45 protein-coding genes and 2 pseudogenes are annotated in these 50,795 nt (G+C 41.9%); 22 read left to right on the top strand and 25 right to left on the bottom strand.

Annotated features, from left to right (window positions below; translation table 11 throughout):
- Positions 1 to 516: 516 nt before the first annotated feature.
- The gene (locus tag DP117_RS16075) at positions 517 to 1,956 is read right to left on the bottom strand and encodes an NHLP bacteriocin system secretion protein (RefSeq protein ID WP_169219302.1); all 1,440 of its coding nucleotides are present in this window, start codon (positions 1,954 to 1,956) and stop codon (positions 517 to 519) included.
- 1,098 nt (positions 1,957 to 3,054) lie between these two features.
- Here DP117_RS16075 and DP117_RS16080 point away from each other — a divergent pair.
- From DP117_RS16080 to DP117_RS16105, 6 genes are all read left to right on the top strand, one after another.
- The gene (locus DP117_RS16080) at positions 3,055 to 4,182 is read left to right on the top strand and encodes an aryl-sulfate sulfotransferase (protein ID WP_211176146.1); all 1,128 of its coding nucleotides are present in this window, start codon (positions 3,055 to 3,057) and stop codon (positions 4,180 to 4,182) included.
- A 49-nt stretch (positions 4,183 to 4,231) separates the two neighbouring features.
- The gene (locus tag DP117_RS16085; protein WP_169219303.1) at positions 4,232 to 4,915 is read left to right on the top strand and encodes a glutathione S-transferase family protein; all 684 of its coding nucleotides are present in this window, start codon (positions 4,232 to 4,234) and stop codon (positions 4,913 to 4,915) included.
- A gap of 104 nt (positions 4,916 to 5,019) precedes the next feature.
- Positions 5,020 to 5,886, top strand: a complete 867-nt coding sequence (locus DP117_RS16090; RefSeq protein WP_169219304.1) for a CmcJ/NvfI family oxidoreductase — start codon at positions 5,020 to 5,022, stop codon at positions 5,884 to 5,886.
- Positions 5,887 to 6,090: 204 nt separating this feature from the next.
- Complete coding sequence (locus tag DP117_RS16095) at positions 6,091 to 6,765, top strand: O-methyltransferase (protein WP_169219305.1); 675 nt, start codon at positions 6,091 to 6,093, stop codon at positions 6,763 to 6,765.
- A 613-nt stretch (positions 6,766 to 7,378) separates the two neighbouring features.
- A complete protein-coding gene (locus DP117_RS16100; RefSeq protein ID WP_169219306.1) occupies positions 7,379 to 8,323 on the top strand; it encodes a zinc-binding dehydrogenase in 945 nt (314 codons plus the stop codon).
- A gap of 37 nt (positions 8,324 to 8,360) precedes the next feature.
- On the top strand, positions 8,361 to 8,735 hold the full coding sequence (locus DP117_RS16105) for an SDR family NAD(P)-dependent oxidoreductase (RefSeq protein WP_169219307.1): 375 nt from the start codon (positions 8,361 to 8,363) through the stop codon (positions 8,733 to 8,735).
- Between the two features lie 90 nt (positions 8,736 to 8,825).
- Here DP117_RS16105 and DP117_RS16110 read toward each other — a convergent pair whose 3' ends face one another.
- The 3 genes from DP117_RS16110 to DP117_RS16120 form a co-directional block, all read right to left on the bottom strand.
- Positions 8,826 to 9,911: an RNA-guided endonuclease TnpB family protein gene (locus DP117_RS16110; protein WP_169219308.1), complete on the bottom strand. Its 1,086-nt coding sequence runs from the start codon at positions 9,909 to 9,911 to the stop codon at positions 8,826 to 8,828.
- Between the two features lie 238 nt (positions 9,912 to 10,149).
- Positions 10,150 to 10,329 (bottom strand): hypothetical protein, encoded by a 180-nt coding sequence (locus DP117_RS16115; protein ID WP_169219309.1) that lies wholly within the window; start codon positions 10,327 to 10,329, stop codon positions 10,150 to 10,152.
- A 209-nt stretch (positions 10,330 to 10,538) separates the two neighbouring features.
- Positions 10,539 to 11,162 carry a TetR/AcrR family transcriptional regulator gene (locus DP117_RS16120; protein WP_169219310.1) on the bottom strand — a complete coding sequence of 208 codons (624 nt, stop codon included), beginning with the start codon at positions 11,160 to 11,162 and terminating at the stop codon, positions 10,539 to 10,541.
- A gap of 137 nt (positions 11,163 to 11,299) precedes the next feature.
- Between DP117_RS16120 and DP117_RS16125 the strand changes: the two genes are divergently transcribed.
- Positions 11,300 to 11,662: a hypothetical protein gene (locus tag DP117_RS16125; protein WP_169219311.1), complete on the top strand. Its 363-nt coding sequence runs from the start codon at positions 11,300 to 11,302 to the stop codon at positions 11,660 to 11,662.
- 734 nt (positions 11,663 to 12,396) lie between these two features.
- Here the strand turns inward: DP117_RS16125 and DP117_RS16130 are convergent.
- Complete coding sequence (locus DP117_RS16130) at positions 12,397 to 14,577, bottom strand: FAD/NAD(P)-binding protein (RefSeq protein ID WP_169219312.1); 2,181 nt, start codon at positions 14,575 to 14,577, stop codon at positions 12,397 to 12,399.
- 405 nt (positions 14,578 to 14,982) lie between these two features.
- On the opposite strand from DP117_RS16130, the gene fosX reads away from it, so the two are divergent.
- Positions 14,983 to 15,381, top strand: coding sequence for a FosX/FosE/FosI family fosfomycin resistance hydrolase (gene fosX, locus DP117_RS16135; protein ID WP_169219313.1), 399 nt, complete (start codon positions 14,983 to 14,985; stop codon positions 15,379 to 15,381).
- 157 nt (positions 15,382 to 15,538) lie between these two features.
- Here fosX and DP117_RS16145 read toward each other — a convergent pair whose 3' ends face one another.
- Entirely contained in the window at positions 15,539 to 16,546 is a 1,008-nt protein-coding gene (locus DP117_RS16145; RefSeq protein WP_169219314.1) for an Mrp/NBP35 family ATP-binding protein, read from the bottom strand.
- Between the two features lie 145 nt (positions 16,547 to 16,691).
- Between DP117_RS16145 and DP117_RS16150 the strand changes: the two genes are divergently transcribed.
- Together DP117_RS16150 and DP117_RS16155 are read left to right on the top strand one after the other, a co-directional pair.
- Positions 16,692 to 17,111 (top strand): 2-oxoglutarate and iron-dependent oxygenase domain-containing protein, encoded by a 420-nt coding sequence (locus DP117_RS16150; RefSeq protein ID WP_169219315.1) that lies wholly within the window; start codon positions 16,692 to 16,694, stop codon positions 17,109 to 17,111.
- Positions 17,084 to 17,446: a transcriptional regulator gene (locus tag DP117_RS16155; RefSeq protein ID WP_211176147.1), complete on the top strand. Its 363-nt coding sequence runs from the start codon at positions 17,084 to 17,086 to the stop codon at positions 17,444 to 17,446. The genes DP117_RS16150 and DP117_RS16155 overlap by 28 nt, the downstream gene beginning before the upstream one ends.
- Positions 17,447 to 17,491: 45 nt before the next feature.
- Here DP117_RS16155 and DP117_RS16160 read toward each other — a convergent pair whose 3' ends face one another.
- From DP117_RS16160 to DP117_RS16195, 8 genes and pseudogenes are all read right to left on the bottom strand, one after another.
- Entirely contained in the window at positions 17,492 to 18,442 is a 951-nt protein-coding gene (locus DP117_RS16160) for a HEAT repeat domain-containing protein (protein ID WP_169219316.1), read from the bottom strand.
- A gap of 57 nt (positions 18,443 to 18,499) precedes the next feature.
- The gene (locus DP117_RS16165) at positions 18,500 to 18,727 is read right to left on the bottom strand and encodes a ferredoxin family protein (RefSeq protein ID WP_053455107.1); all 228 of its coding nucleotides are present in this window, start codon (positions 18,725 to 18,727) and stop codon (positions 18,500 to 18,502) included.
- A gap of 31 nt (positions 18,728 to 18,758) precedes the next feature.
- Positions 18,759 to 19,541 carry a class I SAM-dependent methyltransferase gene (locus DP117_RS16170; protein WP_169219317.1) on the bottom strand — a complete coding sequence of 261 codons (783 nt, stop codon included), beginning with the start codon at positions 19,539 to 19,541 and terminating at the stop codon, positions 18,759 to 18,761.
- Positions 19,542 to 19,702: 161 nt separating this feature from the next.
- Positions 19,703 to 20,047 (bottom strand): annotated as a pseudogene (locus tag DP117_RS16175) (bifunctional ornithine acetyltransferase/N-acetylglutamate synthase); the annotation flags it as partial.
- A gap of 87 nt (positions 20,048 to 20,134) precedes the next feature.
- On the bottom strand, positions 20,135 to 20,599 hold the full coding sequence (locus DP117_RS16180; RefSeq protein WP_169219319.1) for a GNAT family N-acetyltransferase: 465 nt from the start codon (positions 20,597 to 20,599) through the stop codon (positions 20,135 to 20,137).
- Between the two features lie 130 nt (positions 20,600 to 20,729).
- On the bottom strand, positions 20,730 to 21,425 hold the full coding sequence (locus DP117_RS16185) for a DMT family transporter (protein WP_248277683.1): 696 nt from the start codon (positions 21,423 to 21,425) through the stop codon (positions 20,730 to 20,732).
- 253 nt (positions 21,426 to 21,678) lie between these two features.
- The gene (locus DP117_RS16190) at positions 21,679 to 23,394 is read right to left on the bottom strand and encodes a fumarate reductase/succinate dehydrogenase flavoprotein subunit (protein WP_169219320.1); all 1,716 of its coding nucleotides are present in this window, start codon (positions 23,392 to 23,394) and stop codon (positions 21,679 to 21,681) included.
- Between the two features lie 74 nt (positions 23,395 to 23,468).
- Entirely contained in the window at positions 23,469 to 24,410 is a 942-nt protein-coding gene (locus DP117_RS16195) for a sulfonate ABC transporter substrate-binding protein (RefSeq protein ID WP_348983002.1), read from the bottom strand.
- 901 nt (positions 24,411 to 25,311) lie between these two features.
- Between DP117_RS16195 and DP117_RS16200 the strand changes: the two genes are divergently transcribed.
- Positions 25,312 to 27,135 carry a vanadium-dependent haloperoxidase gene (locus tag DP117_RS16200; RefSeq protein WP_169219322.1) on the top strand — a complete coding sequence of 608 codons (1,824 nt, stop codon included), beginning with the start codon at positions 25,312 to 25,314 and terminating at the stop codon, positions 27,133 to 27,135.
- Positions 27,136 to 27,727: 592 nt separating this feature from the next.
- Here DP117_RS16200 and DP117_RS16205 read toward each other — a convergent pair.
- From DP117_RS16205 to DP117_RS16225, 5 genes and pseudogenes are all read right to left on the bottom strand, one after another.
- Positions 27,728 to 27,928: a hypothetical protein gene (locus tag DP117_RS16205; RefSeq protein ID WP_169219323.1), complete on the bottom strand. Its 201-nt coding sequence runs from the start codon at positions 27,926 to 27,928 to the stop codon at positions 27,728 to 27,730.
- Between the two features lie 380 nt (positions 27,929 to 28,308).
- The gene (locus DP117_RS16210) at positions 28,309 to 29,124 is read right to left on the bottom strand and encodes a hypothetical protein (RefSeq protein ID WP_169219324.1); all 816 of its coding nucleotides are present in this window, start codon (positions 29,122 to 29,124) and stop codon (positions 28,309 to 28,311) included.
- 59 nt (positions 29,125 to 29,183) lie between these two features.
- Positions 29,184 to 30,233, bottom strand: a complete 1,050-nt coding sequence (locus DP117_RS16215) for an LLM class flavin-dependent oxidoreductase (RefSeq protein WP_169219325.1) — start codon at positions 30,231 to 30,233, stop codon at positions 29,184 to 29,186.
- A gap of 379 nt (positions 30,234 to 30,612) precedes the next feature.
- Positions 30,613 to 31,413 (bottom strand): annotated as a pseudogene (locus DP117_RS16220) (MFS transporter); the annotation flags it as partial.
- Between the two features lie 70 nt (positions 31,414 to 31,483).
- Positions 31,484 to 31,636 (bottom strand): hypothetical protein, encoded by a 153-nt coding sequence (locus DP117_RS16225; RefSeq protein WP_169219326.1) that lies wholly within the window; start codon positions 31,634 to 31,636, stop codon positions 31,484 to 31,486.
- A gap of 58 nt (positions 31,637 to 31,694) precedes the next feature.
- Between DP117_RS16225 and DP117_RS16230 the strand changes: the two genes are divergently transcribed.
- Positions 31,695 to 33,098, top strand: coding sequence for a transposase (locus DP117_RS16230; RefSeq protein ID WP_282440288.1), 1,404 nt, complete (start codon positions 31,695 to 31,697; stop codon positions 33,096 to 33,098).
- Positions 33,099 to 33,110: 12 nt separating this feature from the next.
- Here DP117_RS16230 and DP117_RS16235 read toward each other — a convergent pair whose 3' ends face one another.
- The 6 genes from DP117_RS16235 to DP117_RS16260 all read right to left on the bottom strand — a co-directional run bounded on the left by DP117_RS16235 (position 33,111) and on the right by DP117_RS16260 (position 39,259).
- The gene (locus tag DP117_RS16235) at positions 33,111 to 33,575 is read right to left on the bottom strand and encodes an MFS transporter (protein WP_339381268.1); all 465 of its coding nucleotides are present in this window, start codon (positions 33,573 to 33,575) and stop codon (positions 33,111 to 33,113) included.
- A gap of 35 nt (positions 33,576 to 33,610) precedes the next feature.
- A complete protein-coding gene (locus DP117_RS16240) occupies positions 33,611 to 34,576 on the bottom strand; it encodes a D-2-hydroxyacid dehydrogenase (RefSeq protein WP_169219328.1) in 966 nt (321 codons plus the stop codon).
- 159 nt (positions 34,577 to 34,735) lie between these two features.
- Positions 34,736 to 35,767 carry an ABC transporter substrate-binding protein gene (locus DP117_RS16245; protein ID WP_339381269.1) on the bottom strand — a complete coding sequence of 344 codons (1,032 nt, stop codon included), beginning with the start codon at positions 35,765 to 35,767 and terminating at the stop codon, positions 34,736 to 34,738.
- Positions 35,764 to 36,093 carry a 4Fe-4S binding protein gene (locus DP117_RS16250; RefSeq protein ID WP_169219329.1) on the bottom strand — a complete coding sequence of 110 codons (330 nt, stop codon included), beginning with the start codon at positions 36,091 to 36,093 and terminating at the stop codon, positions 35,764 to 35,766. Before DP117_RS16250 ends, DP117_RS16245 begins: the two co-directional genes overlap by 4 nt.
- 171 nt (positions 36,094 to 36,264) lie before the next feature.
- Entirely contained in the window at positions 36,265 to 37,920 is a 1,656-nt protein-coding gene (locus tag DP117_RS16255; RefSeq protein ID WP_169219330.1) for an FAD-binding protein, read from the bottom strand.
- 298 nt (positions 37,921 to 38,218) lie between these two features.
- Complete coding sequence (locus tag DP117_RS16260; protein ID WP_169219331.1) at positions 38,219 to 39,259, bottom strand: NADP(H)-dependent aldo-keto reductase; 1,041 nt, start codon at positions 39,257 to 39,259, stop codon at positions 38,219 to 38,221.
- A 611-nt stretch (positions 39,260 to 39,870) separates the two neighbouring features.
- Between DP117_RS16260 and DP117_RS16265 the strand changes: the two genes are divergently transcribed.
- From DP117_RS16265 to ssuC, 10 genes are all read left to right on the top strand, one after another.
- Positions 39,871 to 41,634, top strand: a complete 1,764-nt coding sequence (locus DP117_RS16265; RefSeq protein ID WP_248277684.1) for an iron uptake porin — start codon at positions 39,871 to 39,873, stop codon at positions 41,632 to 41,634.
- Positions 41,635 to 41,678: 44 nt separating this feature from the next.
- On the top strand, positions 41,679 to 42,800 hold the full coding sequence (locus DP117_RS16270) for a sulfonate ABC transporter substrate-binding protein (RefSeq protein ID WP_339381270.1): 1,122 nt from the start codon (positions 41,679 to 41,681) through the stop codon (positions 42,798 to 42,800).
- Between the two features lie 69 nt (positions 42,801 to 42,869).
- Positions 42,870 to 43,697: an NADPH-dependent oxidoreductase gene (locus DP117_RS16275; RefSeq protein WP_169219333.1), complete on the top strand. Its 828-nt coding sequence runs from the start codon at positions 42,870 to 42,872 to the stop codon at positions 43,695 to 43,697.
- A gap of 500 nt (positions 43,698 to 44,197) precedes the next feature.
- On the top strand, positions 44,198 to 44,977 hold the full coding sequence (locus tag DP117_RS16280) for an ATP-binding cassette domain-containing protein (protein ID WP_169219334.1): 780 nt from the start codon (positions 44,198 to 44,200) through the stop codon (positions 44,975 to 44,977).
- A gap of 39 nt (positions 44,978 to 45,016) precedes the next feature.
- A complete protein-coding gene (locus DP117_RS16285; protein WP_248277685.1) occupies positions 45,017 to 45,166 on the top strand; it encodes a hypothetical protein in 150 nt (49 codons plus the stop codon).
- 432 nt (positions 45,167 to 45,598) lie between these two features.
- Positions 45,599 to 46,693 carry an aliphatic sulfonate ABC transporter substrate-binding protein gene (locus DP117_RS16290; RefSeq protein ID WP_169219335.1) on the top strand — a complete coding sequence of 365 codons (1,095 nt, stop codon included), beginning with the start codon at positions 45,599 to 45,601 and terminating at the stop codon, positions 46,691 to 46,693.
- 183 nt (positions 46,694 to 46,876) lie between these two features.
- Complete coding sequence (locus DP117_RS16295) at positions 46,877 to 47,740, top strand: TauD/TfdA family dioxygenase (RefSeq protein WP_169219336.1); 864 nt, start codon at positions 46,877 to 46,879, stop codon at positions 47,738 to 47,740.
- 12 nt (positions 47,741 to 47,752) lie between these two features.
- Positions 47,753 to 48,928, top strand: coding sequence for a sulfonate ABC transporter substrate-binding protein (locus DP117_RS16300; RefSeq protein ID WP_169219337.1), 1,176 nt, complete (start codon positions 47,753 to 47,755; stop codon positions 48,926 to 48,928).
- Positions 48,929 to 48,962: 34 nt separating this feature from the next.
- A complete protein-coding gene (locus DP117_RS16305) occupies positions 48,963 to 49,772 on the top strand; it encodes a class I SAM-dependent methyltransferase (RefSeq protein WP_169219338.1) in 810 nt (269 codons plus the stop codon).
- Between the two features lie 170 nt (positions 49,773 to 49,942).
- Positions 49,943 to 50,743 carry an aliphatic sulfonate ABC transporter permease SsuC gene (gene ssuC, locus DP117_RS16310; RefSeq protein WP_211176148.1) on the top strand — a complete coding sequence of 267 codons (801 nt, stop codon included), beginning with the start codon at positions 49,943 to 49,945 and terminating at the stop codon, positions 50,741 to 50,743.
- Positions 50,744 to 50,795: the final 52 nt, after the last annotated feature.

The raw sequence follows: 50,795 nt of genomic DNA on the forward strand, positions 1-50,795 counted from the left end.
ACCAAAACACTATGATGAAGAAAATGACTTCACACACTCAACATTCTGCTACATCCGCGATTGCTGCATACGGTGATCTACCTTGCCCCGTCGAGGAACTCGCAATTGCAGAGACAACTCTAGGCGAACTAAGGGATGCGGATTTAAGGGCAGTAGTAGGGGGACTTCGGAGTAAGAGGAGGGGCCCTAAATAGCGCCAAAAACACAACGCTCGTTCTGTAACAAACTTGTTTACAAATTCCCGACTGGGCGTGCGTTTCTTAACCTGGCACTACTCCTTTAAGTGTCAACTGACCTGGTGGGAAGAGTGTGCTTACCTTGACTGACGGCTAATTTTGTGACCAGCTAGCAGTTTACTTCCCCAGTAAAACTTGCTGGCTGGTTTTTGTGTTGGTTTATACCGTTTATCAAAGTCTCGGTACTTTCTAGAATCCCACGACTTTAACGAAGTGTAGCCGTGGGAGTGTCAACCAGTTCTAGTTTAGCTGGATGCCATGTATGAGCGTGCATCATTCGTTAATTAACACCAGTTAAAGACCTGAGAAAAGGAAAAACAAAGTTAATTGGCGCTCTTTCTTCTGTGGTGACTCGTACAGAAGCAGTGGTTCCGGAAGAAACTTTCATCTGCGGACCCTTGGAAGAAGACCACTTGTAAGTGCTGAAGGTTGATATGTCCGGCTGCAATTCGGCCCAAACTTGGATTTGAGGTTCTTTAGCTATCAGACTTTGCACAATCTCAGCATTACCGATCGCACTTATTGCACCCTCTTTAGTCACGGGAAAAGCTGAAACATGAGTTACAGTAGCCACAATACCACCAAATTGTTCGCGCTCCACAGTCGAAGGTGTAATTTGTACCTTCATCCCCTTGCAAATCTTTTTACCCTCCCCAACAGAAAAGAAAGTTAGACCAATTAGTTTGGCTCCTGGCTCCTCGGCTTGTATAGTAGCAATGGAGGTTCCTGGGGAGACAATTTGCCCAAAAGATACACTAACTTCTGAAACCCGTCCGTTATGCTGGCTGATGATTTGCCCGTTTTGATTTAATTGCACTTCTAATTGAACAATATTTCGCTTTACTTCTTGGATTTGATTTTTTCGGGTAATTGCAGATTGAAAATCTTGTTCAACAAGACTTTTTTCCTTTGCATCCAGTTCTTGCAACTGAGATTTAAAATTGTTGATTTGACTAATATTTTCACGATAGGATTTCTCTATTTCAACCTGCTTAATCTCAAGTTCTTTGAGTTGAGTATCGATATCAGAGACTTTTTTCACAGCCTCTTGGTATACCTGGTATTGATCCAAAACTATTTTCCGAGAAACTCCTCCCTTCGCGTGTAGTGCTTGGAGTCTCTGATATATTTCTTGTTGAGCGGGAACTATCTTTGCTGCGCTCAAGCGACTTTTCTTTAAGCTTTGCGCTTGCTGTTGCAGGGAACTGAAACTTCTATTTCTAATAATTGGAGTTAAGCTAGTCGCTTGTTGTAGCTTTTGCTGAAGAGTATGACGTTGCTGGGCGATCGCTCTAATTTCCTGTTGATTACGTTGTCCTTGAAGTGAGTTAGCATTCTGATTCTGAGATTCTAGCTCTGCTAGCTTGGCACGCTGCTGCTGTAATTGGCTTTGCAATTCGGTTTGGTCGATAGTTGCTAGCACAATTCCTTTTTTCACAGAGTCACCAACACTAACCTTTATAGCCGCAAGTCGTCCGGAAGCAGGCGATTGCACAGACGCAACCTTGCTAGGATAAACTAACACACCTTGCCCAGCAACCGTTATCGGTATACGACCGACAATACTCCAGATAATTCCTATTACTATTAATGAACCGAGAGCAGTTAAAGGCAGCCAATTCATCGGGTAGATCACTTTCATGACCTGATCGAGCCGTTCGGGAGAAGATGATTTTTCTAAAGCTTTTTTTCGGAAAAGGTTGTTATTTTGTGTAACCATTATGATACCTTTTGATGATTTTACGATATGGCGTTTTTTCCTTTGCTGAAGTAAGAAAGCCAAAATTCAATTTATGATCTGACTCTCAAATGTTCTGGCTCCAGTTTCTTTACTTATAGGGAACACCTAAGTTGATTGATGCAGTTATTAAAATTTCTGATGCTGAGAGGATGTTTTAAAAGTATTGGGCGAATATAATTCGCTACTACACAAGCAAAGTCCACCTCCGTGGACTAACGAAAAATCAAGGTTTTTAACCCGCGCAGGCGGGTTTTGTCTGTGTAGGCGCGACTTCTAGTCGCCAAGGCTAGTAATAAATTAGACTTTATAAACATCCTCTGAAAACAATATGAATGTCTTTGTGTCAGACCTTTTCAAGCATTTTTATTTTTTGGACTTTGGATAAAAAAAGTTGTTCGCGAACATGATTCGCCAAAACGTCCCCCAACATACCGCAGGTTGGTGGCGGTTAATACGATCTGCGCTTCTCCCAAGGCGAGACGCTCGCCGTAGGATGCCCGTTCCCATAGCGTCTCCTTTAGGAGAAGGGCTGTAGGGCGAACGGCGCAGCGCTAGCTCGCCTCTGGGAACCGTTACGCGTTAGACCGATTCGTGCGCTTGCGCTTACGCGATCGCGCTCATTGTTTAGATAATCTAATAATTCGTTTTACATATTTTTTTGGGCAAAAGACTATATAATGATTTCAAGATAAATTACGAAAAATTGACCGATTAAGTGTAGTATAGCTATGCTGGTCTTTAAATACCTAGCAGTCAGATTATTTGACCCCTACGAGTCAACTCAGTTCGTTTCTAAATTGGGCTGTCATTTGAGTCGCGCACTCCCCACACCCGAGTGCAACCCCAAACAGTATGCGAAACAGTATGCGATCTGCGCTCCGCGCAACAGCGAAGCGATCGCCCAAAAAAAACAGTGCGCTCCACGTGATTGCGCTAGCCTCGCGGGCTAAATCAAGAAAGCGCGACAAAGTATCATACTCACCTTTGAGTAGTCTATTTATTATCAAATTCAACCGGATGCTTTGTAATTTTGTATAGTCAGTTTGAGTTTTTGTCCCATACTAGGAACGATTAAATATGACTATAGCGACAACTTTTGTTGAACAAAATACGATTCGCCGTCGGGGTACTGGTTTAAAAGCTTATAACCCGGAAAAAGTTTTTAATGGATACACGCTGTTTACACCATTAACTGGTAATGGAGAAGTTTATTTAATCAACCTGGAAGGCAAGATAGTACATGAATGGAAATTGCTTTATCCTCCCGGTTTATACGGCTATCTCCTACCAAATGGCAATTTATTTTATAATGGAAAAACTCCCGAAAATCCGCCGCGTTTCCCTAAGTGGTCTTTATTTAAAGGTGGTGTCATCTTAGAAGTAGATTTTCGAGGAAAGATTGTTTGGGAATATAAGCATCCAGACCATCATCATGATGCTCGCCGTTTAAGCAATGGCAACACAATTGTACTTGCTATTGAAAAAGTACCCCGCTCTTTAGTTCCTCAAATTAAAGGTGGAGTACCAGGTACAGAGGTAGATGGTCATGATATTTATGCAGATGTTGTTTATGAAGTGACTCCCCAAGGAGAGATTATTTGGACGTGGCACGCTTACGAACATCTGGACCTGGAAACTGATATTATCACTGCTCAAGACGAACGCCACGAGTGGTCACATGGGAACACAGTTGGAGAGTTAGCTGATGGTAATCTTGTCCTGAGTTTCCGCAATATTTCAACAGTGGTGATTGTCGATAGAACAACAGGAGAAATTATTTGGAAATTGGGACATGATGTGCTGGCACAGCAACATTTTCCTAATGAATTACCAAATGGTAACTTACTCATTTTTGATAACGGTGGGCATCGTCAAAATGCAGCTTTGAATTTCTCCCGCGTCATTGAAGTCAGTCGGCAGACAAAAGAAATTGTTTGGCAATACACTGATAACCCTCCACACAATTTCTACAGTGCATATATTTCTGGAGCGCAGCGATTACCAAATGGTAATACTCTGATTACAGAAGGTGCTTATGGACGGATATTTGAAGTGACAAGAGAAGGAGAAATTGTTTGGGAGTATATCAATCCTTATTTTGGAAATCAAAATGCTCCTGGAGAGTCAGCACTTGTCGCACGTGGCGAGCAAAATTCTGTTTTTAGAGCCTTCCGTTATGCACCGGAACAAGTACCTTGGCTCTAGTTGGGCTAGCTCACAATTTATTACCAATTTATTACGAGGAAATCATTGCATGAGTACCATACAACTTTACTTTGCCAAAGGCTCTACCTTCTCCCAACGCACCCGTGTTGTGTTGTTGGAAAAAGGAATTGATTTTACCCCAATTGAAATTGACTTACAGAATAAACCAGATGGGTTTACTCAGATTTCACGCTATGGTAAAGTTCCTGCCATTAAACATGGGGACATCGAGATCTACGAGTCTGCCATCATAAATGAATATCTAGATGAAGTTTTCCCAGAACCACCCCTATTGCCAAGCGATCCAGGAGCAAAGGCGATCGCCCGCATTTGGATAGACTACGCTAACACTCGCTTAGTACCTGCGTTTAACAGACTCCTGCGCGGTAAAGATACCACCGAACAAGAACAGGGGCGACGAGAGTTCACCGAAGCCCTATTGTACATTGAGGAAGAAGGATTAGGGAGACTGTCTGGTAGTGGTTCCTACTGGTTAGGAGATAAGTTTAGCCTAGTCGATATTAGTTTCTATCCCTGGTTTGAACGCTTACCTTTGTTGGAATACTTTCGCAATTTCACGCTACCATCAGAAACACCTCGCTTGCAGACATGGTGGAATACGGTGCGCGATCGCGAGTCAATTCGATTGGTAGCAAATTCGCAGAGCTACTATTTAGAAAGATTTACCAAGATTCTTGGTGAACCCACACCCGTTGGTGCGGCTCAAAAGTAGGACACGCCGATGTGGAGATGGGGAGTGAGGGCTAGCAACGCCGAATAATGACTAACTCTTGACTATTGACCAACTATTCACCAAAATTCAAAATGGTATAACCTATGAGTTTAGATAGCCAAGTTCTAGAAAGACGGATTTCCAAGGATCTGCCATACGTAGAGGCTAACCTCAATTACCTGACCCCAATGGCAGAAAAACCTGTCAACTACACCTACGAACCACCACCAGGCATTCCCCGATACAATGGGACTTATCAGACATACAAGCTCCCAATCCATAATGCTCGTTCCATCTCAAAGAACATCTCCCTAGATCGAGAAGGATTCGCGTTCCTCTCGCATGATAGCAGTGTCCGAGACTTTTACAACGAAGACGAAATACGTAACGTCTACTACCCGGAAGCTGAGCAATTATTAAAAGAGGTGACTGGTGCAACTAAGGTAGTGATATTTGACTACACCCTCCGTAGTTGGCAACGGTTCAAGCAGGGTGAGAATGGGATTAGGGAACCAGTCAAGCGCGTACACAACGACTTCACCGCCAAGTCTGGTTATACTCGCGCCCGTTTGGAGTTAGCGGCGGCTGGCGTAGATGATATCGAAGCACTCTTGCAACATCGGTTTGCAATCATCAACGTCTGGCGGGCAATTAACCAACCAATTCAAGAATCTCCCTTAGCAGTGTGTGACGCCCAAAGTATTGCACCGACAGATCTGGTAGCTAGCGACCTTGTGTACCGCGATCGCATCGGTGAAACCTACGCAATCACTCACAACCCCACCCATCAATGGTTTTACTTTCCGCAAATGCAACCTAATGAGGCGCTACTGATTAAGTGCTTCGACTCTGCTCTTGATGGACGCGCACGTTTTGCAGCCCACACAGCGTTTGAAGATCCGACAAGCCCACCAAACGCTCCTCCACGGGAGAGTATTGAGTTGCGGACGTTTGTTTTTTATCCTGCATAAGTGCTTATTTGGAAGAACGGAAGCACGAGAATTACAATTAGAGTGAGTAGCTCTTATACCATTTTGAATTTTAGATTTTGGATAATCGAATTGTGAAAGAGCTACTGAGCAAGCTTTTGGACATTCCATCTGTCGCAATCATTATTCAAATTGGTATTAAATACTCATCTCGTTACCGGAAAACACAATCCGACGGTGTAATCTATGACTCAGGAGCAATGGAGCGCGGTAGACCGCTACATCACCGATCTGCTTGTACCGCTCGATCCCGTACTAGATGCGGTGCTTCAGTCCAGTGCTACAGCCGGTCTGCCTCCGCACAACGTCTCGCCCAACCAGGGCAAGCTGCTGCTGTTATTGGCGAGGGTTCAGGAGGCGCGCACCATTCTGGAGATTGGCACGCTGGGCGGCTACAGCACGATCTGGCTCACGCGGGCGCTGCCCGCCGATGGCTGCCTGATTACGCTGGAGGCTGACCCAAAGCACGCTGAAGTCGCCCGCACTAACATCGAACGCGCTAAGCTGACCGACGTTGTTGAGCTGCGTCTCGGGCGGGCGCTGGATACGTTGCCTCAACTGGCTGCTGAGGGTCGTGGTCCATTTGACCTGATCTTCATCGACGCCGACAAGCCGAGCAATCCGGATTACTTCGCATGGGCGCTCAAGCTCTCCCGTCGCGGCAGCCTGATCATAGCCGATAATGTTGTGCGCAACGGAGCGGTAATCAACGCCGCCAGCGATGATCCCAGTGTCCAGGGGGTGCGCCGCTTCAACGAACTGCTCGCCTCCTCGCCGCACGTCAGCGCTACGGCGCTCCAAACCGTAGGCAGCAAAGGGTACGATGGCTTTGCGATTGCGCTCGTCACAGCTGACCAGTAGCGCTGTGTCCTTAAGCTCAATTCCCCCATTTGAAGCAATATCTTGGCTGAAAATGCCACTTCATGATTCAAAGCACACGTTTGGTCATAGCAGAAACTCTGAATTGGCTGGTACAAACTAGAAATGAACTCTATACCAGTACTCATTGATTTCAATACATTGGTTTATAGCCGAGTTTGTCATACAAATTGCGTGCTGGAAGATTTGCTTTTACTACCTGTATGTAAGAAAAACAAGCTCCTTTATTAATACCCCACTGAAGCAAACCCTGAATAATTGTGCTGCTGCATAGCCGCGCCGCTGTTGCATTGGACTGGTAATTAGGTCAAAAATGCCTAAAAAACTGCTTTCTAAAACACCTATAGCAATCCTAAATCATTTGTGAAATTCTCTGTTCTCTCTTTTCTTGGTGTTCTATGCCCTGCGGGCACGCTACGCGAAGGCGTCTATGTCCTCTTGTCCACGCTATGCTAAGGCGGTTAATAATTTTCATAAATCAGATAGGACTGCTATATAGCGATCGCTTACTGGAAACAGTAACAGTTTAATCCATTGCCTGTTGCGAAACTATTGCTACCTTAAAAGAACTTGTTTTCACAGGAAGATATATTCCATGAGCAAAATACGTGCTATAGTTGTTGACCCTAACGTGCCAGGACGTTTAGCATTGCGTGAAGTCGCTGCACCGACTCCAGCTCCTGACGAGGCACTGGTCAGGGTAAGTGCTATTTCCCTCAACCGGGGAGAAGTGCGACGTTCTACTACTGCTGATGCAGGTTGGCAGCCTGGTTGGGATTTAACTGGTATAGTAGAAACTCCCGCCGCTGATGGTTCGGGACCTCCTCAAGGAGCGCGAGTGGTAGGCTTGCGCCGTTTTGGTGCTTGGGCGGAACTGGTATCCGTTCCTACCCACTCCTTAGCAGTATTACCTCCTAGTGTATCTTTTGCACAAGCTGCTACACTACCTGTCGCTGGTCTAACTGCCTATCACGCTTTACTCAAAGGTGGTTCACTTTTAGGTCGTTCAGTACTTGTTACAGGTGCATCAGGTGGCGTTGGTAACTTCGCTATCCAGTTAGCACGGCTGAGTGGAGCGCAAGTTGTCGCACACATTCGTCAAGCAGGCTATGAATCTCTGGTGAAAGAAGCAGGAGCGCAATCAGTTGTTATTGGCGAAGACCTTCAAGCCAACGAATACGCACCTTATCATTTAATTGTAGAGTCAGTAGGGGGAAATACCTTGGGAACAGCCCTTGGCTTACTGGCACAAGATGGAGTCATTGTGCTGTTTGGAACGTCAGGAGGGTCTGAAGTAACATTTAATGCGCAGCGTTTTTACGGAACTGGTGGTGCAAGTTTATATGGTCTCATTCTGTTTCATGAATTGAAGCGGGAATCGGCATCTGTGGGCTTGCAACGACTTTTGCGTTTGGTAGAAGCGGGTCAATTGCGTCCTCACATAGATTTGGAAGCATCGTGGACAGAAGTGGCTGACGTAGCACAAAAACTGCTCGACAGACGCTTTCCAGGTAAAGCTGTATTGCACATCAACAATTGAGCGCTAAATAATCAAACCTAGTAGTAAGGCAGTAGCTATGGAACTAGAACTATCGGGTAAAACAGCGATTGTAACAGGAGGTAGTGCTGGCATCGGGTTAGCTACTGCCAAAGCTCTCTACAGAGAAGGTGTGAGTGTGGCGATTGCCGCTCGCAATCCAGAACGACTTGAGCAAGCAGTCAGTGCCATCCAATCATTCTACAGTAGTGGTGGTAAAGTGATACCCATCAGTGCTGACCTTACTCAGGCAGCAGATGTTGATAAGGTTGTCTCAACGGCGCTTGGACAATTTGGTCAAATTGATATCCTAATTAAAACGTTTTTAGGGAGTTGCATCAATGGGATTGCTATTATTCCGTTACATAAAGCCTACCCAAAGCTACCCATAGTTGGACTTTTCTATCCTAGATAACTTGTACCAGCCAAGTTGCTTTGGGTTTCGTTTACTTCCTTGCTTCATTCTGGAGATGTCGGCATCAACCAGTCCACAGGCTATCACTGTCTAACTGACAGCTTTACTCAAATTGACTGCTGCGTTCAAATCGCGGTCAATGACAAAGCCACAATGACCACATTCAAACACTCTCTCACTCAACGCGAGTATTTCTTTTTTGGTTCCACAGTTAGAACAGGTCTTAGAACTAGGAAACCATTTGTCAACCACAACCAATTTTGAACCATAAAGCTCACATTTATAGGTTAACTGTCTGCGGAACTCGAAAAAGCTCATATCAGCTATAGCTTTGGCAAGTTTATGATTAGCCATCATTCCAGACACATTGAGGTCTTCAATCACTATTACACCGTGATTCTTGGCTAGTAGTGTTGTTAACTTATGCAATGTGTCTTTTCGGATATTGGCAATCTTTCTATGCAGTCTAGCAATCTGTAACTGTGCTTTTCTCCAATTAGCTGAACCAATGATTTTATGCCGATTCAACCATTGCATTCTGCTTAGTTTTGCTTCGTAGTTTTTGTAAGACTTTGCACCTAAGATTACAACGCCCGTGCTAAGAGTGGCAAGGTTTTTTACACCTAAATCAACGCCTACAACAGAGTCAAAGGAAGATTCTTGAGTATCCACCTCAAATCGAAAGCTAATAAACCATCTATCGGCTTGGCGAGATATTGTACAAGACTTAATTAATACTTGTGGTAGTCGTTCATAAGTTTTGAGAACACCAATACATGGTACTTGAATCTTGTTATTGCCTAATATTTTGACAGTACCTTCAAGTGTGAAAGAGTCACGTTTACCTTTTTTCTTGAACAATGGTGTACCCGCAGTTTTGTTAAAACAACGTTTCCAAGACTCACGCAAAGCCATTAATGCTTGCTGTGGAGTAGACTTTGAACATTCATAATACCACTCGTTTTCAGACTTTACTAACGCTACTAACCATTTATGCAGGTCAATAGCACTCGGAAACTTAATCTTTGAATCGGGGTTATTTTTGTTATGGTCTAAGATTTGCTTGGTTAAAGCCAGTCCCCAATTCCAAGCATGGCGTGCTACACCGCAATGCTTCATTAATGCTATACGCTGCGCCTTATTCAGTTTCAATTCTGTTTTGAAACCTAATAGCATTGATTCGACCTTTCAATGTTATTCTACTCATATATTATATGAGTATTTATCAGTTGACAATATGGCAAGGAAAAAGATTTACTCGGAAGCAAAACGAAGATTTACAATGACTTTGACAGAAACAGCAATCCAATGGTTAGAGCAAAAACAGAATGAAATGCAAGCAGGCAGCTTAAGTGATGTCATTGAACGTATGGCACGAGAAAAGCTACCCAAAAATGAGTAGTAGTGGGTTGGGTCACAACGATTGAAAAATCTGCCAGCCTCCGGAAAAATCGCCCATGTATAAATACTCATTTTTTTGAAAAAATCTACGTTTGGGCGATTTTTCCGCCCAGATCGTTGGCGCGCTCACCAACCAATTAGTAATGAGGCTGGCAGATTTTTCCGGTTTTAATGAAGCGGTAGCTTTGTCCATAAATTAAGTTACAGTTTCTTACCCTTTATTTTTGCAGGTGTCATTGCTTGGCCTCAAGCTGTTTTGATGGCTGTGGGTGGTTCTTTTGGTGGTTACTTGTGTGCTCACTATGCCCGTAGAGTTGAACCTCACTTAATTCGGAGAGTTGTTATGGTTGTTGCTTTTAGCATGACGATTTACTTTTTTATTTATGGCTAGAACACAAAAAACTAAGCTTGTATCCCTACTATTAAAAAATTTACTAATTCTTCGGCAAACGCATCATCTAACGTCGCATGCTTGAGCAGTAACCGATACCAGATAGGACCATAAATCGTATCAATCACCAATTCCAAATTCAAATCTGGGCGTAGTTCACCTCGTGCAATACCCCGCTCCAAAATTGTGCGCGTCGCTGCTCTACGACATTTAATAAACTGCTCGCGAAACGCCTCAGCTAAAGAAGCATCCATTTGTGCCTCAGCAATCAGTCCTGTAACAGCAGTACCTGTAGTTGTTGTTGTCAGGATTGCAAATAGTTGCTGTAGAATCTGATACAGGTCTTGTTTAACCGAACCTGTATCGGGTGTAGGAATATTCTGCGTAGCTTTTTCGGAGTATGCTTCCATAACGACTGCTGCCTTAGAAGGCCACCAACGATAAATAGTTTGTTTGCCTACTCCTGCACGAGATGCGATCGCCTCAATACAAATATCGCGATAGCCTTTCTCCTCGAGTAACTCAGCAGTTGCTTTGAGAATTGCTTGATGAGAACGCTGATTTCGCCTGCGAATCACAGGTGCTTCAGTAGGAGATGGTTTTTGAGTAGTTTTGTTCTCAAGTAGTTGTGACATAGACAAAAGACTCCAGCTGTGCAATTTTGTATAGACGTTACGATCCGTCTTGTTATAGATTGACAAGACGATACGGTTCGTTATAATTAAAAATAACAAATTTGCTGAAATACTTACAGCAAAAATGCAGGAGTTGAATGATGAAACGTTTAATTGTTGGTAGCTTATCCTTATTGCTTATATCTACTGTTGGTGCATCTGTAGTTCGAGCTGAGTCATCGGCATATAATCCTGCTGTTTCAGGAAAGACTCCCTCTTATGTTGGGATTACACCTTTCAATCTCGTGAATTTGGCTTATCAAGGTCAGTTGCAAGACCAAGGTATTCCTAGTTACCAAGACCTTATATCGGCTTACCAGGCAAAACAAATTAGTGCTGAAGATATTGTTCGCAGCGCCGTTCAGTCAAAAAAACTGCCATCACAACTTCTTTCTGACAAAGCATACCTCAACGCTGTAAAAACTCAGCTAGATAGTTTCAGAACGACTCAAAATTACTAACTCAAAATTACTAGAAGTATATCTAGGGAATCACTTGAGCTTGTGATTGTACGTGTGTGACCAGGCTTTATCGCAGGTGACCAAGTTTCTAGTCGTGAAATGGTACGTATTGCATATGACAAAAGGTTTTTTCATGGTATGCGTTCCTGAGGTAACGACTAAACAATTTTGTTATCAATTGCTTGGTTCCAGTTTGGCTTTTGCTTGATAGTTCCCAGGCTTTGAGAATTTATTACCTTGATCAATAGTGACAGCAGGGGGGACTTATTCCGTACAGGGGTTAGAAACTGCTACTGCACTAGATCTTGTTGAAGATGATGCACTCCTTATTAGTGGTCAGCACAGATTGTACTGTGTACAAACTTTGTCCACCTGGCACTCTAATAAATTGCTAGCAATCAAACTTAAATTATACGGTAAATTGGTCTGTTGATAGTAGATTATGAATAATAATTGCATACATACCAGTGAAAAGCAAGATCACAGTTGCAAAACTTTAACTAATGGGGAGTCTGAGGGGCTATGAGTCTCCCCCCATAACGGTACACCCCAAAGGCGGCGAGATACATAGACCTCTCAAGTAGTCAATTCCTAGTAACTAATTTCCTAGTGGTCTATCACATTAGTTTTGATTGATTTATATACTTCAAAACCATGTACGAACGCTCGGATGCAACGTCTCTACAACCCACTAGAATTAATGCGATAAACCACTAGACAAGCGCGAGAGCGATTCAAATTTGATAGTCTAATGTGTACAGAACTTTCCCACAGCGCTGATTTGCAGGTAAAGCCTCCAACATCTTTTTGGGTAATGGTAGTTTCAGGTTATTCATCAACTCAATAAACTGACTGCGGCTGCGTCCAGCAAACCGGGGATTCCAGCGCTTTTCTTCGCCAATAGTAGACACTGTACGTCCTTGGTAGTCGTGACCAGGATACACTAACGTGTCATCCGGTAGTGTGAATAGTTTTTGCGTGACGACATCATACAGTAATCCGGCGTCACCGTTCTGGAAGTCGGTACGACCACAGCCTCGGATGAATAATGCATCTCCGGTTAACAAGTGAGTCCCATTTACCAGGTAAGCCATGTGAGTGTCGGTATGTCCAGGTGTGGCTATCGCTTGAATCTGTAAATTCCCCAGTAGCAATACCTCACCATCTACAATGTAGCGGTCTGCACTGGTAATCTCAGCATTTTCAGGCATGATACTTAGACAACCTGTAAATGACCTGAGTTGACCAGATCCAGTAATGTGGTCAGCATGAATATGGGTTTCTAGACAGTAGCGTAAAGTCAGTCCTAGTTCTCGTAAGATTTGGAGGTCACGTTCGACTTGTTCCAATACAGGATCTACTAGGATAGCTGTTGATGTGTCTGGATCAGCAATTAGGTATGTGTAGGTACTCGACTCTTTATCAAATAGCTGACGAAATAGCATGGCAGGTTTGTCCAACGTGCTCAACGGATTTCTCATAAACCAATCTCTTTCAATAGCAGCATAGAATCTAAAATTGAGAGATTTCAGTAATTCCTGTGCCAAATTCGCTGCTTGAGAGCGAATTTCAGGAACAGCAGTGGTTTCCCAAAGGTTTCCCTTGCGCGGTGTTCCCAGCGTGTACAGCATTTGGGAAACATTTCCTTCGGCATCAATGAGAGCACCATTTGCAGCAGTATCGATGCCAATGGACAAAGCATTAGGACGAATGAGCCGTTGTTCTTGTAAACTGGCAAGCAATGGATGCTGCAATCTGCGATAGTTACAATCTGAGCCTGTGCAATTTACAATCTGGTTCACCCGTAAAACAATATCTTTGTGTGTTACTCGTTGGCGAATTGTCACATCAACTCCCGAATCAAACTCCTGACAAGTTTGAATCCGACCTGCATAATGGGTAAGTTGACCAGACTCGGTAGCACAATGAAGTACCTCAGCAATTTCTTGAGCGATCCGGTGTCGATGAACTTCCCAGTATGCCTTGACGTGGCGCAAAAACCTTTTCTGTTCCTTCACTGGGAGTGCTTGCCAAAGTTGTTGAGTGACTGGACGGAGTGCATCGATAACCGCCCGCCAATCTGTCTGGTGAACAGCTGCTGCTTTTACTTCTCGACGTACTAGACGCAGTAGTTCTCGCGCAGTTTTTGGCGCAGTCTCTACGTTCAGAAAGGCAGGATAAGGAATTGTGGGTTTGTGAGGTTGCGGCTTCAATCCGTGACGAGAGACGGCATAAATCTTTCCTTGAAAACCTTTTTGGTGCAAAGCAATAACTGCATCAACCATTGTCAACCCAGTTCCCACCAACAAAATGGAATCCTCTGGATTGAGATCGGTAATTGCATCTAACGTAGACCAAGCATCTCTCACACAGGGATGATTTTTCCCTAAAGCAGCAATTGGTTCTGGTAGAGATGCCGGGAAATTCCCTAGAGCGAGTACAGCTTTTTGCACATACAAACGCTGACCACCACGCAGGTATACTGTTGTGCTGTGGCTTGTCGTTTCAATGGCGACTGCCTCATCTACAATCCTCTCCAACCGCACATAAGCCAGAGCATTTGCTTCTGCTTCCTTCAGAACCGCCTGAATATAATCCCCATAAATCTTACGCGCCACAAAGGTAGATGCACTCACAGACTCATGTCCATTGCTATGAAGCCAGTTTAAGAAATGATCCGGTTCATCAGCAAACGCACTCATTTTAAGAGCTGGCACGTTCAGCAAATGACAATCCACTGGCGTACTGTATGCAACTCCTCTACCTATTGCAGAATGATGTTCAATCAACTTAATCGTAAGTGGTATTGTTGCATTTTGCAGAAGATTTGCTGCAACAAGAGAACCACTAAAGCCGCCTCCAATAATTGCAATTTCACAAGGATAAACAGTTAAATTTAGAATACTGTTATACATAATCAAGTCTGAAATAAACTTGTTGCTACATATTTACTTACAAATTTATCTCAAGTTATTTCTGATGTGCATCTATTTTGATTAATGAAATGTATAAATTAATTTTAAACCGCACTTAGACACATGACAAACCGGGAATTTCACTTGAGTTTTAAATTCTCTAAATTGAGCGGGTTAACATTTGGAATTAACACTAACTAAAACCCAGGTTAGATAAATATTTTGAGTTTCTTCGTATCTCTTTTCCCGACTAAATCGATACAATTGTAGTTGTTTGCAAAACAACCCTGATTGACTGTTTTAGAACGTAAATTTTACCGATGGAATTGTCATTTTTTCCTGACAAAGCCAGCAATCTTTTGACCTAGGATTTCATTGAGCAAAAATACTTAAAGATGAGGACAAATGATTCAAGGAATTAGCCATATTACATTCATTGTGAGAGACTTGGAGAAAATGACGAAATTCCTCATATACATATTTGATGCCAAGGAAATTTATTCTAGCGGTGAGGAAACTTTCTCTATCTCAAAAGAAAAATTTTTTCTGATTAATGATTTATGGGTTGCTATTATGGAAGGTGAGCCTTTATCAGAAAAAACCTATAACCACGTGGCTTTTAAGATAGCCGAACAAGACTACGAACTCTATGCCGAAAAACTTAGAAATCTGGGAGTGAATATAAAAGAAGCTCGAAGCCGTGTGGAAGGTGAAGGACGCTCTTTATATTTTTACGACTACGACGGGTACAGCTACAGTTTTAATCCGATTAATAGAGATTTAATGCGATTAACTACGATTTAACGTTACCTAGTGATTAGACCGGAGGCGATCCTGGTCATGCCCCGGCACGTTGTACCTATGAAAAGTTGGGTTTCAGGCTGTTAGCGATCGCCAGGTACTTCAAGAAGTTGTAGGTGCTCTGGGTTTGAAAACGATCAGATCGAGCGTCACGTCCGTATCAAGTAAAAGTTGCATTTAATGCAGTTGCGATTTGCACAAAAACCTCACCAGCACCAGAAGTGGAATTGGTTACTGCAATAGGGTGTCCTGTATCACCACCGCTACAGATACGGGGATCTATGGGAATCTGTCCCAGTAAAGGTGCTTGCAATTCTGCTGCAAGTTTTTCACCACCACCACTACCAAAAATTGGTGTGCGTGAGCCACAATCACTACAGATTAAATAACTCATATTTTCCACAATTCCGAGGACAGGAACACCCACTTGACGAAACATATGTATGTTACGGCGCACATCGGAAATAGCAACCAGTTGAGGAGTCGTCACCAAAATCACCCCACATATTGGGCTTTCTTGCACAATTGTAATTTGGGCATCTCCTGTTCCTGGTGGTAAATCAATTAATAAATAATCCAATTCGCCCCATTCCACATCTTGCAGAAATTGAGTGATAATCTTGTGTAATACTGGTCCTCGCCATGCTAAAGGACGATTTGGTTCTGCGAGTAAACCCACTGACATGAGTTTAATTCCCTGGATTTCTAGGGGTAAAAACTTCTCACCTGCGGGAGTATGAATAACTTGAATATCAGCTTGTCCTATACCTAACATTTGCGGTATATTCGGACCATAGACATCAGCATCTAGTAACCCAACTTTTGCACCTTGTAATTTTAAAGCTGCCGCTATATTCACGGCTGTAGTGGATTTGCCGACACCACCTTTGCCACTGGAAACAGCTAGAGTGATTTTGACACCGGGAATTGTGCAGAGTTGAATGTAAGTTTTTTTGCACCAAGATAGGGATGATAATACAGATTGAATTTCTTTGTGTAATTGATGTTGATGGGAACCGATGTAGAAGCGTAGATAAATGTAGTCATCAACTATACGTAGATTTCGCACCATTCCCAAACTTACGATGTCATTTTTGAGAGTGGGTTCGATGACTTGTTTGAGGAGTTGGATGACTTCTTGCTGACGGGAATCGGGATTTGGTTGCATCTTCTTTTCTATCAGTTACCAGTTACCAGTTACCAGTTACCAGTTATCAGTTATCAGTTATCAGGTGCTTACTGTTCAATTGATGTATGCGGCATAATTCTTTTTAGATGAGCGTAACACCACGCACAACGAGGAGGATAATAACATGAAAGTCTCACCAGTTGTGAATGAAGAGTTTTCACTCTTTGCGATCATTGATATTAGTGCCTTGGTTTCTGGAACTGATGAGCGCTATATGGTAGCCTCTCAAATTGGGGAAGCGTGTCGCGAGTGCGGGTTTTTCTATATAGTTGGACATGGTGTAGATGAAAATTTACAGCAACGGTTAGAAGAACTCAGAACGAGAAATCGAATGAAATTACAGCAGTTTCCGAATGTACTACATTTTCATGCTTGGTGGTGTACGTATTTCATGACGACTACTCTGAAAATAAGGCAGACAGCAGAAGGAATAAGGATTTTCATCCTTAGTAGTGCTGAACTGAAAGTTCATGGACCACTAAACTCCAAACTATTAATCCAGAAATTTATGCCAATTTGCTGGCTAAATATCAACCTAAGGTAATTAAAACTGATGAAGAAAACGAACAAGCAATTGCCTTGGCGGAAGAATTGGCACATCGTCTTGATAAAACAGCGGAAGAATCAGCTTTACTTGAGCTTTTAATTGCTTTAATCGAAAAATATGAAAATGAGACATACCCAATGGGGAAATCAAGTTCTCATTCAATGCTTCTACATTTAATGGAAGCACGTGGTATTGAGGAAGCTGACTTAGTTGAAATTCTTAGTTCGAGTGGGATTACTTCTGAAGTGATTCAAGGTACAGAAGTAATCAGTGAAGCACAAGCTCAAACCCTAGCTAATTTTTTCAAGGTTGACCCTGGATTATTTTTTTGAATTTGTAAGCATTTTTAAGAACTTATTTAGAGCGAAGCCACTACATCACTTCTGAATTTTCTGAACCGCCCGTTGAGCTTGAATACTAACTTCTCGATCAGGATCATCTAACGCTTGCTGAAGTGCATTTATAGCATCAGGATGACCCAAATGACCAAGAGCGATCGCAACTTCTTTTCGTACATCTGCAGATTCATCTGTTAATGCTTGAATTAACACTGGCAGAACTTTTATATGTGGTATTTTTTGTAAAGTCTGTGCTGCTGATTTCCGCACTTGCCAATGTTCATCACCTAAAGCGATTTCTAATGCTGAAATTGCTTGGTCATTTTCATGAATAGCAAGAGATTTTGCTGCATTGCGACGGACTTGCCAATCGCTGTCACTTGTGAGTGCTTGACTAAGTATTAAAATAACTTCTGTGTCTTGTAAATACCCTAAAGTTAAAGCAGTAGCACGGCGTACAGTCGGATTAGAATCAGATATTAACGCTAAAGCTTGGGGACATTTTTCAACTTGATTGAGATAGCGGAGTGTTGTGATCGCGGCTTCTCTTAAATGCGCATTTTCTGAATTGAAAAATTCTATAATATATGGTAATGACTGAATATCATGAATTTTGCGAAGAAGAATTAGGAGATTCAATTGTAAGTAGATATTGTTGTGACTGAGATGATTTAGCAATAATGATAAATGTGTAGGTGAAACTAAGTCATTTAAAGCTGATAATGCTTCAGTGCGAATTTCTGCATCGGGTGAACTAAGGCATTTTAATAAAGCTGGTACAGCAACAGGATTCGCAATTTCCCAAAGAGCAGAGATGGCTATTTTTTGAACATTCAAGTTTTCATCTTGTAGAGCATAAATTAGGGGTTCTATTGCCTCTTCCTCGCCAAGATGTTGTAAAGATTTGACAGCAACTAAGCGGTCATCAACTTCTGGCGATCGCAGCATTTCGATCCAATAATTGGGGTTATTATGAGTGTCATTATACATTTTTTAAAAACCGCACCAGATGCAGAGAGCGCAGAGTAATAACTTTTTACAAACAAATTAGCGCAATAAGAATGGAATCTGTACAGTAATAGCATTTGTTGGACATTCTTTTTCGCAAGGCAGACAGAACCAACACTCGTCATATTTCATGTAGGCTTTGCCTGTCTCTGGGTTTTTTGCGAGGACATCAAGCGGACAAACTTCAATACAAGCTGTGCATTTTTCTAAACATTTTGATTCATCGACGATAACAGGGACATCAACTCTTTGATTTATTAAAGCCATAGTATCTAACTCTCTTTTTATATCTCGTCTTTTAGTTATCAAGCGTAGCACGAATAAAACGATAACCTACGTCAATTTGTGTTAATTTTTCAATTTCACCATACTTTGCACCCCATTCTCCACTACTTAAATCTGCTGCGAGTAATTTCACTCCTTGCTTGACTAAATTCGGTTCTGCCAAAGCGAAAGATGATATTCCAGCACGTACTTCTTGTTGAAGATACAACTTAGGACGCTTCCAAGCTGCAGCTGCAAATAAATCAGACAAATCATGGGGCAACAAAAAAGGTATAATTTCAACATGTCTTTTGGTATTAGCTTGAATTAGGTTAGCAAGTTCGTTAAGTGGTAAAAATCGTGAGGCATCTTGCCACAAAAATGGAAAGTAATCATAAAGCCATATCTTCTGTGCTAATCTGATATCAAATGTCAGCAAAACTATTGCTCCGTTTCTGACGACTCTATGCATTTCTTGAAAGGATTTTTCTAAGTTAGAAAAATGATGAATGGTCAGGATACTTATGACTGCATCAACCGAATTATCTGCTAAAGGTAAATCTTCTGCATAGCCAGTGAACCACTTCACTTGTGGATGCTCTACTGCTTGTTTTTGCATGACTGGAGAAGGTTCGATAGCATTAACAGAAAATCCTTGGTTAGCAAGCGCTAGACTGTAACTACCAGTCCCCGCTCCAATATCAGCGATAGTGCTACCTTTGGGTAAATTAAGTTGGTCAATTAATGTATTAACAATGCGAGCGTCAGGGACACGGGTTTTGGAGTATTGTTGACCAATTGAATTGTAAATAGGCATTGGTATAATGTTGAGATTTAGATGACTTAACTCTTGAAGCAATCTCTTAATAAAAGCAGACTTTTAGTAGTATTGTAGGGTGGGCAGTGCTTACCGTATTTTGCTGACTACATCGGAGTTTTGCGTTCGCACTGCCCACCTTACGTGTTGGTTTTTAGTAATCAAGTTGAATATTTAGAATTCAAATCTACATAACCTTCTGAAAGGTCACAACCCCATACAGTTGCAGAAGCTTCACCAATGTTGAGACTAACGTGAATACTTACTTTATCTTTTGACATAATTTTCCGTATATCTTCAAAAGTTTCATCATTTGAACCACTAGGATAAACGTGAATCTCACCAAATTTAATGACAACAAGTTCTGGATTGATTTCTTTATCATTTTCACATTTCCCTATTGCCATAACTACTCTTCCCCAGTTGGGATCTGCTCCATGCACGGCAGTTTTCACCAATGGTGAATTAACAATTGCTTTAGCAACTCTTTTGGCTTGTGCATAGTTAGTATCTGTAGTATCTCGTATACCTATATTGGTAATGAAAGTACTAAATCCTTGAGGAATGAAAGAAGTTGGTAATTGCATATTCTTTTAGAAAATCAATTCTTTACAAAAAGTCAATGACTGTTTTATATTGGTATAACCAATTTTTTCATAAAAACGATGAGCCTCTTTGCGTTTAATATTAGAGCGTATGAGGATTCCCTGACAGCCAACAAGAGAAGCCCATTGCTCAATATGTTGCATAAAAAGTCGCCCAATCCCACTGTGGCGATAATCCTCATCTACAACTAACCCGAAGAGAACCGCCTGTTTTGGATTTACTATCAAGTCACAAGCGTGAGCATGTCCCCAGCCAATAACATAATCATTTGGTAGAGTTGCAACATAGACAACATGAGCCTCATTTTGTTCGATATGAGCGAGGCGTTCTTGTATCTGTTGCTGCGTGGCAGAATACCCAAGTTGCTCGCAAAGAATAGCAATCCGCTCTGCATCTTTGCTCTTAGCTAGTCTCACTTTAGTTTGAGGATGAGCAGGTAATGTAAATGTCATGCAACTCAAGATGATTGAATTTTCTCAAACAATGATTGATCATCTATGTTTTAAAAATTTGTAGTATCAACTTCAAAGATTTGACTTTGTATATTTAACATTTCGTATTCACCCTTTAATCAAGACTGTTTTACCTCCTACTTTGCTGAAAAAGCCTACCATCAATGGCTGTAAGTCCTATCAAGATAAATGCCATACCTGCAAAAGCAGTCCAATCTAATCTTTCACCCAGGATAAATACACCCAGTAGGAGTGCACTGACGGGAATCAAGAAAGCAACCAGTGAGAGGTTGGTTGCACCTGCGACAGAAAGTATACGGAAATAAATTAAGTAGGCGATCGCGGTATTACACAGCCCTAATATTAATAAAGCCCCCCAAGTGATAGTACTCGGTTTTAAAGTCCAAGGTTGTTCTAAGATAAGTGCTAGCGGCAGTATCATTACTGTTGTACTAGCAAGTATTCCTGCTGAAACAACAACGGGTGACAACTCCTGGAAACGTCGCCCGTAGATCCCAGCACAGCTATAAGAAAAAGCAGCACCAATAATCGCAAACAGTCCAAGACTTCGTAATTTTATTCCATGCAGGACTTCTGGTCCAACCAACACAACTACACCACATAAGCCAATTATCACTCCGAACAAGCGATTAATTGTCAAACGTTCATCATGGGTGAGCAAATGTGCAAGCACCACTGTAAACAATGGGGTTGTGGCATTGAGAATAGCGGCAAGGCTGCTATCGATCTGCGTCTGCCCCCACACGATAAGACTAAACGGAATAAGATTGTTGAGAGCACCCATCGCTAAAAACGCTCTCCACATTCGAGGTGAAGCTGGTATTTGCTGTCCGCTGAGGTAGACGAAGGAAATAAGGGCGATAAGCCGGAGGCTTGACGCTACGCGTACGCCGCAAAGCTAACACGACCTAACACCACTGTAAACGGCTGGAGATCCCTTAGAACAATCTTGGTGAAAAAGAAAGAACCACCCCACAACAAAGATAGAATCAACAGAAGTATCCATTCTTTCGCCCTCATTCTTGGATTCTTCATAGGTAAGGTTGCCCAAATCAAATTCAGCGAACCGTCACATTATAAACTTCTTTTGCGACATCAACCTCCACTACATAAGGTTCGACAGGACGCTTAAACAACACCATTTCCCCTGATTCATCTTTCTTTAAATTGACATGACAAAACCACTCATCATCGTTCTTTTCGGAATAATCTAATCGATAATGATAAAGACCCCAACGACTTTCTCGACGATATAATGATGCTCTGGCTGCCATTTCTGCACAGTCGCGAATAAAATGAACTTCCATACAGCGCATCAATTCATGGGGATCGCGAGCACCCATGAAATCTAATGTTTCTTGATAGTGGACAAAATTTCTCAAACCAATTTCTATTTTGTTCCCTACTTTGGGTGGTTGTAGATAATCATTAACTAAGCGCCGTAATTTATATTCCACCTGGGTGTGAGGAATACCATTTGATCGAGTTAAAGGCGCATAAATTCTTGATTTTTCAGATTCTAAAAAATCTTTCTCTGGCTCGATGTGATCTAAGTTCTGAATATACTCAATGGCATGAGTTCCTGCTAGACGACCGAAAACAAATGCTCCAATCATATAATTATGAGGAACGCTTGCCATGTCTCCAGCAGCATACAAACCTGGGATAGTTGTTTGGGCTTTTTCATTCACCCAAACACCAGAAGCACTATGACCACTACACAAGCCAATTTCTGATATGTTCATTTCAACGCCGTGGGTGCGATAGTCTTCGCCTCTACCTTGATGAAAGCGTTCTCTACTTGGTCGTTCATTCGACCAAAGTATGGATTCAATTTCTGAAATTGTATCTTCGTCAAGATGGGTCATTTTGAGTTGAACTGGTCCTTTGCCAGAGTTTAATTCTTTCCAGATTTCTAGCATCATTTGACCACTCCAGTAATCGCAACTGATGAAGCGATTTCCTTCAGCGTTAGCAGTATGAGCACCGAAAGGTCCAGCAACATAGGCGCAAGCTGGACCGTTATAATCTTTAATTAAAGGATTGATTTGAAAGCACTCAATGTTGCTGAGTTCTGCTCCAGCATGATAAGCCATTGAGTAGCCATCCCCGGCATTAGTAGGATTTTCATAAGTGCCGTAGAGATAACCAGAAGCAGGTAATCCTAAACGTCCACATGCTCCTGTACATAGAATGACTGCTTTAGCTTGAATGATAATAAAATCACCGTTTCTCACATCAAATCCCACAGCACCAATAGCACGTTTTTCTCCTACTAAAACGCGGGTTGCCATGACGCGATTGGTGACTTTGACTTTGTGGCGTTTGACTTGTCGAGTCAGAATTGGCTTGAGGTCTTTTCCTTCTGGCATGGGCAGAACATATTTCCCAACACGATGCACTTGTTTTAAGTCGTAGTTACCTTGAGCATCTTTTTGAAATTTCACACCCCAGCTTTCTAATTCTTGGATGACTTCGTAGCCTAATTTGCCCGTTTGATAAACGGCTTTTTGATTGAGAATACCATCGTTGGCAAGGGTGACTTCACGAACGTATTTTTCTGCAGTGGAATGACCGGGAATGACAGCAGTATTTACGCCATCCATACCCATTGCGATCGCCCCACTGCGACGAATGTTAGCCTTTTCTAAAATCAGCACCTCAGCATCAGGATTTGCTTGCTTGGCTTTAATAGCAGCCATTGTTCCTGCTGTCCCGCCACCAATAACCAGCACATCGGTTTTTATCCACTGGGTAGTTGTATTCGTCACCATAGCGTCTGAAAGTCCCAATACAAAACAGTATTAAATTAGAAACAATTTTTCATCCTTTATTCTTCAACTTTTACTTATTGCCCTTTCCAAACGATTTCCTTCACTTGAATTTGCTTGGGAAGCAGCTTAATTTTTTGGAAGGTATCAGCAACCTCTTGTTGTTTAGCAATGACTTCCTCTGTCAAAGGCAAAACACCATACTCTCGCCGTTTTTCTGCTAGTTCCAGTACCGCCGCTTTAATACCTAATTGTGGTTCTAAAAACTTCGCAACTTCTGCTGGATTACTTGCTGCCCATTTGTCTACTTTAGTGACTTCATCCAAAATTGTTTTCAAAACATCAGGATGTTCTTCCACAAATGATTTGCGAGCAAGGTAATAACCCCGATTTGGTGCTAAATTTGTTGCATCTGTTATGGTTCTTGCCCCTGTTGCTTCTTGGGCTGCTGCTAGATAAGGATCCCAAATTGCCCAGGCATCAACGTTACGACTTTCAAAGGCAGCACGAGCATCTGCTGGTGTGAGAAAAACTGGCTTAATATCACTGTACTTTAATCCGGCAGATTCTAAGGCTTTGACAACGAGATAGTTAGTATTTGAACCTTTGGCAAAGGCAACTTTTCTGCCTTTAAGTTCAGCGACAGTTTTTATTGGTGAATTTTTCTGTACGATAATCGCTTCTGCCTTTGGTCCCCAAGGATCGTAGGCGACGTAAACTAAAGGATTACCTGCCGCTTGGGCAAAGATCGGTGGTGATTCACCTGTGTAACCAAAGTCAACACTACCCGCGTTCATGGCTTCCAGCATGGGTGGACCTGCGGGGAATTCAGTCCATTTTACAGTTCCACCAGAAGGTGCTAAAGCTTGCTCTAGGCTGCTTTTGCTCTTTAGGGCATTGAGGATAGTTGCCGCCTTTTGAAAGCCAATATTAACTGTAATACTGCCAGTCACATTTTGATTGCTAGTAGGTGAGGTGACTGCTTCTGGTTTAGTGGCGTTGGAAGAACAGGCAGACACGACTAGGCTTAAGCCCAGCCCCAAGGCAAATAGCAGAGAAAGGGAACGGGTTCTCCGTTGCCGGAAATTTGAGTATAAAACTTGTCCAATACTCAAAACCCTAGTTTTTAAGAATTTCATCAACATAGATGCATATAATCAAGTATTTCTGGAATAGTCTTACTGCTGAGCGCACTATGTTTTTAAGTATTTACACTGCTATGCCATAGAAAATAGTGTTTTTTTACTTAAAAAGCGAAAAAGAAAAACTTGTACTCAAATTTAATTTTCCAATTGAGATTTAAAGATTGTTCTATATCTTAACTCTAGTTCACCATAAATACTATTTGTTTATCTGTTTACCGTATTTAACACTTGTATCGGTTGATAATGACATAGATTGCTGGAATAGGCAAGCCAAATATACGGTGATTTTGTAACAATCGTTTACTTGCTTTTGACGGTTGTTTGTGAGATATTGTTGATTTAACAGCTAAAATATACGGTTATTTAATAGATTTACAGTACATTTGCTGATTTTTGAAAGATAGTGGCTTTAGCTGTACCATCGTTTGAAAAAGCGATGTCGAATGATTTTTAGCTACTCAAAATCAGCACTGACAAATCAACGAGGGATAAATGCCATCAATGTTTTGTTGATTTATTACGAGAGCATTGAGAACGATACCTAAGTCATTCTCACAATAGTTAAAGCAAGTCTAATTTGTGCGTAAAAACGCACGATTACTTACTGTTAGATATTCCTACAGCTTATACAGTCGCTTTCATATGTATAAGCATAATTGCTATGCAGTGAAACCGTAGCAATAGGTACAGCTATTAGGAATCATTCCTGCGTACTTAAAGTTGTCTTGCAATAGTACAACGCTCTATATCACTTTCTAGTTTTGGAGGAAATCTCATGTCACCCGAACCAACTTCTAATCAAGCTTCTCAAGAGAATACACAACAGCAAAGCGAAAAAACAAATCCCAATCAAAATCTCTTTAGTGCCAGCAGCAGACGCCTATTATCTGGTCGAGTTGGTAGACGCGGATTTCTTGGTCGTGTTGGTTTGTTGAGTGCTACTGCCACTGGTGTTGTTACGGGAGTCATAGGTTCACCCTTCTCCTCTAAAAGAAGAGGAGATATTGTCCAGGCACAGGATATTGTTGGTCAATTTAACTTTGACTATGCAGGGTTTAGCCAGAAAGCGTATCAAGTACGTGTTCGAGCAGCGCAACTTGAGTTAGAGATAGGCGTTCCGCCTCATCCGACTAATGGCGATGAAGAACGCTATCCTAACAAAATTGCTACCGACACCAGGGGATTACCACACGACGAACGAGGCGAAGTCAAGCCAGAAGCTTACAAATCTTTAATCAAAGCACTCTCATCGCGTAACCCTGATGACTTTGAAAATATTATCTTGGGTGGCGGGCGGAAGTTGGTTAATCCTCAAGGACCATTGGCAATTAGCTTGGAAGGGATAAACGCAGCTCAAATAGCAACTCCACCACCACCAACTCTAGATAGTGCAGAACAGGCTGGCGAGGCAGTTGAACTTTACTGGCAAGCTTTACTGCGGGAAGTCCCTCTTAACAAGTTGCAGAACAACACTGACGATCCAAAAGTCCTAGCCGCTATTGAAGACCTGAACAAACTTTCAGAATTTCGAGGACCAAAACAGGGTGGTGCTGTCACTCCTCAAACTCTGTTTCGTGGCAGTGTCACCTATGTCGATAAGAATGACGGCAAGACAGCACAACACTTTGTTCCACCTGGAGTAACGGACGGTCCTTACATTTCACAGTTTCTGTTGCAGGATATTCCTTTCAACACTCAGTTTATCTCGCCTCTGATTCGTACTGCTCTTCCTGGCAACGACTTCCTCACCGATTACCAGGAATGGTTAACCGTCCAGAATGGAGGCAGTTCTGGCAAATCTCTTAGATACGATCCAACACGCCGTTACATATCTACTGTTCGCGATCTAGCTGAGTATGCACATATTGGTGGTGCTTTGTTCTTTGGAGCTCTATTAATTTTAAGTGGTGGTATTAACGCTCCCTTGAATCCAGGCAATCCGTATGTCAACTCGAAAACTCAACTAGGTTCTGCTGCGACATTTGCAGCAGCGCATTATCAAGCTTTACTCCTATTGGCTCCCTCACGGGCAATTAGAGCCTCCTACTGGCAGAAATTTTATGTACACCGTCGTCTACGACCAGAGGCATATGGTGGACTAGTTTACAACAAACTGGTCAACAAAACTGACTATCCAATCAATTCCGAGGTCTTAAATTCCAGAGCTTTAGCTCAGACTAATAGCACCTTTGGAACCTATTTGTTGCCTCATGCGTACCCAGAAGCAGCACCGTTCCATCCCTCTTACACTGGTGGTGCTGCCTCTATTGCCGGTGTCCAAGCCACATTGTTGAAAGCGTTCTTTGACGAGAACTTTGTCATCCCTAATCCTGTGGTACCTGACCCCAATGATCCCACAAAAGTGATTCCCTATAGCGGCGAGCGACTGACAGTGGGTGGAGAATTGAACAAGCTGGCAACTAATTATGCTATTGGTCGCAGCCTTGGCGGTATCCATTGGCGTTCAGATGGTGCAGTTGGCTTGGCTTTAGGAGAAGAGGTTGCTATTAGCATTCTCAGAGACGAAAGGCTGGGGTACAACGAAAAATTTAACGGCTTCACGTTTACCAAGTTTGATGGGACAAAAATCACAGTTTAAAACATTAAGGGCTATGCGTCCAAAAAGTAGCAATTGTATTTACTAGCCCCAGTTTGGGGCTATTTTCTTTGGTCATATCTTTGGTCAGATGTTCAATGGTAATAATGCATGAGAACAGCTTTTATTTAGACGTTGCTGAAATCTTAATATGAATTTCACGCATCCCATTAATGTAGAACTTTCGGATGCAACGTCTCTACAGAGATTTGCTTGCTATCTTTCTTTAAATATGTCAATATGTTTTTTCAGTTGTTTTAAATACGGTTTGTTTATCAATTTACTGTTAAAAAAGCAAGTCAAAAAAATTATACAAGGAAACAAAATAAGGAAAGTCACTCGCTAGCCCCTAAGAGGGGGCCGGAGCTAACGCTGCCTACGGCACGCTACGCTAACAAATTCAAAATTCAAAATTCAAAATTCAAAATTAAGGACTCCACGGACGCCACATGCTACAAGTCGGCACAGCCGCCCAACGCAGTGCCTCATGAATCCGGAAGCTTGAATAATGTTGCGGGACATTTTTTATTGTCCATGAATAAATACATTCGCATGTATCCTTTTCTTTTTCGGTCATATGACCTTTCTACAGTTATCACAAATTTAAAAACCAAAATCGGTTGAACTTTTTCTTTAGAGCATCGTTATTATGTTCTTTTTTTGGCAATTCCCATATATCTTGTCTCCCCTGTTGTTGCTCCACTAATGACTGAAGATGAAGTGGTAATTTGGACTGTTGTCCAAGTAACCAAGGTTCTCCATCAAATAATTCTCTTTCAAATGGTTGATTAAACATATTACATTTTTAATTTTTAATTCTTAACGCTGATTTTCCTAAAGACAAACAAATCACATCATTCTGTGGTGTATGAATACAGCTACATCGTTGAAAGTAACAATCTCAATGTCTAATCCTGCATCAACAGTATTGTCTTAATACTGATTAACATCACTCCCTTCCTCCTCTCTTTTTGCGTACTCTGTCTTGGAAAGTTCTGAGCCTCGCTCCGCGAGGAGCTTGCGCTAACGGAAGAAACCTTCGCTCAGACTTTCCGCTGCGTACTCTGCGGTTCATTCATAAGTATCATTTCTGCAATACAAGTCAACTCTCCTTAAATTTTCAAAAAGCCCCCCTAGAGGGGGGGTGAAAGAGGAGAACACGTTTTCTAAATTTCTTTACTCGCTAACGCTTACTAACTTGGGAAGTTGAGAAACGGGGATGTCCAAAAAGTAAGCAAGCACCTCTCTCCGCCATGCATCGTAAATCACTGGTAATCCTTCAATTTCTGCACCCGTGGCGCGGTGAATAATACCCCAATACTCATTGAGGTAAGCATTGCGTCGCCGCTGTCCTTCTTCGTCCAGTTCAAGGAGTTGTGCTGCGATTTCCTGTTTCTGTGTAGGTGATGCTTGCTCATACTTACGTTGCCACCAAGCTAACACCCCCAAGCGGTGGTATGCTTCATCAGGGAGAATTTTCTCAACACCAAATTTCCCTGTTTCTGGGTCGTTGATTTTTGTTGTGCGGCTATTTAAAATCAACTGAGCAACGATATGCAGTTCATAGTGCAACTCAAACGCCATGAACCCTAACCAGTTACGATGAGGCAAGTCTCCCATGAAGTCCCAGTGCTTTTGTACCCTCTGCTGTATCTGGGTGATGGGATCGTGTCCTGTTAATTCCCACACTCGCTGACGGGTATGTTGAGCGTGTGCGCCATCATCGCCAATTTGGCGGCTCAAAAATAGTTGCAGTTCTGGGTCAGGAATTTGGTCTATTACCTTACCACAAACTTGCACTATATACAAGTCGTGAGCTGCACCACCAATACGGAAGTGGCAGAAATTCTCTATTTCTTCTTGTGTGATAGGTTGTCGGGGTGTTGCAGCGCGAGTTGTGGGAAAATGAGGAGCATACCGAGCAATGAGTTTGTCGATAATTTCAATTTCCAACTCAGGTGTCCAAGTCAGACGAGTCAAGGTTGCAGTCATATAAGCCTTCAGTAATGAGAATCAAAAATGAGAGTCAAAAATGCTACTGTTGTTGGGTGTCAAGTTACAAATTCTAATGAGCGCACTCGCGGCATCACCTCTTGGGAGAAGCGTTTTATCTCCGTAGGAAAAGGTTGAAATTGCAGCATAAAAGTATCAATGCCTATTTCTACAAAATCAGCTATCCGTGCAGCTACGGTGTCATAGCTGCCAACTAAGCCTGCTGCTGTACCGCCGTTACTCCCCACACCAGGATATTTCGCCATGTTTTTGAACATCACCACTTCCGGTTCAACACCTTTCAAGAGTTCGCTTCTGTCGTCTTGTTTGGTGAGTTCTAACAAATATTCATATTCTGCCTGTGCTTCGGGGTCTGTTGATCGGGCAATCACAAAGGCTGACAGCGCAAAGCATAGCGGTTTGGATTGTGTGCGTGTCCGGTTTCTTAGGGAGGCGATCGCTTCGCGCACGACATCCAAAGGACGACCATTCAGGAAAAAGACATCTGCTTCGAGTGCTGCTAACTCTTTGGCTGCTTCTGACTCACCACCTAGATACACGCGGGGATGCGGTTGTGCGACTGAACGCGGACGCAAACACAAATCATTGATCGCAAAGTATTTTCCTTGAAAACTTACCCGTTCTCCACTCCACAGCCTCTTTACCACCTTAATCCACTCCTGAGAATAGCCGTAGCGTTCATCGTGGGGTAGAAAAGGTATGCCGGACTTTTGTAGTTCCGGCATAAACCACGCGCTAACCAAGTTAACGGCAAAACGTCCGCCGCTGATGGCATCAATACCTAATGCCATCTTGGCTAGGACGACTGGATGAAACAGCAAAGGCTTCACAGCAGCAATGATTTCAATCGATTTAGTTGCTTCAGCTAGGGCTGCTGCTGTTGTCCAAGTCTCTAACTGCTCAAATTCTTGATTTCTTGGATTAATGATGTGTTCAGCGATGAGAGTAGTCGTAAACCCGTACTCTTCTGCTAGCTGGATGAGTGTCTTTGCTCTTAAGTAGCTTGCGTCACGAGGTTCAAGTGGATGGTTCATCGCGCCACAATTACCGTAAACAGGAATCCAAATCCCGTAACGTGGTTGAAACATAACTTCTATGGTTGCTTGAAAACAAAGTTTTCCGAAGTCTAGACGCTTAAACTAATGAATTTAATTTACTTTTATATTATCGACTTACCGTAGTATAAGTATTAGTATATAACTATTTCACAAATGAAGAGAAAAAGCAAGGAAAATAGGTGAACAAATGTTTACAGCTATTTTCAGTTCATTGAACCACAGATTTTCGTAGGGGCTTTCGTCTAGCCCATATGTGTCAACTTAAGATTTAAACGCTTGCGTGATAGTCGTTTCTCGTTCCTTGCTGTACTGCTGTGCCTCCCAATAATTATATTGAGGCAGAGCCTCTGATAGTGCATTCCCATGAGTCGCATGGGAACGAGGGAATGATGGGAGACCTTCCTAACGACTATACATTAACCTTTTCCACAGAGTGCAGCGGTCCTAATCGGCGTAGTTCCGGTAGCAGCAAGGCAATAACTAACACAACTAGAATCGTGCCAATTCCGCCGCCTACCACAGCAAGAGTAGGTCCAAAGAATGCTGCTGCTAAACCAGATTCAAAGCTGCCTAACTCGTTTGATGTACCAATAAATACGCTGTTGACAGCAGAAACACGACCGCGCAGTTCATCTGGAGTACGCACTTGCACGAGTGTATGACGGATGACGACGCTGATGTTGTCAAAAGCTCCACTCAATGCCAACATAACTAGGGATAGCTCGAAGGAACGCGATAAGCCAAAAATAATCGTCACTGCACCAAAACCGATGACTGACCATATTAGCGCAATCCCTGCTCTTTTCATCGGTGGCAGATGCGCCAAGGTGACAGCCATCACCAATGCACCAATTGCTGGTGCAGCGCGTAACCATCCCAACCCAGTAGGACCGACTTGTAAGATATCTTTAGCAAAGATGGGTAATAATGCTGTAGCACCACCTAACAACACCGCAAACATATCGAGAGCGATCGCACCAAAAATGACTTTGTTGTGCCAGACAAAATTCATTCCAGCAACTAAGGTTTTTAAAGAGGGTGTTTGAGTTGACAAACGCACAGTTTTCTTGTAGATAATAGCGGCAATTAAACCCGTACAAATCATGATCAGTGCCCCATCAATGACATAAACCCTGGTGGCACTTTTTTGTAGTGCGATCATCCATCCACCTAATGCAGGACCAAGTACTGCAGCTAGTTGGAAAGCGCTACCAAAACAGTATGGGAGCGTGAGAGCCTCCCACTTTTAAGGGGAGGCAGGAAAGAGAGCACGCAGGACTTTAGTCCGCAGTGTCTCTTCCTTTGGAAAGAACAAGACCATCAATCCACTCTTCAATCAAAGCAGTAACAGTCTTGTCTTTTTGAGCAGCATATAAAAGAAGCTTATGTTTTCGTCTGTCTGATAATCTGATTTGTAATGAATTATTTTTCATAAAAGCAAATACATTGTAACTGCATTTATGTTAACATATAGTGAGGAGGTAATAAAAGTTGTACAAAACAATTCAGGTCAAATTAAATGTATCCGAAGAGGTAATGACTTTCCTGGTTCATCAAGGTCATGCTGCAAATAGTTTGATAAACAGCGCTCATTACGAGATACGACAGAAGCATTATGCAGAATGTCCAAAGGTGGAATTCTTTGATAAAGACGACTTTTATCGTACTAGTTTTAAAATCAAAACGGTAAAGGACGCAGGATACGCAAGTCTTTGCACTCTCATGAAAGATAATCCCCACTATCAACAATTGGGTGGTCAGTGCGCTCAACAGACATTAAAATCTGTAGCCGAACAATACGTAAGTTATAACGGACTTTTAAGTAGTTGGGCTAAGGGCGAAGTCAGTAAACCATCTATGCCAAAATATCGGAAATCTGGAGGTGTGTCAGGGTTTACCTATCCTGCTCAAGCAGTTGCTTTAGACATAGAAAATGGAATGTGTCGCTTGCCAATTCCCAGGGAGTTAAACTCATTAATTAAAGACGAGTTAGGACTGAAAGAAATTTGGATTAATGGTGCAACTGGTTTTATTCCATCACAATTAGTGGAAGTCAGGATAGTGCCGAGAAATAATAATTGGTATGCAGAGTATGTTTACCAGTCAGGTCATGATGGAGCAATTTGCAGTTTAGTGTTAGACCATAAAAGTGCAATTGGAATTGACCCAGGCACTGCTAGAAACTGGTTAACCTGTGTAACCACAAACGGGAAAAGTTTTATTATTGATGTCAAAAAGATAAAGGCAAGCAATCAGTGGTATAACAAACAAGTTGCAACTTTGAAAGATGGAAAGCCACAAGGTTTCTGGAATGACGAGTTAGCCCAGATAACAGAACGAAAGTACCGGCAAATGCGGGATGCTGTGAATAAAACAGCCAGATTTGTTATCAATTACTGTTTGAACCACAAAATAGGTAATGTTGTATTTGGTTGGAACGCCGGACACAAAGATGGTTCTGACATGGGCAAACGTAATAATCAGAACCACGTTCAGATACCGACAGCAAAACTAAAAGAACGAATTAAACAGCTTTGTGAGGAAAACGGAATACAGTTTCATGAAACCGAGGAGTCATATACTTCCAAGGCGTCTTTTTTAGATAATGATGTACTGCCAAAGTATGGTGAAAAACCCAAGGAATGGAAGCCATCAGGCATTAGAAATGGACGCATTTATAAAACGGCACATGGCATGATTGTCAATGCAGATGCTCAAGCAGCTGCCAATATTTTAAGAAAAGTAGCTATACAGCTAGGTTTTAGCCTAGTCAAGATAGTTAGGGAAGTTTTGACCCTTCCAAAGCGCTATGACTTGTTCAGGAATCTGAAAAAGAGTTATAGAAAAAGAAGTTGCGAAGGGGGACTAAAAGTCCCCGTAGCAACAACTGCTTAGAATCCCCCTTCTTCAGATGGGGGAGAGGTCAATATTCCAAGTTGCTGCATTGCTGAATACTTCTAAAGGAATGAGTTGAGGTAGCCAAGCATTGCTGGCTGGGCTGTTAAAAGCTTTGGCAACACCACCTAAAAACAGACAGGTATAGACGAGGAAAATAGAACCGTGGGTGTAGGATAGTACTGCTAAACCAAAGGAACACAAGGCAAGCATCAAGTCAGTTAAGAATACGATCCGCTGACGGTTCCATTGATCTGCAACATGACCAGCAGGTAATGTCAATAAAATGACTGGAATCACCTGTACCAAACCCACTCCACCTAAGATGAGGGCTGAACTTGTGCGTTCGTAGAGTTCCCATCCAATAGCAACACTTTGCATCTGGGAACCCAACATTAAAAGATTACGGGCAATGGCAAATAAAGTATAATTACGGTAGCGCCATGCAGCATAGGGATCGTGGCGTTGCTTAGACATCAAGGTTGGTAAATTTGTAGATTTTAGTAGCCAGTTTAGTAGCCAGTATTTTTATCCACGATATTACGTAAAGGCAAGCCTTTACGATAGCGTGTTAAATTATCAAGAAATAACGCCACGATGCGATCGTAAAGTTGTGGTGTCAGTCCTGAACAGTGAGGGGTTATAAATACGTTCGGTAAAGACCAAAAAGGACTCTGCGGGGGTAATGGTTCAACAGCAAATGTGTCTAATCCAGCACCAGCAATCCAACCCTCACGTAGAGCAGTGAGTAAGGCATTTTCATCGACGATCGCACCGCGAGCAATATTAATCAAGTAAGCACTCGGACGCATCAACCGCAATGCCTCTGCATCAATTAAGCCTTTGGTTTGAGGTGTAAGAGGTGTGGCAATGACTACATAGTCAGACTCGCTAAGAAGCGATCGCCATTCATCCGCACCCACTATTTTGTCAAAATTTGGTAATGGTTCTGGGTGGCGACGACTGCCAAAAACATTCATCCCAAAAGCTTTAGCACGAATGGCAATTTCTTGACCAATATTTCCTGCACCAATAATCAGTAAAGTCTTATTGTATAACTCTTGTAGCTCTAACCACTTTTGTAGCTCAAACCACTTTAACCAGTGGTGATCAGCTTGTAAAGAGTGCAATTTCTGGACATTTTTAGCGTGATAAAGCATGAAAGTAATTACAAATTCCGCGATGGGAATGGCATGAACTCCCGATCCGTTAGTCAGAAGTATATCGTGTTCTAAAAAAATGGGTGTGAGAATGTGATTCACACCAGAACTTGGTGTATGCTGCCAACGAATTTTAGGTGCTGCTGCTAATACTTTATGGAGAGTTGTATTTTTTAACTTAAACCCGTTGAGGTAAACTTCAGCATCTTGTGGATCGCCTTCAAAATGACCTTCACTATCGACACGTACAAATGTAATATCTGGTGGTAAAAGCGGCTCGATTTTCGCAGCCAGTTCTACAGGTAGAATGAGTTTCATACTAGTTATACAAAAGCAAATAATTCCAATAAATTTTAACAATTGAAAGTAAAATATTGCTTAATAACCAGCATTTCTATCAACGACTTTACTTAAAGGCTTGCCATGACGATAGCTTGTTAATGGGTAATAGAATTTTCATAAAAGCTAACGCCAGATTTATTTCTGTTTTTGCGCCACAATCCAATCAGTTAATTGAAAATCCGACTTTGCTAATTTCTGAGACACCAAAAACTGCTTTGTTCCTTGCAACAATTCTAATCCTCTTGCCGGAATTGGTTCTTCTGGAAACTGTTTTATAGGGAAAGAAGCTTTCACCACATTAACAGGATATCCTGACACTTCGGCGTGAAACTTGTAATATGCCTCTGGGTTTGCTTTGATATCTTTAACAGCAGCTTGTTTAATCTCATTCCACTTTTGGGGCAAGTCGGGATGTTTTGCTAAGAAAGCTTCTGTGACGACAGTTACACTTGTTCCTGGTAAGTCTGGATGTTTGATAGCCTCATCAATGACAGGAAAACCTTTGGATTGTAATAGTGGACCTGTACCTGTCGATGCTGCAATTGCTGCCACATCACCCCGTTCTAATGCAGCTTGGGCGTCATTCGGTAGCAGGTGAACTACCGTCACTTGATCCACAATACCTGACTTTTGCAATAACCCTATCAAGTAGCGGTGCATGTATGACCCTTTTGACGTCGCTACCTTTTGTCCTTTGAGTTCCAATACAGAACGTGGTCCGTTCTTCTTTGCCAATAACCAGGCGTTTGTTCCTACTTGTTCTTGACTGATTAAGCGGGTGGGAGTGCCGTTTGCCCTAGCAACTATGGCAGGTGTATCCCCGTAGATGCCCACATCTAATTGACCTGCGACTAAGGCTTCATTTAAGTTGGGACCGTTGGGAAACGAAACCGTTTGCACTTCTTTGATGCCCAGTTTTTGTAGTTCTGGCAGAAATTTGCCTTGATTAATTGCCCAACCAATGGGTCCTGTAGGGATTTTGCTACGTTTGACACTTATAATACCTAAGCGCAGGGTGGAAGTATTTAGTTGTTTTTGAGTGGGCGATCCTGCTTGGGAGATAGTTTGACTGGAACTCGGACCAGTACTGAACAGTAGGAGGAATGCGATTAGTGTGGAGAAAAGAGGTTTTGAGTAATTTCTAATTATAGTGTTGGAGGATGTCACTTGAGGTATTTGAGTAGTTGGTAAGTCGAATCTTCTTGGGCTGTGTTAGTTTGTCCACGTCCCCAACCTATATTTCTGCGATAGCTTCCTAAGAGTCCGCCTTCAGTGAGAGACTTTTCGTCTACTTCTGCTAACGGTTCGACTTGTGGCGCTACGTACAAAGCGTCTACTGGACAGTACAATTCGCACATAAAGCAGGTTTGACAGTCACTTTGTCTGGAAATGGTGGGCGGTGCGTCTGGTACTTTATCAAAGACGTTTGTCGGACAAACGTTAATGCAGATATTGCACTGAATGCACCGAGATTCACTGACTAACTCAATCATACCAAGTGATTTTGAATACTTATAGTTTTTTGAGTCTCAAGCAAAGTCAAGAATCAATTATCAATGAACAATGATCAAATCGATAATTGATAACTGATAACTGATAACTGATAACTGATAATTGACAAGAGAATTGGTCACCAGGACGCAAAGTGACTCTTTTTGCTCTTATCATGCTGCCACTTCTACTTTAACTCTGGTCTGTTGTACAGGGGCAGCTTTCACCCAGACACGATCCAAACCACCACTAATTAAGTAATGTTGCTGATTAACATCCTGTTGGGGATAGTCTGTATGTTTGTGCATCCCCCGAGTTTCTTTACGTTCCAAGGCGCTGCTATACATCCACCGAGATGTGGCTACCATTGCGGCGGCTTCCCGCACACGGAGAATGTTGTTATCATCTGCTTGAATTGTGCGAATTTCTTGCCAGAGGTGATTTAATCTCTGTAATGATTCGGTTAATCTTGTTTCGCTGCGGAAGTAATTGCGATCGTAGGGGAAAACTTCTGCTTGGGTGGCTTGGATGATTTCTATAGAGTTGAGCCCAGCTTCACTATCGGTTTTGAGTGGATGTTGATGCCTGGATGTAAATCCTACCTCACCTACAGCTTCGACTCGCCGTTGGTTTGCTTGTGTGCCTAAATCATGTGCATAAACAGCCGCAGATTGTCCTGCCCAATAACCTGAAGACAATGCCCAAGCTGCATTATGACTGCCTCCGCCCGTGAATCCACCGCAAATAAGTTCTCGCGTCGCGGCATCACCTGCAGCGTATAAGCCTGCTACGGAAGTTGCGCAAGTATCATCAACAATCCGGATGCCACCTGTACCGCGTACAGTTCCCTCTAAGCGGAGAGTGACGGGGAAACGTTGTGTAAAGGGGTCTATGCCTGCACGATCAAAGGGTAAGAAGAAGTTGGGTTGTGCTTTTCGCATATGTACCCGCATTTCTTCTGTAGCTTGATCCAAGATGGCGTAAACAGGCTGCGTTAATAAGGTTTTGGCAATGACAGAACGCCCTCTTTGTGAGCCAGCTCCAGGAATTGGTGTACCATCAGAGTAAGTGAAAGTTGCCCAGTTGTAAAACAGAGTTTTAGTGACAGAAGAAAAGGCGGGAGAGATGCCGTAGGCGTTGGAAAACTCCATCCCCGACATCTCGGCACCCGCTTCGGCTGCCATAAGGTAACCATCCCCTGTTAGCACATTGCAACCAAGCGCCTTACTCAAGAAAGCACAGCCACCTGTTGCAATGATGACTGCACCTGCATGCACAAGCCATTTGTTTCCAGTTTGGCGGTTGACTCCCGTCGCACCTGCAACTCTTCGGTCTCTATCCACTAGCAGTTGCAAAGCTGGACTATGGTCTAATATTTTTACCCCCGCCCGTTTGACTTGCTTTCGCATCAAGTGCATATACTCTGGACCTTGCAGACTACGCCTGTAAGGTTTACCCTCGTCGTCTGTTGGGAAAGGATAACCCCACTGCGCCAACAAATCAACATTGGCATAAGTTTGATTTAGAACCCGTTGCATCCAGTTGCGGTTGGCTAAAAATCCTCCTAAAGTCTCCCGAGAAGCCATTGCCGCTTCCCGCGCCTGCGCATCAGGTGGTACGTACCACACACCGTTACCCGATGCCGCTGCACAGCCACTCGTACCACAGTATCCTTTATCAACAAGAACGACATTCGCACCTTTGAAAGCCGCACTCCAAGCCGCCCAAGTGCCAGCTGGTCCACCCCCTATAACCAGAACATCACAGAGCAAGTTTGGTTCATATTCAATGGTAGATACTTTCCCTGTCCACAATAGATTCTTACTCATGAGAAGCCCCGCTTCAACAGTTTAGAACTTATGTACAAACAAAGACACAAAATGAGTGACAACACAAAAATGCCAGTTGGTTGTCAAACGAAGTTAAGATAATGGAAAATTACGAAAACTGCGTCAAACTGTAGCTTGTGACTAAAGTTGTTTGATAAACTCTTAACTCTTCAAATTTAAAGTACGGTTAATTAGTGGATTAACCGTATTATTGGATATCCTAGAAATATCGCACAGTTTGTAAAAAAAATCAAGAACAAATTTTATGGGCAGAAAATATCTGGGACACGAGCATATTCTACGGTGCTGGATTAGGATACCGAGTATGAACTGCATTTAATTCTGCTATAGTATCTTTGTCCAACACGACATTCACACTTTCTAAATTTTCTTTCAGTTGTTCCAACGTTGTCGCCCCAATGATTGTACTGCTTGTAAACCAACGACTGCGGACAAAAGCTAATGCTAAATGTGAAGGTTTCAAGTTATACTTATGGGCGATTTCTACATACGCTGCGACAGCTTCATTAACATTTGGTTTAAGATAACGCTGTCCAAAACCAGGGAAGAGAGTGAGTCGTGTATCCTGTAGCGGTTTATTATGTACGTATTTGCCGGATAACAACCCAAATCCCAGTGGACTGTAAGCTAACAAGCTAACATTTTCGCGATAGCAAGCTTCTGCTAAAGCTGAATCAAACACCCGATTTAAGAGATTATAGGCATTTTGAATGGAAACAACTTTTGGTAGTCCCAACTGCTGTGCTGTACGGCTGAATTCACATACTCCCCAAGGAGTTTCATTACTCAAGCCCAAGTAACGAATTTTTCCTGCTTTAATAATATCTGCAAGAGCTTCTAGTTGTTCCGCAATAGGAATAGTATCTCGCTCAAAAGCTGAATTATACTCTATTTGACCAAACAGAGGAACATAACGGTCAGGCCAGTGAATTTGATATAAGTCAATATAGTCTGTTTGTAAGCGTTTGAGGCTATCATCTACTGCCTGTTTGATATTCTCGCGGTTAATGTTTAAATTGCCTTCCCGCAGCCATTTAAATCCTCTTCCTGGACCTACAATTTTTGTAGCGATGATCAGTTTATCGCGCTGTTGTTTTTTCAGCCATTCTCCAATATAAGTCTCTGTTCTTCCTTGGGTTTCACCACGAGGTGGAACTGGGTACATTTCTGCCGTGTCAATAAAGTTTACTCCATAGGCAATCGCATAATCTAGCTGCTTGTGAGCATCTTCAATAATATTTTGTTGCCCAAAAGTCATAGTTCCTAGACAAATTTCTGAAATCTTGAGGTCACTATTGCCCAGTTGGTTATATTTCATGAATCCTTACGTTATTTCGCCTCGATATAGTCTCTATCAGTGTTTCAAAAAACTACACACCACTCTTAATTTATTTAATTTTTATCGACTTACAGTAGTTGTAAATAAATAATTGTATCTTACCAGACATTTGTTTAGTAGACAATATCTTTGACTTAACATAAATTATAAAAAAATGTCATCTAAAATACTTTATTTTGTTCAGGTGATATGGAATGCTCCTATCTATGTAGAATAAAAATACTTAAAATCGACTTAGTTACCGTTTTTTATCTCCAAAGTTATTGTGTTCGTTCCAAATGAGTAGTTTTTGCTGTAAATTGCAGCGAGAATTCTGAGCGGAGAAAATCTCCGCCCAATGTACTGAGAGGGGACCGGTGAAGCCCCCCGACGGTGCGAACTGCCTCTCCCATTGGGCTGGATATTTTATTTTTTTGGATCTCTCCTACGCGAAACACAGGCTGCTGAACTTTGGATTTGTAGCCACTACAGTTTGTAGTAGTTAATAGCGGGAGCAACGCGAGTTGAGAATTTTTAGATAACTCACGCAATACTTGGTTAACACTAAAGACTTCCATTTTATCTGGCTGGTTTCTGTGGAGATACAGAGCATGATGTGCCAGACCGACTTGGGTGATTCTAGCAAAATGAAAAAAACTTTGTGGAATTTATTACTGACTCTACCAATATTTCTGGTGCTGCTTTTATTAGTAGCCAATGCAAAAGCTTTTGGAGAAGAAACACCTTCAGAATTTCATCCTGATATTCGTGATCCAGAATTACTTAAGTCATTTGATCCTGCAATCAAAGAGTTAAAAATAGTACGAAAAAATCAGTTAATCTCGCAAAATTTACCACAGACAACACCTACTGAGCCTACAAAACCATCATCAGAACCACCAATGACATCTGTTTCTCAACTTTCTGATGTGCAACCCACAGATTGGGCATTTCAAGCACTCCAGTCCTTGGTTGAACGCTATGGTTGTATTGTCGGCTACCCTAACAGCACCTATCGCGGAAATCGTGCCTTAACACGCTATGAATTTGCGGCGGGTTTGAATGCTTGCGTAAGTCCTGTTAATAAACTGATTGCATCATCAACAGCAGATTTAGCAACTAAGGAAGATTTAGCGACGATACAGCGACTGACTGAGGAATTTCGTCCAGAACTTGCCGAATTAGCAGGAAGAATAGATTATTTAGAAACCAAGACAGCACAAGTTGAAGCGGAACAATTTTCGACGACGACTAAACTGGTAGGTAATGCGATTTTCGTAGTGGCTGATACTTTTGGAAATCGCCCAAACAACACTCCTGCCAATGATACCAAGGATACTACTAACACCTTTTTTGCTTACCGTACTCAACTTTCGTTTCAAACCAGCTTTACTGGGACAGATCAACTACTCACTACATTACGAGCAGACAATATTCCTAATTTGACATCGAGTACAGGAACTAGTATGACCCGCTTTGCCTTGGATGCATCAAGTTTTGGGGATAGTGACCTGTTTGTGGAAAACTTATACTACCGTTTTCCAATTGGTAAAAAAATCACTGCTTGGATAGGTCCGAGGACACTGAACTTCCCAATTTATGTCCCAACGTTAAACTCCTTGAATGGTAACCCATTTCAGGGTGGTTTTTCCCGGTTTGGACAGTTTAACCCGACTGTGTACCGACCAGGTTTTGATGGTGCAGGTGCAGCTGTTGCTTATAAATTTAGCGATCAATTACAAGCACACGTAGCTTACATAGCAGATGGCTTTTTTGCGAACAGACCCGACAAAGGACTTTTCAATGATAGTTCCCAAGCGGCGATCGCCCAACTCACCATCTCTCCCAGTAAGCAATTTGATTTAGGGCTGACTTATACCCGCAAATACTTTCCTACGAATTCTGGTAATAATCTGACTGGCGGAACAGGTAGCGCTTTTGCACGCAATCCTTTTGGGCAAAATGCTACTACATCCGATAATTTTGGCCTGGAGTTTAGCTGGAAAGTTAGCCAGCGTTTTACTTTAGGTGGATGGTTTGGTTACACGCAAGCGCATCAAGAAGTTGGCGGTGATAATGATGCGACTATCATCAATGGTGCGCTGACCTTTAGTTTCCCTGATTTATTTCAGCAAGGAAATATAGGTGGTATTACTATTGGCATTCCGCCGAAAGTTACCAGTAATGATTTCAGACTCGCTGGACAACAACGAGAAGACCCTGATACATCTTTACACATCGAAACTTTCTATACTTTTCGGGTAAATAACAACATCAGAATTACACCAATTGTTTATCTGATTACCAAACCAGAACATAATGGCAACAATGACCCAATTTTGGTAGGTGTTCTTCGTACAAGTTTTTCTTTCTAAAGACGACATTCAATCACAATCAAGTTATTAAGAGGTAAAAACCTATCATGAATTTGATTTGGCAGCAGTTAGAAATGTGGATTTCATCACTAAAATCTCAATTATCGAACTGGAAGAATCACACAAAACTATTCTCTGTCATTCCTGTTCCTATTGCAGGAGCATTTGTGACTGGTGTGTGCCTTAGCTTATTATTTGCAGCTTGTACATCACCTAATTCTACGAATAGTAATCTAGCCAATTCTTCTGCTAGTCCTGTTAGTAATACAACTGGTGCTAAAGCTTCGATTGTGAGATTTGGCTATCAGAAGTCAGTGATTTTATTAAAAGCTAAAGGTGTTTTAGAGAAACGCTTAAAGCCAGAAGGAATAGGTGTTGAATGGATAGAATTTCCAGCAGGTCCTCAACTCTTAGAAGCGATGAACATAGGGAGTATTGACTTTGGTCATGCTGGAGAATCTCCACCAATTTTTGCTCAAGCTGCAGGAGCAAATCTGACTTATATTGCTGGTATTGCAGCAAATCCAGCAGGCTCAGCTATTCTCGTTCCCAAAAACTCCCCCATCAAATCAGTCGCTGAATTAAAAGGCAAAAAAATAGCTTTTCAAAAAGGATCTAGCGCTCATTATCTACTTTTACAAATTCTGGAAAAAGCAGGATTAAAATATAGCGATATTCAACCCATATCTTTACCACCAGCAGATGCACGTGCTGCTTTTGTAAAAGGTAGTATAGATGCATGGTCGATTTGGGATCCCTTTTATGCAGCGGCAGAAAAATCTGCTAATGCTCGCGTTTTAATTGATGGAAAAGAAATTAACAGGCAAGGAGGGTATTATCTGGCAAGTCGGAAATTTGCCGATAATAATCCACAAACTATTAAGGCAATACTAGAAGAAATTAAAAAACTAGAAGATTGGTCTGATAAGCATCGGGATGAAGTAGCAGCAACTTTGTCGCCAGTTTTGGGCGTAGATTTAGATACCATGAAAAGGGCAACCCAGAGGAAAACTTTTGGGATTGTGCCGATTGATGAAAAGTTGATTGCGGAACAACAAAAAGTTGCTGATAAATATTATCAGTTGAAACTTATACCTAAACAAATTAGCGTGCGGGATGCGACGCTTACACCACAACAATATGCTGCTTTTTCCCCAAAAATATAAATAATGAGATAAATAGTGAGTGGTGGGTTGTTATTTTAAAAAGGTGCTTTGATTTCTACTCAATCACTTATGACTAATCCAACTGAGTTACTCAAACAGCGCTACGGAGTTGATGCTTTTGATCCAGAGATTCCTTGGAGTGACTGTATCACTACCTTACTGTCCCACCGTTCTGTGCGTGCTTATCTGGGCAAACCTTTACCTTCAGGAACTCTAGAAACTTTAGTGGCGGCGGCGCAGTCGGCTGCGACTTCTTCTAATTTACAAACTTGGAGTGTAGTAGCTGTAGAAGAACCACAACGCAAGGAAAAACTAGCGCAACTGGCGAATAATCAAGCACATATTCGCCAGTGTCCTCTGTTTTTGGTATGGTTAGCTGATTTGGCGCGACTGACGTATATTGCTGAACATCGCGGACTACCCGATGAAGGTTTGGATTATTTGGAAATGTTTTTGATGGCGGTGGTAGATGCAGCAATAGCCGCACAAAACGCCGTGATTGCAGCTGAATCTCTCGGTTTAGGAACGGTGTATATTGGTGCGATGCGGAATCGTCCGGAGGAAGTAGCACAGGTACTTGGTTTACCTCCCCATGTGTTTGCCGTCTTTGGACTGTGTGTAGGATATCCCGATCCAACAGCAAATACTGTAGTCAAGCCACGTCTACCACAATCAGTTGTTTTGCATCGAGAAACTTATCATTTGGCAGAACAAGAGAACGGAATTGCCTTTTATAACCAACTCATGCAAAACTTTTATAATTCACAGCAGATGAATGTTCCCAGTGACAGTGACTGGTCAGAACATTCTGTCAAACGAGTTGCTTCTGCACGGTCCTTATCGGGACGGGATAGATTGCGCGAGGCGTTACAGAACCTTGGCTTTTTACTTCATTGACACTCTCATCGGCTTTTAGCCGATGAAATTCTTGCTAAGTCCTATGTCTTTTGGATATAGGGCTGGAGTGTCAAGCAAGCCAAAATATACAAGTTCATTTGCAGTTTTTTGTAGTAAAAAATACGATAAATTTTGCCTTTCTAGCAATCTTTTTTTACAAAATGTACTTGCTTTTTTCCTGCAACTATGTCAAGATACAAAAAAAAATACGGTTAACTAACTAATTTTCCGTATTTTAATTTCCAAAATTAAACAAAAGAGGTTTAATCAAGTTTAAATGCTTGTATCTCTAAGTTCTTAAACCATTGATATCTCAGTAGGGCGAAATGGTGTCTGTAGCTGTAGAAAAGATTTCGTTTCACCAAGTGTTGTTGCCCTGAAACTAGCAAGTTGTGTTTACCTAACTCCAATAGAAAATCATTTAAATCTATTTTTGACTCACAACTAAGTAGTAATACTGCTGTGCTGATTGTAAGCTCTTTGTTCTGGAGGTTTTTGACATGAAATCTGAACAGCGTGGAATGTATTTAAGACTCGAAAGGTTAACAAAGTCCTTTGGAAGAAAAACAGTCTTGCACGGCATTGATTTGGACATATTGCCAGGAGAATTTGTAGCAATTGTCGGTCGCAGTGGATGTGGTAAAAGTACGATGCTACGCCTGATTGCTGGACTAGATGTGCCGAGTGGCGGCGGAGTGTTTTTGAATGGCGAGTCTCATCATCGGATTAATCCAGCGGTGCGGATGATGTTTCAAGACGCACGTCTGTTACCTTGGCAGCGAGTCTTGACAAATGTAGAGTTGGGTTTGGTAGGTTCCAACTCGAAAGTATACACCAAGCAAACTGCTTTGCAAGTTTTGCGTGAAGTTGGTTTAGAAGAGCGATCGCATGAATGGCCCGCCGTCCTTTCTGGGGGACAACGTCAACGGGTGGCGTTGGCAAGAGCGTTAGCAAGTAAGCCTTCTTTGTTGCTTCTAGATGAACCACTCGGAGCGTTAGACGCACTGACTCGAATTGAGATGCAGCAATTAGTTGAGCGTTTATGGCAGGAGCAGGGCTTTACTGCAATATTAATTACCCATGATGTGGAAGAAGCAGTAGTACTTGCAGACCGGGTGATCCTGATTGAAGACGGTCAAATTGGTATGGATGTTAACATTTCCTTACCACGTCCACGAGTGAGAGGAGATGCGGTATTTGCTCGGACTGTGGAAAGGATTTTAGACAGGGTGATGGGTAAACAGCAAAAGGATCAGGAATTGGTAGAGACTGTTCATTAGTTTTTTAGCTAGTAACTACTAACTTGGAGAAAACATTTTTTGGAAAGAAGAGAAACAGCCATAACAGTTTTTGCGGCTAAGGCTTTTGCCCTCGGTGTCGGGTTAAATATGATAACTGGCATTTTTGAAGTTATGGAAATTCAATCCACACTCAGCAAATATAACTTTGACCGTTACTGGCGTGACTAACGTACCTTGACTCTACACGACCCTGTAGATTACAAATTGCGCGACATTGGTAATTGGTGACTCAATGAAGAATTACCACTTATCACTCAGTATTCCAAAAGCACAAATTTCCACCACAGATTTCTCCTCTCCCTATAAGCATAAGGTGGGCATTGCCCATCTTATATTTCTGATTTTTACTATAAGCCATCTTTAAAGATGAAGTCGCTTAAGTTCTCTTTATCAGTTATCAGTTATCAGTTTGAAGAAGTATTCAGTATTGCTGAATCCAGAATTCAGAATAGAAGAATCAATTAACTCTTTTATTCTGACCGGAGGCGGAGCGGCTGGTGGCTCCGCTCCTGACTCCTGACTCCTGACTCCTTCCCTGTTCACTGTTCACTGTTCACTGTTTTAAGGATTTAATAAGTTGTCATTATTATCACCATTATAATGCAAAACTTGAAAAAGAAGTTTGAACTCTGGAAGCGCCAACGCATCACTCGTCGTTACTTATTATTTGCTGTTGGTTACAGTATCGTACTATCTACTATCTTGTTTGGTTGTAGTAAATCAGCAAGTCAAATTCAGCAGCAAGAGCAAGCAGCCGCATCGAATACGAACCAAACGCAACCTGTCAAAAAAGTAGTACGAATTGTGCGTTCTAAACAATTAACTGCACTTGCAGTTTTAGAAAAACAAGGTACTCTTGAAAAAAGATTAGAATCCCTTGGATATAGGCTAGAATGGCCAGAATTTGCGGCTGGACCACAACAGCTAGAAGCCCTAAATGCAGGTGGACTTGATATTGCATCTACAGCCGAATCACCTCCTATTTTTTCACAAGCAGCTGGAGTACCCTTAGTTTATCTAGCAACGACTTCTGCTAATGCTAGATCAATTTCGCTTTTAGTTTCGGTCAAGTCTCCTATTAAGACCATTAAAGATTTAAAGGGTAAACGAATTGCTTTTCAAAAGGCATCTATAGGTCATTACCTCTTACTGAAAGCCTTGGAAAAAGAAGGTTTTAAACTGAGTGATGTTTCATCAGTTTACCTACCACCACCAGATGCCAATGTAGCTTTTAGTCAAGGAAAAGTAGATGGTTGGTTTATCTGGGAACCATTTGTAACCAGAACTGAACAGAAGAAAATAGGTCGTGTTTTGATAGATGGTGAGAATCTAAGAGATACTGGAAACTTTTACTCGACAACAAGGCAGTTTTATCAAGAGCACCCAGAAGTCATCAAAGTTTTTTTAGAAGAACTCCAAAAAGCAGAAATCTGGGGTAAGAATAACCCGAAGAAAGTAGCACAATTACTGACTTCATTAACACAAATAGATGCACCTACACTAGAAAAAATGCATAGTAAATATGACTGGGATTTACGACCAATTACTGACAAAGTTATTGCTAAGCAACAAGAAGTGGCAGATAAATGGTATAGTCTGCAACTAATACCGAAAAAAGTAAATGTACGAGACGGGTTTTTGACTCCTGAACAATATGCCGAAATTACTCCTAAGGAAGTGCTTGCTAAAAAGTAGTGGTTCATTGCATGAATATTGAGAAATAGTCAAATGTTCGACTTCTTGAAGTTGGAAATCTGACCAACACAAGCCCTCAGAATCCATCCAACAGACCAGTAGCAATTATCATAAATAAAAAAATCAAATACAAAAATTTCTTCCTGCTCTTCCCAACTATCAATTTTTAACTAAAAGAAAATTATGTCCACGTTAACTTTGACTGAATTTAAAATCACTCCCCTTAATACACCTTTGGGAGCCGTAATTACTGGACTTGATGCTAGCCAATTAGTTGCACCCTTCGTCATCTTACAGTTAAAGCAAGCACTACGCGACTACCACATCTTAATTTTTAAAAATCAAAAGCTTACTGATGAGCAGTTATTGAATTTTGCCTTCTATTTTGGTTCTTTGTTTGTCCCACCAGATGACATCCCTGTGCTGGCTTCTCAACCAGGAGTTACTCCGGTAGTCATTCCTATTTCTAATCTTGATGGTGGTTATACAGGGACTGGAGAACTGGCTTTCCATTCCGATCACAAGTGGACTCCCTACCCTTCTAGTGGTTCGCTACTTTATGCTTTAGAAGTCCCAAGTCTTGGCGGAGATACTTATTGGTTGAATCTTAATTTGGCATACGAGACGTTAGATGATGCAACTAAAGAGCGGATTGCTGATTTGCAGTTGATTACTTACAATCCGTTTTTGGGAGACAGAAACGCGCCGCGCTCTAAGTATCGTTTGGATAAAAGTATTCCTCTTATTAGTCCTGTCTTTCCTCATCCTTTGGTACGGACGCATCCTGAAAGTGGCAAAAAGATTTTATACCTAGACTATGACACAGAAGTAGAAATCGTGGGTTTAGAACCACAAGAAGGAGCAGAATTAATCGAACAGTTGCGTCAGCACCTCAATCAACCTCAGTTCTATTACAAACACAAATGGTCTGTGGGTGACATTGTTTACTGGGATAATCAGGCGACATTACATTACCGGGAAGCATTTGATCCGAATGAACGCCGAGTTATGAAGCGGGTGAGTTTAGCTGGAAGTCGTCCGTTTTGAGGTGGGAGCAAAATGATTGCAATTACAAGTTTACCTCGGAAACTCCAACACTCTGATTCTCTGTCGGGAAACTCTTCTATGTTCTGTGGACACGCACACGGTTCAGTACTGGAACCCTCAGGCGCTGGTTCACAGTTGCTTAAATTTAAGCGATCGCTCTCATCCATACCTTACTTACTGCTCATAGCAACTACCTTCACAAGTGGTGGTTCAAAAGCAAACAGCAATCCAAATCATCCAAATATCCAAAACCAAAACACACACAACACAAAAATTGAACAAATTTCCAGTGATTCTAAACAGAATTCCAAACAACAGACAGAAGTTCGTATTGGTTACCAAAAAGGAACAGCTTTTTTAAACATCATTAAAGCGAGAGGTAGTCTAGAAAAAAAATTTGCTCCTACAGGGGTGAATGTAAAATGGATTGAATTTGCTCAAGGACCTCCTATGATGGAGGCAATGAATGCCAATGCAATTGATATTGGGGTTGTAGGCGCACCTCCTCCTATCTTCGCCCAAGCAGCAGGTGTACCAGTTACCTATGTTGCTAGCAGTTTACCTAATGGGAAAGGGCAGGTCATTTTAGTTAGAAAAAATTCTTCCATTCGGACGGTTGCTGATTTAAAAGGTAAAAAAGTAGCTGTCGGAAAAGGAACAGCAGGACATTATTTAATTGTCAAAGTGTTAGGTACAGCAAAGCTCACGCTTAACGAGATTCAGCCCGTTTACCTGTTACCTGCGGACGCTCGTGCTGCTTTTGAAGGAGGAAATGTTGATGCTTGGGTTACTTCCGATCCTCGTTATGCTGAAGCGGAACGGACAGGACAAGTACGTCTTCTTGCTAATGGAGCAAAAGTTGCAGAACAGCGTTCATACTTTATTGCCACTCGCTCTTTTGTTAGCAAAAATCCACAGTTGGTGAAAGCAATTATCGATGAACAGAAAAAAGACGAAGAGTGGGCAAAACGTAATAGGAAAGAAAGTGCAAAAATTTTGGAAACAGCAACGGGTGTTAAAGCTGAAAACTGGGAATGGACATTTGAAAGACGCCCTAATTTTGGTGTACTTTATATGAATAACCAAATTGTGAAAGAACAGCAGGAAATGGCAGACCTGTTTTTTCAACTCAAATTGATTCCTAAAACTGTACAAATTAAAGATGCTGTTTGGACTCCACAACCCTAAAAAACTCAAGAAAATGTGATTTGGAACTCATGAAATGACAACAATTCCTGCTTACGATCCAACATTATTTCAAGGTGCAGCTTGGCATTACGCCTGTTACAGACCTAAATATCCCCCTGTTTTATTTGATTTGCTGACACAAAAGTTTCAACTCAATGGTCAAGGGAGACTGCTAGACTTGGGTTGTGGTACTGGTTTGATTGCGATTGCTTTACGCGATGGCTTTACTGAAGTTATCGGTCTCGATCCCGACCCAGATATGCTTCAAGAAGCTCAACGACAAGCAGCAGCAGTAGGAGCACCAAATATCAGTTGGGTGCAAGACAGGGCAGAGAATATTTCTCTCGCTGTAGGTAAATTTCGTCTAGTAACTATCGGACGTGCTTTTCATTGGATGCAGCGAGAACTAGTGCTGCAACGCATATATAATTTACTAACTAACGACGGTGGTCTTGCAATTCTCAAAACCCACGAAGACCCTTGGAATAGTGATCATCCTTGGAAAAAAACAGCGATTTCCGTTGTCAAACGCTGGTTAGGTGAACAGCGACGCACAGGTCAAGGTGGCAAAGGTATTTGGCAACCACTAGAAGTTTCCCATGAGGAAATCTTAGCTAAGTCACCTTTCCCCCGTCAAGCCAAGTATGAAGTCAAATACCAACAATCTTGGACAATAGACACATATCTTGGCTATCTCTACTCTACAGCTTTCTGTCTACCATCTTTTTTAGGAGAAAACCGCGAGAAATTTGAGGCTGATTTAAGAGAATCTCTTCTGTGGGTCGAACCCTCTGGAAAGTTTAGCGAAGAGTTACCTATCACTGTGCTTGCTGCTTGGAAATAGTTTTAAAATAGGTGTTGCACAATGCCTCCAATTTTAAATCCTTTTTGATAATTTAATAGCAAATCAGAGTTATCTCAACCACGACTAAGCATCTCATAAAAAAATAATAAGGTTTACAAAAATATATGAAAATTATCTTCTCTACTTCTAGCTCTTTTCGAGCAAAGCATATGAAAAAAAACGAATTCCTCTTGAAATTGTCTAAGAATCGTCAAGTTCAGTCACTCATTCCTTGGATAGTACCTATATTAATCATCATCTTATGGCAGTTATTCTCTTCTATTGGCTTAATTCCTACAAGAATTTTACCTGCACCTTTAGGTGTTTTTGATGCTGCCATTAATCTAGCTCAAACAGGCGAACTATTTAGAAATATTGGTATCAGTGCAACACGAGCAGTAACTGGTTTTTTAGTTGGAGGGAGTATTGGATTTGGTTTAGGACTACTTAATGGCATTTCTCCCATAGCTGAAAAATTGTTAGATACCTCTCTTCAAATGCTCCGTAATATTCCCAATTTAGCATTAATTCCCTTGGTAATTTTGTGGTTTGGGATTGGAGATGAAGCGAGATTATTTCTTGTTGCTTTAGGTGTAATGTTTCCTATTTATTTAAATACTTTTCACGGAATTCGTAGCGTCGATCCGGGATTGATTGAAATGGGAAAAATCTACGGTTTAAATGCTTGGGGTTTGTTTTGGCGGATTATTTTACCAGGAGCAATGTCTTCTATTTTGGTGGGTGTGCGTTTTTCGTTAGGGATTATGTGGCTAACACTCATCGTTGCTGAAACTATTGCAGCTGATTCTGGTATTGGTTATATGGCAATGAACGCCAGAGAATTTATGCAAACCGATGTGGTAGTTCTGAGTATCTTACTATATGCTCTATTTGGCAAGCTAGCAGATGTCATTGCTAGAGCCTTAGAAAATTACTGGTTGCAGTGGAATCCTAGTTATTTGAAGAGTTAGGAAGTAAATCGTTTTGATGGATCAACTCACATCTTGCACCTGGAAATATGAA

The organism is Brasilonema sp. UFV-L1 (assembly GCF_012912105.1).
In the GTDB taxonomy this organism is placed as follows: Bacteria; Cyanobacteriota; Cyanobacteriia; order Cyanobacteriales; family Nostocaceae; genus Brasilonema.

Coding starts and splice junctions, on each gene's coding strand:
- DP117_RS16110 (WP_169219308.1), bottom strand. CDS start 9,911: ATGCTATTAGGTTTCAAAACAGAATTGAAACTGAATAAGGCGCAGCGT.
- DP117_RS16215 (WP_169219325.1), bottom strand. CDS start 30,233: ATGTTTCAACCACGTTACGGGATTTGGATTCCTGTTTACGGTAATTGT.
- DP117_RS16260 (WP_169219331.1), bottom strand. CDS start 39,259: ATGAAATATAACCAACTGGGCAATAGTGACCTCAAGATTTCAGAAATT.
- DP117_RS16095 (WP_169219305.1), top strand. CDS start 6,091: ATGACTCAGGAGCAATGGAGCGCGGTAGACCGCTACATCACCGATCTG.
- ssuC (WP_211176148.1), top strand. CDS start 49,943: ATGAAAAAAAACGAATTCCTCTTGAAATTGTCTAAGAATCGTCAAGTT.
- DP117_RS16160 (WP_169219316.1), bottom strand. CDS start 18,442: ATGTATAATGACACTCATAATAACCCCAATTATTGGATCGAAATGCTG.
- DP117_RS16180 (WP_169219319.1), bottom strand. CDS start 20,599: ATGACATTTACATTACCTGCTCATCCTCAAACTAAAGTGAGACTAGCT.
- DP117_RS16090 (WP_169219304.1), top strand. CDS start 5,020: ATGAGTTTAGATAGCCAAGTTCTAGAAAGACGGATTTCCAAGGATCTG.
- DP117_RS16240 (WP_169219328.1), bottom strand. CDS start 34,576: ATGAAACTCATTCTACCTGTAGAACTGGCTGCGAAAATCGAGCCGCTT.
- DP117_RS16190 (WP_169219320.1), bottom strand. CDS start 23,394: ATGGTGACGAATACAACTACCCAGTGGATAAAAACCGATGTGCTGGTT.
- DP117_RS16130 (WP_169219312.1), bottom strand. CDS start 14,577: ATGTATAACAGTATTCTAAATTTAACTGTTTATCCTTGTGAAATTGCA.
- DP117_RS16185 (WP_248277683.1), bottom strand. CDS start 21,425: ATGTGGAGAGCGTTTTTAGCGATGGGTGCTCTCAACAATCTTATTCCG.
- DP117_RS16235 (WP_339381268.1), bottom strand. CDS start 33,575: ATGTCTAAGCAACGCCACGATCCCTATGCTGCATGGCGCTACCGTAAT.
- DP117_RS16255 (WP_169219330.1), bottom strand. CDS start 37,920: ATGAGTAAGAATCTATTGTGGACAGGGAAAGTATCTACCATTGAATAT.
- DP117_RS16225 (WP_169219326.1), bottom strand. CDS start 31,636: ATGAAAAATAATTCATTACAAATCAGATTATCAGACAGACGAAAACAT.
- DP117_RS16275 (WP_169219333.1), top strand. CDS start 42,870: ATGACTAATCCAACTGAGTTACTCAAACAGCGCTACGGAGTTGATGCT.
- DP117_RS16300 (WP_169219337.1), top strand. CDS start 47,753: ATGATTGCAATTACAAGTTTACCTCGGAAACTCCAACACTCTGATTCT.
- DP117_RS16075 (WP_169219302.1), bottom strand. CDS start 1,956: ATGGTTACACAAAATAACAACCTTTTCCGAAAAAAAGCTTTAGAAAAA.
- DP117_RS16210 (WP_169219324.1), bottom strand. CDS start 29,124: ATGACTGCAACCTTGACTCGTCTGACTTGGACACCTGAGTTGGAAATT.
- DP117_RS16295 (WP_169219336.1), top strand. CDS start 46,877: ATGTCCACGTTAACTTTGACTGAATTTAAAATCACTCCCCTTAATACA.
- DP117_RS16145 (WP_169219314.1), bottom strand. CDS start 16,546: ATGCAACCAAATCCCGATTCCCGTCAGCAAGAAGTCATCCAACTCCTC.
- fosX (WP_169219313.1), top strand. CDS start 14,983: ATGATTCAAGGAATTAGCCATATTACATTCATTGTGAGAGACTTGGAG.
- DP117_RS16265 (WP_248277684.1), top strand. CDS start 39,871: ATGATGTGCCAGACCGACTTGGGTGATTCTAGCAAAATGAAAAAAACT.
- DP117_RS16205 (WP_169219323.1), bottom strand. CDS start 27,928: ATGTTTAATCAACCATTTGAAAGAGAATTATTTGATGGAGAACCTTGG.
- DP117_RS16115 (WP_169219309.1), bottom strand. CDS start 10,329: ATGGACAAAGCTACCGCTTCATTAAAACCGGAAAAATCTGCCAGCCTC.
- DP117_RS16280 (WP_169219334.1), top strand. CDS start 44,198: ATGAAATCTGAACAGCGTGGAATGTATTTAAGACTCGAAAGGTTAACA.
- DP117_RS16250 (WP_169219329.1), bottom strand. CDS start 36,093: ATGATTGAGTTAGTCAGTGAATCTCGGTGCATTCAGTGCAATATCTGC.
- DP117_RS16080 (WP_211176146.1), top strand. CDS start 3,055: ATGACTATAGCGACAACTTTTGTTGAACAAAATACGATTCGCCGTCGG.
- DP117_RS16165 (WP_053455107.1), bottom strand. CDS start 18,727: ATGGCTTTAATAAATCAAAGAGTTGATGTCCCTGTTATCGTCGATGAA.
- DP117_RS16150 (WP_169219315.1), top strand. CDS start 16,692: ATGAAAGTCTCACCAGTTGTGAATGAAGAGTTTTCACTCTTTGCGATC.
- DP117_RS16290 (WP_169219335.1), top strand. CDS start 45,599: ATGCAAAACTTGAAAAAGAAGTTTGAACTCTGGAAGCGCCAACGCATC.
- DP117_RS16125 (WP_169219311.1), top strand. CDS start 11,300: ATGATGAAACGTTTAATTGTTGGTAGCTTATCCTTATTGCTTATATCT.
- DP117_RS16170 (WP_169219317.1), bottom strand. CDS start 19,541: ATGCCTATTTACAATTCAATTGGTCAACAATACTCCAAAACCCGTGTC.
- DP117_RS16120 (WP_169219310.1), bottom strand. CDS start 11,162: ATGTCACAACTACTTGAGAACAAAACTACTCAAAAACCATCTCCTACT.
- DP117_RS16305 (WP_169219338.1), top strand. CDS start 48,963: ATGACAACAATTCCTGCTTACGATCCAACATTATTTCAAGGTGCAGCT.
- DP117_RS16200 (WP_169219322.1), top strand. CDS start 25,312: ATGTCACCCGAACCAACTTCTAATCAAGCTTCTCAAGAGAATACACAA.
- DP117_RS16105 (WP_169219307.1), top strand. CDS start 8,361: ATGGAACTAGAACTATCGGGTAAAACAGCGATTGTAACAGGAGGTAGT.
- DP117_RS16085 (WP_169219303.1), top strand. CDS start 4,232: ATGAGTACCATACAACTTTACTTTGCCAAAGGCTCTACCTTCTCCCAA.
- DP117_RS16100 (WP_169219306.1), top strand. CDS start 7,379: ATGAGCAAAATACGTGCTATAGTTGTTGACCCTAACGTGCCAGGACGT.